The sequence below is a fragment of the Occallatibacter sp. genome (assembly GCF_049582745.1).
Lineage (GTDB): Bacteria > Acidobacteriota > Terriglobia > Terriglobales > Acidobacteriaceae > Telmatobacter.
In genome coordinates this window covers 173,014-230,132 of sequence record NZ_JBAUUO010000074.1, presented here as the reverse complement: position 1 = coordinate 230,132, position 57,119 = coordinate 173,014, and the positions used below count along the sequence as shown (strand labels likewise).

The 57,119-nt window shown below is 58.5% G+C and carries 53 protein-coding genes (2 of these 53 only partly in view); 35 read left to right on the top strand and 18 right to left on the bottom strand.

The window, feature by feature from the left end:
• On the bottom strand, positions 1-603 hold the beginning of the coding sequence (gene glgX, locus WCA10_RS12830) for a glycogen debranching protein GlgX (RefSeq protein ID WP_472822912.1). 1,539 nt of this gene lie to the left of the window's left edge; only the first 603 of its 2,142 coding nucleotides appear in the window; it begins with the start codon at positions 601-603; its stop codon lies off the left edge, out of view.
• A gap of 68 nt (positions 604-671) precedes the next feature.
• Positions 672-2,768, bottom strand: coding sequence for a PP2C family protein-serine/threonine phosphatase (locus WCA10_RS12825; RefSeq protein WP_472822911.1), 2,097 nt, complete (start codon positions 2,766-2,768; stop codon positions 672-674).
• A gap of 301 nt (positions 2,769-3,069) precedes the next feature.
• Between WCA10_RS12825 and WCA10_RS12820 the strand changes: the two genes are divergently transcribed.
• The 6 genes from WCA10_RS12820 to accC all read left to right on the top strand — a co-directional run bounded on the left by WCA10_RS12820 (position 3,070) and on the right by accC (position 9,584).
• The gene (locus WCA10_RS12820; protein WP_472822910.1) at positions 3,070-4,476 is read left to right on the top strand and encodes a M48 family metallopeptidase; all 1,407 of its coding nucleotides are present in this window, start codon (positions 3,070-3,072) and stop codon (positions 4,474-4,476) included.
• A 217-nt stretch (positions 4,477-4,693) separates the two neighbouring features.
• A complete protein-coding gene (locus WCA10_RS12815; protein WP_472822909.1) occupies positions 4,694-5,728 on the top strand; it encodes a tetratricopeptide repeat protein in 1,035 nt (344 codons plus the stop codon).
• A 258-nt stretch (positions 5,729-5,986) separates the two neighbouring features.
• Complete coding sequence (locus WCA10_RS12810) at positions 5,987-6,250, top strand: helix-turn-helix domain-containing protein (protein WP_472822908.1); 264 nt, start codon at positions 5,987-5,989, stop codon at positions 6,248-6,250.
• Positions 6,251-6,493: 243 nt separating this feature from the next.
• Positions 6,494-7,561, top strand: a complete 1,068-nt coding sequence (locus WCA10_RS12805; RefSeq protein WP_472822907.1) for a M24 family metallopeptidase — start codon at positions 6,494-6,496, stop codon at positions 7,559-7,561.
• A gap of 38 nt (positions 7,562-7,599) precedes the next feature.
• A complete protein-coding gene (gene accB / locus WCA10_RS12800; protein ID WP_472822906.1) occupies positions 7,600-8,094 on the top strand; it encodes an acetyl-CoA carboxylase biotin carboxyl carrier protein in 495 nt (164 codons plus the stop codon).
• Between the two features lie 137 nt (positions 8,095-8,231).
• Complete coding sequence (accC, locus tag WCA10_RS12795) at positions 8,232-9,584, top strand: acetyl-CoA carboxylase biotin carboxylase subunit (protein ID WP_472822905.1); 1,353 nt, start codon at positions 8,232-8,234, stop codon at positions 9,582-9,584.
• A gap of 107 nt (positions 9,585-9,691) precedes the next feature.
• Here the strand turns inward: accC and WCA10_RS12790 are convergent, their stop codons facing one another.
• Positions 9,692-11,128, bottom strand: coding sequence for a hypothetical protein (locus tag WCA10_RS12790; RefSeq protein ID WP_472822904.1), 1,437 nt, complete (start codon positions 11,126-11,128; stop codon positions 9,692-9,694).
• Positions 11,129-11,574: 446 nt separating this feature from the next.
• On the opposite strand from WCA10_RS12790, the gene WCA10_RS12785 reads away from it, so the two are divergent.
• The 8 genes from WCA10_RS12785 to WCA10_RS12750 all read left to right on the top strand — a co-directional run bounded on the left by WCA10_RS12785 (position 11,575) and on the right by WCA10_RS12750 (position 20,901).
• A complete protein-coding gene (locus tag WCA10_RS12785) occupies positions 11,575-13,995 on the top strand; it encodes a c-type cytochrome (RefSeq protein WP_472822903.1) in 2,421 nt (806 codons plus the stop codon).
• A gap of 49 nt (positions 13,996-14,044) precedes the next feature.
• Positions 14,045-15,457 (top strand): MBL fold metallo-hydrolase, encoded by a 1,413-nt coding sequence (locus WCA10_RS12780; RefSeq protein WP_472822902.1) that lies wholly within the window; start codon positions 14,045-14,047, stop codon positions 15,455-15,457.
• A 107-nt stretch (positions 15,458-15,564) separates the two neighbouring features.
• Positions 15,565-16,062: a DinB family protein gene (locus tag WCA10_RS12775; protein ID WP_472822901.1), complete on the top strand. Its 498-nt coding sequence runs from the start codon at positions 15,565-15,567 to the stop codon at positions 16,060-16,062.
• Between the two features lie 162 nt (positions 16,063-16,224).
• A complete protein-coding gene (locus tag WCA10_RS12770) occupies positions 16,225-16,866 on the top strand; it encodes a thiamine phosphate synthase (RefSeq protein WP_472822900.1) in 642 nt (213 codons plus the stop codon).
• Positions 16,867-17,007: 141 nt separating this feature from the next.
• Positions 17,008-18,516, top strand: coding sequence for an APC family permease (locus tag WCA10_RS12765; RefSeq protein WP_472822951.1), 1,509 nt, complete (start codon positions 17,008-17,010; stop codon positions 18,514-18,516).
• A 117-nt stretch (positions 18,517-18,633) separates the two neighbouring features.
• Positions 18,634-20,124: an amino acid permease gene (locus WCA10_RS12760; protein ID WP_472822899.1), complete on the top strand. Its 1,491-nt coding sequence runs from the start codon at positions 18,634-18,636 to the stop codon at positions 20,122-20,124.
• A gap of 148 nt (positions 20,125-20,272) precedes the next feature.
• Positions 20,273-20,518, top strand: coding sequence for a type II toxin-antitoxin system Phd/YefM family antitoxin (locus WCA10_RS12755; protein WP_472822898.1), 246 nt, complete (start codon positions 20,273-20,275; stop codon positions 20,516-20,518).
• Positions 20,515-20,901, top strand: a complete 387-nt coding sequence (locus WCA10_RS12750; protein WP_472822897.1) for a type II toxin-antitoxin system VapC family toxin — start codon at positions 20,515-20,517, stop codon at positions 20,899-20,901. The genes WCA10_RS12755 and WCA10_RS12750 overlap by 4 nt, the downstream gene beginning before the upstream one ends.
• Positions 20,902-20,908: 7 nt before the next feature.
• Here the strand turns inward: WCA10_RS12750 and WCA10_RS12745 are convergent, their stop codons facing one another.
• Positions 20,909-21,337, bottom strand: coding sequence for a BrxA/BrxB family bacilliredoxin (locus WCA10_RS12745; protein ID WP_472822896.1), 429 nt, complete (start codon positions 21,335-21,337; stop codon positions 20,909-20,911).
• A 108-nt stretch (positions 21,338-21,445) separates the two neighbouring features.
• On the opposite strand from WCA10_RS12745, the gene WCA10_RS12740 reads away from it, so the two are divergent.
• The 4 genes from WCA10_RS12740 to trxA all read left to right on the top strand — a co-directional run bounded on the left by WCA10_RS12740 (position 21,446) and on the right by trxA (position 25,622).
• Positions 21,446-22,507, top strand: coding sequence for a UDP-N-acetylmuramate dehydrogenase (locus WCA10_RS12740; protein WP_472822895.1), 1,062 nt, complete (start codon positions 21,446-21,448; stop codon positions 22,505-22,507).
• 95 nt (positions 22,508-22,602) lie between these two features.
• The gene (gene thrC, locus WCA10_RS12735; RefSeq protein ID WP_472822894.1) at positions 22,603-23,958 is read left to right on the top strand and encodes a threonine synthase; all 1,356 of its coding nucleotides are present in this window, start codon (positions 22,603-22,605) and stop codon (positions 23,956-23,958) included.
• Positions 23,955-24,881, top strand: coding sequence for a homoserine kinase (gene thrB / locus WCA10_RS12730; RefSeq protein WP_472822893.1), 927 nt, complete (start codon positions 23,955-23,957; stop codon positions 24,879-24,881). The genes thrC and thrB overlap by 4 nt, the downstream gene beginning before the upstream one ends.
• Positions 24,882-25,289: 408 nt before the next feature.
• Positions 25,290-25,622, top strand: coding sequence for a thioredoxin (gene trxA / locus WCA10_RS12725; protein ID WP_472822892.1), 333 nt, complete (start codon positions 25,290-25,292; stop codon positions 25,620-25,622).
• 66 nt (positions 25,623-25,688) lie between these two features.
• Here trxA and lexA read toward each other — a convergent pair whose 3' ends face one another.
• A complete protein-coding gene (gene lexA / locus WCA10_RS12720; protein WP_472822891.1) occupies positions 25,689-26,294 on the bottom strand; it encodes a transcriptional repressor LexA in 606 nt (201 codons plus the stop codon).
• Between the two features lie 531 nt (positions 26,295-26,825).
• Between lexA and WCA10_RS12715 the strand changes: the two genes are divergently transcribed.
• The gene (locus tag WCA10_RS12715) at positions 26,826-27,566 is read left to right on the top strand and encodes a response regulator transcription factor (protein ID WP_472822890.1); all 741 of its coding nucleotides are present in this window, start codon (positions 26,826-26,828) and stop codon (positions 27,564-27,566) included.
• Positions 27,567-27,754: 188 nt separating this feature from the next.
• On the top strand, positions 27,755-28,384 hold the full coding sequence (locus WCA10_RS12710; protein ID WP_472822950.1) for a sigma 54-interacting transcriptional regulator: 630 nt from the start codon (positions 27,755-27,757) through the stop codon (positions 28,382-28,384).
• A 38-nt stretch (positions 28,385-28,422) separates the two neighbouring features.
• On the opposite strand, the gene WCA10_RS12705 is transcribed toward WCA10_RS12710, so the two are convergent.
• Positions 28,423-28,869: a PaaI family thioesterase gene (locus tag WCA10_RS12705; protein WP_472822889.1), complete on the bottom strand. Its 447-nt coding sequence runs from the start codon at positions 28,867-28,869 to the stop codon at positions 28,423-28,425.
• On the bottom strand, positions 28,866-29,840 hold the full coding sequence (locus WCA10_RS12700) for a threonine dehydratase (protein ID WP_472822888.1): 975 nt from the start codon (positions 29,838-29,840) through the stop codon (positions 28,866-28,868). The genes WCA10_RS12705 and WCA10_RS12700 overlap by 4 nt, the downstream gene beginning before the upstream one ends.
• 41 nt (positions 29,841-29,881) lie before the next feature.
• On the opposite strand from WCA10_RS12700, the gene WCA10_RS12695 reads away from it, so the two are divergent.
• The gene (locus WCA10_RS12695; RefSeq protein WP_472822887.1) at positions 29,882-30,235 is read left to right on the top strand and encodes a c-type cytochrome; all 354 of its coding nucleotides are present in this window, start codon (positions 29,882-29,884) and stop codon (positions 30,233-30,235) included.
• Positions 30,236-30,266: 31 nt separating this feature from the next.
• On the opposite strand, the gene WCA10_RS12690 is transcribed toward WCA10_RS12695, so the two are convergent.
• Both WCA10_RS12690 and WCA10_RS12685 read right to left on the bottom strand, forming a co-directional pair.
• Entirely contained in the window at positions 30,267-32,705 is a 2,439-nt protein-coding gene (locus WCA10_RS12690; RefSeq protein ID WP_472822886.1) for an ABC transporter permease, read from the bottom strand.
• Between the two features lie 24 nt (positions 32,706-32,729).
• Positions 32,730-33,140: a VOC family protein gene (locus WCA10_RS12685; RefSeq protein ID WP_472822885.1), complete on the bottom strand. Its 411-nt coding sequence runs from the start codon at positions 33,138-33,140 to the stop codon at positions 32,730-32,732.
• Between the two features lie 256 nt (positions 33,141-33,396).
• Here WCA10_RS12685 and miaB point away from each other — a divergent pair, with 256 nt between their 5' ends.
• Positions 33,397-34,716 carry a tRNA (N6-isopentenyl adenosine(37)-C2)-methylthiotransferase MiaB gene (gene miaB / locus WCA10_RS12680; protein ID WP_472822884.1) on the top strand — a complete coding sequence of 440 codons (1,320 nt, stop codon included), beginning with the start codon at positions 33,397-33,399 and terminating at the stop codon, positions 34,714-34,716.
• Between the two features lie 22 nt (positions 34,717-34,738).
• On the top strand, positions 34,739-35,227 hold the full coding sequence (locus tag WCA10_RS12675) for a bifunctional nuclease family protein (RefSeq protein ID WP_472822883.1): 489 nt from the start codon (positions 34,739-34,741) through the stop codon (positions 35,225-35,227).
• A 701-nt stretch (positions 35,228-35,928) separates the two neighbouring features.
• Here the strand turns inward: WCA10_RS12675 and WCA10_RS12670 are convergent.
• On the bottom strand, positions 35,929-36,960 hold the full coding sequence (locus WCA10_RS12670) for a hypothetical protein (protein WP_472822882.1): 1,032 nt from the start codon (positions 36,958-36,960) through the stop codon (positions 35,929-35,931).
• Between the two features lie 572 nt (positions 36,961-37,532).
• Here WCA10_RS12670 and WCA10_RS12665 point away from each other — a divergent pair.
• Positions 37,533-38,243, top strand: coding sequence for a hypothetical protein (locus tag WCA10_RS12665; RefSeq protein ID WP_472822881.1), 711 nt, complete (start codon positions 37,533-37,535; stop codon positions 38,241-38,243).
• Positions 38,244-38,426: 183 nt separating this feature from the next.
• Here WCA10_RS12665 and WCA10_RS12660 read toward each other — a convergent pair whose 3' ends face one another.
• From WCA10_RS12660 to WCA10_RS12635, 6 genes are all read right to left on the bottom strand, one after another.
• Positions 38,427-39,482 (bottom strand): dihydrodipicolinate synthase family protein, encoded by a 1,056-nt coding sequence (locus tag WCA10_RS12660; protein WP_472822880.1) that lies wholly within the window; start codon positions 39,480-39,482, stop codon positions 38,427-38,429.
• A gap of 53 nt (positions 39,483-39,535) precedes the next feature.
• Complete coding sequence (gene carB, locus WCA10_RS12655; protein ID WP_472822879.1) at positions 39,536-42,823, bottom strand: carbamoyl-phosphate synthase large subunit; 3,288 nt, start codon at positions 42,821-42,823, stop codon at positions 39,536-39,538.
• Positions 42,824-42,844: 21 nt separating this feature from the next.
• On the bottom strand, positions 42,845-43,339 hold the full coding sequence (locus WCA10_RS12650) for a carboxypeptidase-like regulatory domain-containing protein (RefSeq protein WP_472822878.1): 495 nt from the start codon (positions 43,337-43,339) through the stop codon (positions 42,845-42,847).
• Positions 43,336-44,469: a glutamine-hydrolyzing carbamoyl-phosphate synthase small subunit gene (gene carA / locus WCA10_RS12645; RefSeq protein ID WP_472822877.1), complete on the bottom strand. Its 1,134-nt coding sequence runs from the start codon at positions 44,467-44,469 to the stop codon at positions 43,336-43,338. Before carA ends, WCA10_RS12650 begins: the two co-directional genes overlap by 4 nt.
• Positions 44,470-44,543: 74 nt before the next feature.
• Positions 44,544-45,152 (bottom strand): signal peptidase I, encoded by a 609-nt coding sequence (gene lepB / locus WCA10_RS12640; RefSeq protein WP_472822876.1) that lies wholly within the window; start codon positions 45,150-45,152, stop codon positions 44,544-44,546.
• A 38-nt stretch (positions 45,153-45,190) separates the two neighbouring features.
• The gene (locus WCA10_RS12635) at positions 45,191-46,090 is read right to left on the bottom strand and encodes a TraB/TrbI/VirB10 family type IV secretion system protein (RefSeq protein WP_472822875.1); all 900 of its coding nucleotides are present in this window, start codon (positions 46,088-46,090) and stop codon (positions 45,191-45,193) included.
• Between the two features lie 117 nt (positions 46,091-46,207).
• Between WCA10_RS12635 and WCA10_RS12630 the strand changes: the two genes are divergently transcribed.
• The 5 genes from WCA10_RS12630 to WCA10_RS12610 all read left to right on the top strand — a co-directional run bounded on the left by WCA10_RS12630 (position 46,208) and on the right by WCA10_RS12610 (position 49,922).
• Positions 46,208-47,374: a serine hydrolase domain-containing protein gene (locus WCA10_RS12630; RefSeq protein ID WP_472822874.1), complete on the top strand. Its 1,167-nt coding sequence runs from the start codon at positions 46,208-46,210 to the stop codon at positions 47,372-47,374.
• 100 nt (positions 47,375-47,474) lie between these two features.
• Positions 47,475-48,455 (top strand): N-acetylmuramic acid 6-phosphate etherase, encoded by a 981-nt coding sequence (murQ, locus tag WCA10_RS12625; RefSeq protein ID WP_472822873.1) that lies wholly within the window; start codon positions 47,475-47,477, stop codon positions 48,453-48,455.
• A 274-nt stretch (positions 48,456-48,729) separates the two neighbouring features.
• Complete coding sequence (locus WCA10_RS12620; protein WP_472822872.1) at positions 48,730-49,137, top strand: hypothetical protein; 408 nt, start codon at positions 48,730-48,732, stop codon at positions 49,135-49,137.
• Between the two features lie 72 nt (positions 49,138-49,209).
• Positions 49,210-49,335, top strand: a complete 126-nt coding sequence (locus WCA10_RS12615) for a hypothetical protein (protein ID WP_472822871.1) — start codon at positions 49,210-49,212, stop codon at positions 49,333-49,335.
• Between the two features lie 254 nt (positions 49,336-49,589).
• On the top strand, positions 49,590-49,922 hold the full coding sequence (locus WCA10_RS12610) for a hypothetical protein (RefSeq protein ID WP_472822870.1): 333 nt from the start codon (positions 49,590-49,592) through the stop codon (positions 49,920-49,922).
• A gap of 158 nt (positions 49,923-50,080) precedes the next feature.
• Here the strand turns inward: WCA10_RS12610 and WCA10_RS12605 are convergent, their stop codons facing one another.
• Positions 50,081-51,313 (bottom strand): dipeptidase, encoded by a 1,233-nt coding sequence (locus tag WCA10_RS12605; RefSeq protein ID WP_472822869.1) that lies wholly within the window; start codon positions 51,311-51,313, stop codon positions 50,081-50,083.
• A gap of 355 nt (positions 51,314-51,668) precedes the next feature.
• Between WCA10_RS12605 and WCA10_RS12600 the strand changes: the two genes are divergently transcribed.
• A complete protein-coding gene (locus WCA10_RS12600; protein ID WP_472822868.1) occupies positions 51,669-52,160 on the top strand; it encodes a hypothetical protein in 492 nt (163 codons plus the stop codon).
• Positions 52,161-52,287: 127 nt separating this feature from the next.
• Here WCA10_RS12600 and WCA10_RS12595 read toward each other — a convergent pair whose 3' ends face one another.
• A complete protein-coding gene (locus WCA10_RS12595) occupies positions 52,288-53,796 on the bottom strand; it encodes a sialate O-acetylesterase (RefSeq protein ID WP_472822867.1) in 1,509 nt (502 codons plus the stop codon).
• Between the two features lie 315 nt (positions 53,797-54,111).
• Here WCA10_RS12595 and WCA10_RS12590 point away from each other — a divergent pair, with 315 nt between their 5' ends.
• The 5 genes from WCA10_RS12590 to WCA10_RS12570 form a co-directional block, all read left to right on the top strand.
• Positions 54,112-55,194 (top strand): hypothetical protein, encoded by a 1,083-nt coding sequence (locus WCA10_RS12590; protein WP_472822866.1) that lies wholly within the window; start codon positions 54,112-54,114, stop codon positions 55,192-55,194.
• Positions 55,187-55,618: a DUF6526 family protein gene (locus WCA10_RS12585; protein WP_472822865.1), complete on the top strand. Its 432-nt coding sequence runs from the start codon at positions 55,187-55,189 to the stop codon at positions 55,616-55,618. Before WCA10_RS12590 ends, WCA10_RS12585 begins: the two co-directional genes overlap by 8 nt.
• An 83-nt stretch (positions 55,619-55,701) precedes the next feature.
• Entirely contained in the window at positions 55,702-56,541 is an 840-nt protein-coding gene (locus WCA10_RS12580) for a hypothetical protein (protein ID WP_472822864.1), read from the top strand.
• Positions 56,542-56,832: 291 nt separating this feature from the next.
• Positions 56,833-56,973: a hypothetical protein gene (locus WCA10_RS12575; protein WP_472822863.1), complete on the top strand. Its 141-nt coding sequence runs from the start codon at positions 56,833-56,835 to the stop codon at positions 56,971-56,973.
• Positions 56,974-57,009: 36 nt separating this feature from the next.
• A protein-coding gene (locus WCA10_RS12570) for a hypothetical protein (RefSeq protein ID WP_472822862.1) crosses the window boundary here: on the top strand, positions 57,010-57,119 show its 5' end (the start). 754 nt of this gene lie beyond the right edge of the window; the window shows 110 of its 864 coding nt (coding positions 1-110); the start codon lies at positions 57,010-57,012; its stop codon lies beyond the right edge, outside the window.

Genomic DNA, 57,119 nt, shown 5'->3' with positions numbered 1-57,119 from the left:
GATTCCAAGATTCTTGAGATACGCAATGCTGGCAGGGTGCGCAAGCCCCGCGTAAGTCCCGCGAAGATTCTCGGGAATCTCGGGATTCCGGAAGCTGAAACCCTTGACGTGCAATTCGTAAATCACCGAGTCAGGCAGCGGAGTCTCGGGCCTGACGTCATCTGACCAATCGAATGGATCGTGAATCACGACCGACTTCGGCACTCCGCGCGCGCTGTCCTGCTCGTTGATTTTGAGAGGGTCGCCCGATGCGACATCGTAGGGAAAAACTGGTGCCGTTCGGTCGATTTGTCCCGCCAGCGCCTTGGCATAGGGATCGACCAGCGATTTCGCGGGGTTGAAGCGCATCCCGTGCTCGGGGTCCCACGGCCCGTGCACGCGGTAGTTATAAAGCTGCCCCGGTTTGATGCCGCTGACGAATCCGTGCCACACAAATGCGGTTCGCTCCAACAGCGTGACGCAGTCTGTCTCATTGCTGTCGGCGTCGTAGAAACACACATCCACGCGTTCGGCGCCTTCCGAGAAGAGGGCAAAGTTTGTGCCTTTTTTCAGTGCGGTTGAACCTAGGGGATAGGGCTTACCGGGCAGCAACGTTCGGCTCATTACGCTCTTCGATGCACGCGGCTTAGGAGCCGTTGTTTGTCGCGGTTTTCAAAGCGGGGAACGGGTCGCTACGCCGCCATTGCCTTTGTCAGCCGCCGAATGGTGAGGACCGTAATATCGTCTTCCTGTCCGAATGCTTTCGCCGCATCGGCAATATAGAACGCCGACTGGTTGCTGAGATTGTGGACGCGATCGAATCCAAACAATTCGCCCGACCCATGCCGCGCCTCTACCACGCCGTCCGACATCATCAGCAGCCTGTCGCCCGGATGCAGGTAGAGCCGCACCTCGTCGTAGGTCACATCGCCCAGCACACCCAGCGGCAATCCACCCGGCAGGCGAACCTCCTGCGTGTTCAGGTAGGGCGGCAGATGCCCGGCATTTGCGACGATGACTTCGCCGTCCGGGCCGAACCACGCAACCTGGCAGGTCGTAAAGCTGTCGCTTCCGATCAGAACGCGATTGAGCGACTCGAGAATCCGCGCCGGACGTTTTTCCTCAGAGCGGCGCAGCGCGCCCATCAGCATGGAAACATTCATTGCCGCCTGCAGGCCGTGGCCGGCCACATCGCCCAGGATCACCAGCAACCCGCCATCCGATGTGGGCTCCACATGGAAGAAGTCGCCGCCCACTTCGTTCGCCGGGTTGTACACCGAGTCCACCTCGTACCCCGGTGTCTCGACCTTCTCGCGCGGAATCATCAGCTCCTGCACGCTGCGTGCCGCGGCCAGTTCGCCGCTGGCTCGTTCCTGCTCGTGGTGAATGCGCAGGAAGCGCACGAAGATAATGACGATAATCGCCAGCAGACCAGTAAAGTCTGCGATCGCGGCGAAGTGAATGGGGATGGGCCCCGCCTGGATCGTCAGCGGCGACTTGTAGCTGCCGCCGCCAAACTCGCCCCAGCCGCCGGTCAGGATAGGCTCCGCAATTCCCACCATTGTCAGCACCAGGGGAATAAGCAGCAGACCCGCCTCAAAGTTGCGTTTGATGGTCGCAACAATCAGGGTGAGAAACACAAAGATGGCCCAGCCAATCATCCAGAGAATCGCGCAGACAAAAACGATAAAGAGTGCAACCGCGATGATCTTGTTATGACCGACCAGCAGAACCGTCGGAGCGATAAAAGCCAGAATAGGCGATGAGTAGCGCAGCAGCTTGATATACCAGCGCCGTTTCAGCGCCAGAAACGCCACCAGAAACTCGAAATAGAGGTAGGCGGAAATGAAAAGCAGTTGAAGATACAGCGCGCCGTACCAGATATAGTCGAGACGCGCCGAGCTTCCGGCCTGGTCAATAATGCCGATCGGCACCTGCACCAGTTCGTGCAGCGCCAGCCAGAGATACTCAGGATGGCCCCTCTGCGTAAAGTAGAGCGTGACCAGGAAGACCGACAAGAACAGAAGCAGAATTGCGATTACCAGGCGCGGCAGCCGTTCGAACAGCGTTCGCACCGACCACAGCTCGAGGGTTTGGTCGAGGTCGTCGGGATTGCCGAGGCGAAAGGTCCGGTTATAGAAGAAGTTGGTGTAGCCGGACAGGCCAAACGGGATATACAGCGTGCGAACCGCAAGCGTGAGCGAGGTTTCTGACGCCGGAATGTTCAGGTTGTAGAGCCGTGAGATCTGCTGATAATTGAAGCTGTCACTCGGATGCGGACCCTCGGGCAGGATTAACTTGCCGTTCGCAAACACGTCGGCGCCCGGCCCCGTGTTGGTAAGGTTCGGGGCGGTGCTCTGCGTTACGGGCAGCTCGATCAGCAGCGCAATGGGGCCATGGTTCGGGGCAAGCTTCACGTGCAGGCGGAACCATGCGTACTTGTCTTCGCGGTCTGGATGGTCAGAGTGGTCCGGTTCGTCCGTCGGCTCGGTCACGTCCGCAATGGTGCCTTTTCCGTCGCGGATCGCCCAGCCGGAGTCGTCAAATGCGGAATTTGCTGCCGCTGGATCGGAGGTAATTCCGACCCGCCAGCCCTTGTCCAGAACGATTGGCGATCCCAGGCTCGAGGCGTCGATTACCGAGGATTCCGGGGCAGCTTTGGGCGGAGCCTCGGCCTTGCGTGGGTGCCCGAATCCCGGAAAACGCGCACGCGGATGCGTCTGCAGCGCAATGCTTTGCACCGCGGCGAGTGTGAACACGGCAATGGCCCAGAACGATACCCGGCGCACAACTCCTCCAGAAATTCTTCGTGCTCTTCAATTTAATGCAGCCGGCTTCGCTGGCCCAAACAATGTGGATTTTGGGACCAATTTAGCCCCATGTCACCTCTCGAAATGGGCCAGCGCCACGGTGGCAGAGAATTGCGGTCGTATTTACCCTACGAAAATCTTGTAAACCCGGCTGCCAACTCAGCGCATACTAACGTCTAATGACTAGAGCGAAGCGGCAGAAGTGCGGGCAGTTGCATCGCAGAAAACAGAGCAGGCAGGCGGGTCAACAAGTCAGTAAGTCAGGTCCAGAGGTGAGGTCATGACGGCAGTATTTAGCAGTTTCAGGTCGGGCATTCTTGCAGCATTGGCGTTGGCTGTGGCCACCGCGGTCAGTGCGCAATCCGCACCTCAGTCAACACCGGCGAGCGACCCGACGGCAGCCCCGCCGGCCCAGACCACCCCGCAAGCGAATCCCCCGGCAACCACAACGCCGCCTTCAACCGAACCGTCCGCTAAGCCCTCTCCTGGCACGACCCCGGTAGCCGGCGACACGTCCGCACAGCCCGACGCCCAAACCAAGAGCAAAGACAGTGCGTCGAAAGACAGCGCGGATGCACCGGACTGCGTCCCCTCCGAAACAAGCGACAAGAAGGACAAGCACACCAAGAAGAAGGATAAAGACAAGGACAATCCCTGCCCCGCTGGCACGGAACCTGTCAAGGGCGATGTCGCCGCCACCAATGTCGATCTGGAAAAAGTCGTCGATGTGGGCAGCGATCCTGTCAAGGTCAAGCCGGGAAGCATCGACGACGTCGGCGCCGTGGGCAATCGTGACATTGGCGGGCGCGGTTTCGGCAACTGGTATTCCACTGACTCCGAGATCAAGATGGGCAAGATGTACGCCACCGAAATCGAGAAGAGCACCCGTTTCATCACCGATCCCGTCGTAACCGAATATGTGAACCGCGTCGGCCAGAACATCGTCAAGAACTCCGATTGCAAGGTGCCCTTCACCATCAAGGTCATCGATTCAGACGAAATCAACGCGATGGCGCTTCCCGGCGGATTCTTCTATGTGAATTCAGGTCTGATCCTGAATGCCGACGAGGAAGCCGAAATCGCAGGCGTCATGGCCCACGAGATTGCCCATGTCTGCGCTCACCACGCTGTCCGTGAGCAGACGCGCATGAACTACGCCCAGCTTGGCACCATCCCGCTGATCATGATGACCGGCTACAGCTGGACCGGCTATGGCATCTACGAAGCAACCCAATTCGCGATACCGCTCACCTTCCTCAAGTTTTCGCGCGACTTCGAGGCCCAGGCTGACTTCCTCGGCATCCAGTACATGTATCGTGCCGGCTACGATCCACAGGCCTTCATCACCTTCTTTGAGAAGGTGCAGGCGCTCGAAAAACGCAAGCCAGGCCTGGTGGCCAAGGCCTTCTCCGATCATCCCCAGACTCCTGATCGCATCCTGCACTCCCAGGAAGAGATTGCGAGAATTCTGCCTGCGCGCGATGAGTACACCGTCACGACGTCGGAGTTCGACGACGTAAAGGCCCGGCTGGCGCGCATCGAAAACAAGCGGCGCCTTCTCGACACCAAGGACAAGAACAAGCCCTCCCTCCGCCGCGCCAGCACCTCCGGCGATAAGAATGGTCAGGCCGGCGATGACAGCGGCGACGACAGGCCGACTCTCCACCGCCGCGACGATCAGAATTAACCTGAGCAGCACTTTTTCCTGGGCAGAAACGCCGCCGATTCTTTGGCGGCGTTGCTGTTTTCCACTGATTTGCTGAAGAATTGCCCCGTTCCGGCAAGAATTCAATTGCATCAAGTCGAATTTTCGGGGTACAGTTTCCCCGAATCTTTTCTGTTCCAAGCCCGCAACCTCGCTTCTGCTGCGCGGGCGAAACGCCTGAAGTGGCGGAGGTCGGTCGATGTGCACCCCAGCACAAGCTTCAGTGTCGGCGGCATCCCTGGTCGTCACAGTTTTTCTGTCCTCGCTGGTGACTCTGCCGTGCGCCTGCGCCCAGAATACAGATGCGACCCTGGCGCCTGCGGCCAGTACCGCGTCCGTGCAACCGGCCCTCAGGGTGGAGGGCAGCCCGGCAGGTTTTGAGGCCGATCCCAAAGAGGCAATCGCCGTAAACGATCTGCGCGCTCAGGCTCTCGTCCTCGACCGCATTGGCGCACTCTATTTCGCGCATGGCAGCCCGGCGGAGGCGCTGAAGGACTTTCAGCAGGTGCTTTCAATCGTGCGCAAGCTTGACGAGCACACCGCCGAGGCCACAGCGTTGTCCGATATCGGCGCCGCCAGCTTCGCCCTGGGACATAACGATGAGGCGCTCGATGCCTTCAAACAAGCGCTCCCCATCTGGCACAGATTAGGGAATGCGAATCGCGAAGCCGCAATTCTCGGCGATATTGGCGAAGTCTTTCGTGCGCTCAACGATCAGGACGAAGCATTGCACTTCGACCAGAAGGCTCTGCCGTTGTACGAAATGGCCGGCAACCGCAACGGCCAAGCCACGCTGCTCAACAACATGGGCCTTGTTTACTATGCCTCGAAGGACAAGAAGAAAGCGCTCGATGCTTTTCAAAAAGCACGCGAGATTTATCACAGCGGCATGAATCTCTCCGGTGAAGCCAATGCGCTGAATAATATTGGGGGGACCTACAATGCATTCGGCGAGACCCAAAAGGCGCTTGATCCGTTTCAACAGGCCCTTGCGATCCAGCGTCAGTTGGGCGACAGAAAAGCCGAGGCGACCACCCTGAACAATATGGGCACTGCCTACTCACACCTGGGTGACGCACGGCATGCCCTTGAGCTTTACAGGCAGGCGGAACCCGCTTTCCGGGCCGCGGGCGACGTGGCGGGAGCGGAAACCGTGGCCAGGAACATCGAGCAGATGTACGCCGACGGCCGGTATCGCTCTTCTCTGGGAGAAAAGCCAAAAGAGCACGAGTAAGCCGCCGGGGGACGAGGAGAAGCTCCTTCCAATTGGCACCATCCGGTTCAACGGTCCAACCCTTAGCGGACGGCCCGCCAATCAAATACCATAGGTTGCGGTTTCAGGGGGTAACAAGCACTCCGTGAAGCGGTTAGCACCCATCGGTACCCGGCAATACGCGGAGAATTCCGGAAAAACCCTTGAACTATCAGGCAAAACCGCGATATAAACAGGGTCACCGGCTCTCCTGCCGGAATCCCGCCTGGGGTGCCAGTCATGCGAAACTCCGCCGCCCGAACCAACCTGCTTGTCCCTGAAATCCGCGAAGTGATGGATATACGCCAGGCGTCGGATTACCTCGGCATCTCACCCGACACCCTTTATAAGTACGCCTCCGAGGGCTTCGTCCCAGCGTTCAAGCTGGGGAACCGCTGGCGCTTCAAGCGCTCGCGCCTCGACGAGTGGATGGATCGCCAGTCAGAAATCCAGGCCGCCGAGTTCAACCCGGAGATGAAGAAGCCCGTCAAGCCGGCGATGTGAAAGAGTAGCGACAAAGGGACAGAGGGAGAACTGTCGCAACGACTTCATTAGGCTACCAACCAACCGGCTCGCGTCAGGACAGAGACTTTCAAAGTTCAGTCGACCCGCCCCGCTTCCCTCTGTCCACTTTGCCCCCTTTGTCCCTACGTCCCTCTGTCCCCTCGTTCTCGTCTTTCAGTCCCTTCGTCCCAGCGTCCCTTGCGTGATATACCTTTCCGGATGGACCACGCACGCAGAATCGGGATGTTGCGTCGCCGCATAACGAAGGCTGGTCTTTCCAGCCTCCTTGTCACCCATCTTTCCGATGTTCGTTATCTTTCGGGATTCACCGGCTCCAGCGCGGCCCTCGCCGTCACGCGCCGCAGCGCACGCCTGTTCACTGACGGCCGTTACAAAACGCAGGCTGCCGCACAGGTGATTGGCGCACAAGTTGAGATCGTCACAGGGCCGCCCGCGATCGCCGCCGTGCAATGGCTGGCCGCACAACCCGGCGCCGAGTTCGCCGGATTCGATCCCGCTCACACGACCGTCGCCGAGCTCGCGCGCTTCCGCGCCGAACTTCCGTCAAAGCTGCGCCGAACCTTTCTTACTGCGCTCACCGCTCCACTCGTAGAACCGCTGCGCCTCGTCAAGGACGAAGACGAACTGAAGCTCGTGTCGCGGGCAGCGCTGATCGGCTGCGAACTCTTCGAGCATATTCTCACCATGATCCGGCCCGGTATTCGCGAGGTTGAACTTGCCGCGGAACTCGAACACGAGGCACGCGTTCACGGTGCAGAGGGCATGAGTTTCGAAACGATCGTCGCCTCAGGAGAGCGCTCCGCAATGCCGCACGGAAAGGCCTCGACCGCGCAGGTGCCGCGCAGGGGGTTGGTAACCCTCGACTTCGGTATAATCCGGGAGGGCTACTGCTCCGACATGACCCGTACTGTTTGCCTCGGCAAGCCAAAGGCAGAAGAGCGAACAGCGTACGAAGCAGTGTTGGAAGCGCAGGAAGCTGCTGTCGCAGCCGTTGCCGCAGGTGTCAGTTGCGGAGAAGTAGACGAAGCGGCGCGCAGCATCCTCCGCAGGGCGGGAATGGCCGACGCATTCTCGCATTCGACCGGCCACGGAGTTGGATTGGAGATTCACGAGTCGCCGCGAGTCGGTGCGGGACAGAAGACAAGGTTGCAGACGGGCATGGTTGTTACCATTGAACCCGGAGTGTATTGGCCGGGCAAGTTCGGCATTCGTATTGAAGACATGGTGGCCGTGACGCAATCCGGTGGCCAGGTGCTTACGCCGGCGCCCAAGGCTCTGATCGAACTTTGACTCGCTGACGCGCAGTTGTGCGCAGGCAAAAGGAACGAATGAAACCACAGGACATCAAGGATCTTCGAGAACTGATTGAGTTCCTCAAGCAGTACCAGGTTGCCGAATTTGACCTCGACCGCGGCGATATCAAGATCCGGCTGAAATTCGCGCAGGCTGCGGCGCCCGGCGCAAGCGTAGCCGACTTGGCCCGGCTTGCGGCCGCGGCCACGGTGGCTGCTCCGGTTGCAGCCTCTCCAGCGGCGCAGGCCACCGCGGTTCCGCCCGCACCCGCCGTCGATCCAGATGCCGGCTTGCACATCGTCAAATCGCCCATCGTCGGAACTTACTACGGCTCGCCATCGCCTGGAGCTCCTCCATTTGTCTCGCCCGGCGATCGGGTTGAAAAGGGCCAGGTGATCTGCATCGTTGAAGCCATGAAGCTGATGAACGAGATCGAAGCCGATGCTTCGGGTGAAGTGGTGAAATGCTTCATCAGCAACGGCCAGCCCATCGAGTTTGGCCAGCCCTTGTTTTCTATCCGCGAAAGTTAAAACGAAAATGGAGCGAGCACCGCTGGCGGAGTTCGCGGTGTTATCGCGCTTAACCATCTCAAAGCAATAATGCTCTTTGACTGAATCGGCTGTTCCTGACTCCGCTAGCCCCGCTAGCTTGCTTATTAAGGTTCTCAATGTTTCGTAAGGTCTTGGTTGCCAATCGCGGTGAAATCGCTTTGCGCGTGCTGAATGCGTGCCGCGAACTCGGAATTCGTACCGTCGCCGTCTATAGTGAGGCCGATCGCAATTCGCTCCACGTACGCTTTGCCGACGAAGCGATTTGCATCGGTCCACCGCGCCCCGCCGATAGCTATCTCAACGTGCCAGCCGTCATCTCCGCCGCGGAAATCGCGAATGTCGACGCGATTCACCCCGGCTATGGCCTGCTCAGCGAAAACGCGAACTTCGCAGAAGTCTGCCGCGCCTCCAACATCAAGTTCATCGGACCGCCGCCTGAAGTTACACGCCTGATGGGCGAAAAGGAAAAGGCCCGCCAGGCTATGAAGGAAGCCAAAGTCCCTATCCTTCCCGGCTCCGATGGCGTACTTTCCACTTCCGAAGAGGCCCAGGACGTCGCCCAGCATATCGGCTACCCCGTCATCCTCAAAGCCAAGGCCGGCGGCGGTGGGCGCGGCATGCGCATCGTGCGCACCGACGAAGAACTGCCCAACTTATTCCATGCCGCATCCTCTGAGGCCGCCAATGCTTTCGGCAACGGCGAGCTGTACATGGAGAAGTTCATCGAGCAGCCGCGCCACATCGAATTCCAGATTCTCGCCGACGAACACGGACACGTCACCACGCTCTTCGAGCGCGAGTGCTCCATCCAGCGCCGCCATCAGAAACTGATCGAAGAAGCGCCCTCGCTGCAGGTCACACCCAAAATGCGCGACGAGATCTGCAAGACGCTGCGCCATTGCCTCACGGAAATCGGCTACCAGAACGCCGGCACTGTCGAATTCCTGATGGACGAGGACGGCAAACTCTACTTCATCGAGATGAACACGCGCATCCAGGTCGAGCACCCGGTCACCGAGTTCATCACCGGCATCGACCTCGTGAAGGCGCAGCTACGCATTGCAGCGGGCGAGCGCCTCAGCGCTATTCTGCCGCAGAAGATTGAGATCAAGGGCCACTCCATCGAGTGCCGCATCAACGCCGAACACCCCGTCAAGTTCACCCCGTCTGCCGGAAAGATTACGGCATTCAACGTTCCCGGCGGCAATGGCATCCGCGTGGATACAGCGCAATATGCCGAAGGCGTGGTGCCGCCTTACTACGATTCGCTGATCGCCAAGCTGATTGTGCATGGTGTCGATCGCGCCGAAGCTATTGCCAAGATGGAGCGCGCACTCAAGCAGTTCGTGGTGCAGGGAATTGACACGTCAATTCCCCTGCACCAGGAGATATTCGCGGACGAAGACTTCCGCGCCGGCAAATTCGACACCAAGTTCATGGAGCGATTCCTGGCTCGGCGGCAGGCTTGAGGCTCTCTCGTTCTGCGAGACGGTGGGGCACGCCGGAGCGGCTTCCCATTCTACGTGGACGAAGACAAAGTAGCTGGTTTCTCAGTGCAATTAGAGGTGGGGACTACTCAAAGCGTTCTTAGAAATGCGATCAACGCTTTTCGATCCTCTTCCGACAACTCCAGTCCAAAGGGATGCCCTTTCACTGCATACGTCTTTGTGCCGTAGGGCTTAAAACCGGTGGGAACGTAATCATCGTGTGCTCGGCGGGGGTCGAACCAGTCTTCGAGTGTCGCACACCAGCCGCTATGCCCGAACATGCTCCGGTACCACACGCCCTTGAGTGATGGCACCTTGTAGTAGCCGGTTCCACGGCGGGTGTTGAGCGCAAGGCCGGGGTCTGTGTGGACTGAAGTCAGTGAGACGTTGTATAGGATCGCAGCGATAGGTGATGGCGTAAAGCCGTCGACGGGCGTGAGAAAGTTATTGGTGTAGAGTGGCGGCGTATGACAGCGGCCACAGCGTTCGCGCTCGAAAACCTCCTTTCCCTCGGCGGCCAACGCGTCGTATTTGTTTGGATTGGGTGGCGGCTTGAGTGAGTAAATGTAAAGCGCCAGAGCGTACAGTTGCGGGTCGCTGTAGCGTTCATTCACCTGATCCGGAGGCGGCAGTTTCTTGAATTGTGGAAAGTCCGCTGGAATAAATCCGTCGTAGCTGGCGAGGTCGTCTCCCCCCTGATTGAGTGCGGCATATCGCATGATGTCCTCGATCGAGCGATTCTGCTGCAATCCAGTGCGATCAAGGTAGAGACGGTCCTTGACGCCGATCAGATCCGGCACCTGCACCGGGTAAAGCGGCCCGGTTCGGTGGCGCGCGAGGACGCCGGGAGGGATCGGGTCATGCCTCGACGCGATGTCCTCGATCGACATCTCTTCGAGGCCCGCCTGCGGGTCTGGACGAACCCAGGGAGCCGCATAGAGAAGGCGTTCGAGTGTGCGGGCAACATCGGGGTAATCGCCGCCCTTGCGGTAGTTGTAGGCGAAAGCACGATCAAACGGAAAATTCCCTTGTGCGCCTTTCAGAGTCGATCCGTCCGGCATGACACGGGTGTGACACATTGCGCAGCCGAGGATGCCGATCTCCACCTTTCCCTTTTCGAAGACGAGGTACCGGTAGAACGGCACGGTACCGTCGGCGGCGACCGGGGTGCCTGTTTTGCGATAGAACTCCGGGTCTCGGACGTAAAGGCCTTCCGGCAAGCGTCCGCCGATCTGTCCTGTGGTCACCGGGGCGTCGAATACCATCTCTCCGGCCTTGGTCCAATCCGCGTCAGTCTTGAGAGGCGGTGCATGACGTTTATCGTCCCAAAGGACCACGGGCTCCTGCTGTTTGAGCCAGTCAATGTAGCCGGGTGGCTCGTGGCCAGGAGCGTATACCGGATAGCTCTTAAAAATTGGCCGCACAGGAATCTTGTAGTAGTAGGTGCTGGGAACCTGCTTGGGCGACCCTATTGGATTGGCCAGTGGCACCTCAAGTTTCGCAATTGTGGCGTCATCCCAAATCATCGGAATGATGCGCTCAGCGGGCGGTTCTTGTTGGTTTGAACTGACGCAGAATGCAGCGAGGGCACACGAAAGCGCCACAGTTGCGCAGAGAGAGTGTTTTGTCCTGACTCGCATCTTGGATTCCCCGAGGTCTGACTGAGCCCAAGCGCCCAGTTCCGCGGCGCACGGATGCCGTTCTTGTAGGAGAGCAGTAATTCTAACCCGAAGTTTTGAAGCAGTTCAATCAGGTTTCAACGTCATACCTTCCACGCCCTTTGCTGCGCCACGGGTGACTCGCCAGCCAGTTCATCGCATCAAGTGCTCCCGAAGTTGCTGAAATTGGCAAATATACGCACAGAGATGGCGGGTAGCCCACGCGAAGACGAAATACTGCGCCGAGCCTGCGCGCCCATCTCGCAGCGCCAGCCGTGTATTCTTGACCAGCCAAGCTGTTGGGCACTCTCTCGATGCTTTCCACTTCATTCCTGCGCTACGCAATTTATCCACTTCTCGTTGCGATCCTCACGCTGCCAAGCGGTCTCGGCCAAGCCCAGGCCCACAAGCAGACCGATTGGCCCGCTTACAACGGCGGCCTCGACGGCGACCACTACTCCGGGCTCACGCAGATCAATCGCGATAACGTCCACCTGCTGCGGCAAGCCTGGACCTACGACACCGGTGAGCAGGGAAGTATCCAGACCAACCCGCTCATCGTCGGTCGCACGCTTTATGCCTACTCGCCGAAGACTGAGGTCATTGCGCTCGACGCCGCTACCGGCAAACTGAAATGGAAATTTGATTCCGGCATCGTTGCAGGTCAGCCTGCGCGCGGGGTGACCTACTGGAATGACGGCGCACACGGCCGCATCTACGCTGCGGTCATGAACTTCCTTTTCTGCCTCGACGCCGAAACCGGAAAGCTGATCCCACGCTTTGGCGAAAGTGGTCGAATCGATCTGCGTAAAGGCCTCGGCATAGACGGTGTAAAGACCGACTTCAGCGCTCTCTCCATCGCGCTCACCACACCGGGCGTGATCTACAAAGACATGATCATTGTCGGCGGCCGCGAGCCGGAAGCACATCCCGCTCCGCCCGGATATATCCAGGCCTTCGATTTGCGCACAGGTGCGCTCCGCTGGGTCTTTCACACGATCCCGCTGCCCGGTGAGCCCGGTTATGAAACATGGCCGAAGGACGCATACAAAAATGCGGGCGCGGCCAATAACTGGACAGGCATGGCGCTCGACGCCGAACACGGCATCCTTTATGCGCCCACAGGCTCCGCGGTTATGGATTTTTACGGCGGCGATCGTATCGGCAACGATCTTTACGCCGACTCGCTTCTCGCCCTCGACGCCAACACCGGCAAACGCCTCTGGCACTTCCAGGGCGTGCACCACGACATCTGGGACCGTGACTTTCCTTCGCCGCCGGCGCTTTTCAGCATCGTGAGAAACGGCAGGCGCATCGACGCCATCGCGCAGACCACCAAGCAGGGTTATCTCTACCTCTTCAACCGCATCACCGGCGAGCCGCTTTTTCCAATCCACGAGCTCAAGTATTCGGCGAGCACTGTTCCCGGTGAAGTGGCCTCACTCACGCAGCCCAAGCCAGATGCACCCGAACCCTACGCGCGCCAGCAGCTAACAGAAGACATGCTCACCACGCGCACACCCGAAGCGCATGACTTGGCCGTCAAAACATTTCGCACCTTCCGCAATGGAGGACAGTTCTATCCCATGTCCGTAGGCCAGCAGACGGTTGTCTTTCCCGGCTTCGACGGTGGCGCCGAATGGGGAGGCCCGGCAATCGATCCCGTCCATGCCGTCATCTACATCAACGCAACTGAGATGGCCTGGACCGGCGGACTTGTTCCCAGCACAGCAGGCAGTCCCGGCGAAGCCGTATATCAGAGCCAGTGCGCCATGTGCCACGGCGTAGATCGCGCCGGCTCGCCGCCGACCTTCCCATCGCTGGTCGACATCGAAAAGCGCATGCCTGCCGACAAGGTAATCGACAAGATTCACCAGGGCGTTGGGCGCATGCCGTCTTTTCCCAATATCGAAGGCGAACGCCTCAACTCGCTTGTCTCTTACCTTCGGAGTGCAGGCGCTGCTGCACCGCCGAAAGAATTGCAGGCGGCACCGGCGCCAGCGGCGGCTTCAAAACCTGGGGCAGATCCCGCGGGAGAGAAGGTTTACAGCGAGCAATGTGCCGCTTGCCACGGCGATCACATGGAGGGCATCGCGCCTTCGCCGCAACTGGTCGGGCTGGGTGCACGCATGAACGCGGCGCAAACCACCGACATCGTTCAGAAAGGCAAAGGCCAGATGCCCGCGATGGATGTGAAAGGCCCTGAACTCGAAGCTTTGCTCCGTTTCCTGCAAGTCGCTCCGGCCGTGAAGTCGCAGGATTCGAACCCCGAAGAGTGGTCGAACAAGTACACCTTCACCGGCTATCGCAAGTTCCTGGACCCCGACGGTTACCCCGCCATCGCGCCGCCATGGGGAACACTGAATGCCATCGACCTGAAGACCAGCAAATATCTCTGGAAGGTTCCGCTCGGCAATTACCCTGCGCTCGCGGAGAACGGAATGACGAACACCGGCACGGAGAACTATGGTGGTCCTGTTGTCACTGCGAGTGGAGTCCTCTTTATCGGCGCTACCGTTTACGACCACAAGCTGCGAGCCTTCGACACCGCGACCGGCAAGCTGCTGTGGGAGACCGACCTGCCCTTCGCCGGCGTTGCCACACCCTCGACATACATGATCGATGGCCGCCAGTACGTCGTGATCGCCGCCAGCAATGCGCGTACTCCCAACGCTCCGCAGGGAGGAGCGTACGTGGCTTTCGCGCTGCCAGAAACGACCTCGAAACAGCATTGAGATTCATGCTGACCGTTGCGAAAAGCGGGTGCTAGACTCGCAGGAGCCTATGATCCTGAAACAGTATTATCTTGGCTGCCTGGCGCACGCTTCATACCTGCTCGGCGACGAGCAGAGCGGCATTGCGGTAGTGGTCGACCCGCAGCGCGACATCCAACAGTATGTGGCTGACGCCGAGAAATTCGGGCTCCAGATCCGCCATGTCTTTCTCTCTCACTTTCACGCGGACTTCGTGGCCGGCCACCTCGAGCTACGCGACGCGTGCGGAGCTACGATTCACCTTGGTTCGCGGGCGCAGGCGGAATACGCCTTCGTTCCGATGAACGACGGCGACACCCTTGAATTTTCCGGCATGCGTTTGCAGGTTCTGCACACACCCGGCCATACCATCGAGTCCATCTCGATCCTGGTCTTCGATCTCGCCAAAGACAAATCGAAGCCCTTCGCGGTGCTCACCGGCGACACGCTTTTCATCGGCGACGTAGGACGGCCCGACTTGCGTGCCTCCCTCGGTTGGACGGCGAACGAACTGGGCGGCCATCTCTACGACTCATTGCACACCAAGCTGCTCCCACTGCCCGACGAAGTTCTGGTCTGCCCCGCCCACGGAGCAGGTTCTCTCTGCGGCAAAAAGCTTTCGTCTGACACCGTGTCGACGCTCGGCGATCAGCGCCGCTTCAACTACGCGCTCAAGCCGATGAGCAAAGACGAATTCGTGCGCCTCGTGACCGCGGATCAGCCGGACGCGCCGCCCTACTTTACGTATGACGCGATTCTGAACACACGCGAACGCGCCACACTCGATAAGAATCTCGAAGAAGTTCTGAAGCCCGTCGAACTCGACGAGGTTCTTCAACTCGGCGACAAAGGTGCGCAGATTCTAGACGTGCGCGATCCTGCCGAATATGCCAAGGGCCATCTTGCGGGCAGCATCAACATCGGTCTCGGCGGGCAATACGCCACGTGGGCAGGTACGGTCCTCGATCGCGCCAAGCCGATCCTGATCGTTGCGGAGCCAGGCCACGAACAGGAAGCCGCCGTGCGCCTCGGCCGCATCGGCTTCGATCACATCATGGGCTACCTGCGTGGCGGCATGGCCGCGCTAGCCGACCGGCCCGATCTCGTTTGGCCAACGGAGAGGACCGGTGTTTTGATCGCTGCTGAAGAGTTGGAAACGAGTAGCCCACCTTTTCTGCTTGACGTCCGAGGACCGGGAGAGTGGGGAATGAAACACATCAAGGGCAGCATCAATGTGCCGCTCAATCACCTCCAGGAGCGCATCGATGAGGTGCCACGCGACCGCCGCATCGCGGTGCACTGTGCGGGTGGCTACCGATCGTCTATCGCGGTGAGCATCCTGCATCAGCACGGCATCACCAATCTCATCGAGATCGCTGGCGGTCTGGCGGCATGGGACGCGGCTGGATTGCCAGTTGTGTCGGAAGGAGTGCAACCGCTCTAGAAACCGGTTCCTTGTGGCAGCGAACCAGTTGAAACAATTATCGCTTTTTCTTCGCCCTTTCACAGGAATTCGTTGTATGCTGGCCTTCGCAACGTGGAGGTTGCATCATGGACTTTCAAAAGGAACTTATTGCTGAATACGACCGCGAGACTGACCGCACGCGGAAGACCCTCGAAGCTATCCCAGAGGACGCCGACTTCGCCTGGAAGCCCCATGCCAAGTCGATGGCCCTCGGACGCCTTGCGTCCCACGTGAGCGATACCAATGGCGACTGGGCCATTCACACCATCGCCCATGATCGGCTGGAATGGACTCCGGAGATGAACCCGAAAGATCCAACCAACAAGAAGGATTTGCTGGCGCGCTTTGACAAGCAAGTAGCTGAGGCCAAGTCCGCCCTGGCCGCGATGACCCCAGCCAAGTGGGATTCAAACTGGAAGTTTGTTGCCGGCGATCAAACCTGGATTGACGACACCAAGTACAACGTCTGGCGCACGTGGGTGCTGAATCACCTCGTGCACCATCGCGCGCAACTCGGCGTGTACCTGCGCTTGCTGGATAAGAAGGTTCCCGGGATGTACGGCCCGTCGGCTGATGAAATGTGAGAAGAGCAGGGAAAAAGGGACCGAGAGAACAGGAATACAAGGGAGCGGGGAACAGGGAGAAACGGGCCGGGATTCGACTTCTCGCGCAGCGAGGATTTTGATGAATCGCCGGCCATTTCATCACTTCCTGGGTATTTGGCTACGCCGCTTTATGCTTGACGCATGAAGTTTGTCTTTCCGAAGGTCTATCCCATTCTTGATTCCTCGATCATTCCGTCCGCGCGCCGAGCCGAGTTCCTGAACGAACTTGGGTCTTCTCTGGCCCTTGCCGGCGTGACCCTGCTCGAATACCGCAATAAGAACGGCACAGACGACGAGATCGTTGCCGACGCACGGATTTTGCGCACGGTGCTGCCGCCCGAGAAAGTAAAGCTGATTCTCGATGACAGGGTTGATTTGGTTGATGCAGTTGAATTTGATGGCGTACATGTCGATGCAGGTGATATGGCACCCGTCGCGACCCGCCGATTGCTCGGGCCAGACAGAATTGTCGGCGTCTTCGGCGGAAGCGATGGGCTGCTGCCTGGAATCCTGAAAGAACCGGCGGACTATTTTGCGATCGGTCCGGTCTTTCCCACGCGGACCAAGCATACAGAGAAGCCGCCCATCGGCATCGAGGGCGTTCGTCGACTCCGCGAACAAGCCGGACCCAATGCCGTTCTAAGTGCTGCTGCCGGAATCACTCTCGAGACAGCAAAAGCTGTGCTCAGCGCGGGCGCAAGCATGGTCGCCGTATCGGAAGCAATCTTTCGTGCGCAGACACCGGCCGCCGAGTTCCAGCGTTGGATTGATCTGCTTGGGTGAGCCCTGATGCCTGAGCGCCCGCTATTTGGTCAAAAATTACGCAAGACAATTCTTTTAAATTCAGATAAAACAAGCCAAGTGGCAACTCCCAAACTCACCTCAACTGAAGACTCCGCCGCGGCGACCCACGTAGCGCCCAAGATGGTGCAGACGCTGGGGCTTTTCAGCTCCACCGCGCTCGTTGCCGGCTCGATGATCGGCTCCGGCATCTTTCTGGTTGACGCGGACATTGCCCGCACCGCCAACTCGCCCGCGCTCGTCCTCGGGGCCTGGGTCGTTACCGGCATCCTGACGATGATCGGCGCTCTGAGTTACGGCGAACTTGCCGCGATGATGCCCAAGGCCGGTGGACAGTACGTCTACTTGCGCGAATCGCTGGGGCCGCTTTGGGGATTTCTCTACGGCTGGACGCTTTTTCTGGTGATTCAAACAGGAACGATTGCCGCCGTCTGCGTTGCGTTCGGCAAATTCCTTGGCGTCTTCTTCCCGACCATATCAACCATGCACTGGCTATGGCATATTGCACATGTTCCGCCCATCAAGATCGGTCCCATGGTTCTGGGCAACATGGACATCGGTGTTAACACCGCGAATCTCACTGGCATTGTGATCGTGTTCTTCCTGGCCTTCGTGAATATGTTTGGCCTGAGGCTCGGCGCGATGATCCAGAACGTGTTCACCTCTGCTAAAGCTTTGTCGCTCGCAGCTCTGGCGCTGCTGACGCTTACCATCGGGCGCAACGCGACAGCAATGGCCGCCAACTTCGGCCAGGGATGGAGCGAATTCTGGAAGAACGCCGGATGGAGCGACATGCATCCCGTGCAGGTCGGAATTGGCGGACCCACCGTGTTCGTAAATCTGCTCGTGATTCTCGCGGTGGTGCAGGTTGGCTCGCTTTTTTCCGCAGACGCGTGGAACAACATCACCTTCACCGCAGGGGAAGTGAAGAATCCGCGTCGCAACATTCCGCTCTCGCTCATCATGGGCACAGGATTCGTGGTGACGGTGTACTTTCTTGCCACACTCGGATACCTGATGGTACTGCCGATGCATGGCGACCCGCATGGTGCGACTGCAATGGCGCGTGGCCTGCAATATGCCGCGGAAGATCGCGTGGGAACGGCAGCGCTCGCGGTGGTCTTTCATTCCGCCGGAGCTTACCTGATGGCGGCAGCCATCCTCATCTCAACCTTCGGATGCGCCAACGGTCTATCGCTGGCTGGCGCGCGTGTCTACTACGCCATGAGCCAGGACGGCCTCTTCTTCAAGTCCGTCGGCAAGTTGAGCGAGAAATACAAGACGCCGTCGGTGGGGCTTTTTGTGCAGGCGTGCTGGACAGCGCTGTTGTGCTTGTCGGGCTCCTACAGCCAGTTGCTCGACTACATCATCTTTGCCGTGCTGGTGTTCTATATCCTTACGATTCTCGGGCTGTTTGTTCTACGTGTGAAGCAGCCGAATGCCAGTCGGCCGTACAAGGCGCTCGGATACCCCGTGCTGCCCGCGCTCTATATCGTCATGGCTTCGTGGATATGTATCGTATTATTGCGGTACAAGCCCCAATACACATGGCCGGGCCTTGTTCTCGTTTTGCTAGGGATCCCGGTGTATCTCTTCTGGTCGCGGCGTTCTCAACCCCGAACGCAGGAATAACAAACCGTACCTAAAGTCGTCCCGGAGGATTTCTCTCACTCATGTTCATTCTTTGTTGCAATCACAGGAACTCGGCGCTTCGCTCTGAAGAGCGCCATTGCGTTGCGGAGGAGATGCATGGCTAACCGGTTATTCGCCACTAAGCCCATCAATCAAATCATGGCGGAAGCAGCCGGAGGCGGCGAACACGGCCAGTCTCTGAAACGGGCGCTCGGGCCCATCAATCTCATCACCCTCGGAATCGGCGCGATTATCGGTGCGGGGATCTTCGTTCTGACCGGCACCGCCGCAGCGCAGTTCGCCGGCCCCGCCATCGTGATCTCCTACATCATTGCGGGCATCGGGTGCGTCTTCGCCGGCCTCTGCTACGCCGAGTTCGCTTCAATGCTTCCCATCGCCGGCAGTGCGTACACCTACGGATACGCCACCATGGGCGAACTTGTGGCCTGGATCATCGGCTGGGCCCTGGTGCTGGAATACGCCTTCGGCGCGGCGACCGTAGCCGTTGGCTGGAGCGGATTCGTCAGCAACCTGGTGAGTTTTTTCGGTGTAGCCTTGCCGTTTAACCCCAACCCCAAGTTCGCTGTTTCGCTCTTTGGTCATGCGCTCGCTGGGCAGGTGGACATCTTCGCGTTGTCAGCGCTCGTGATCATCACCATCATTCTTGTCGTCGGCGTCAAGGAGTCGGCCAACTTCAACAGCGCGGCGGTCATGATCAAAGTCTCTGTCGTGCTGATCTTCATCGGCCTGGCGTGCATGTTTGCCTTCGGACACTGGCCGCATATGAAGGCCAACTGGCATCCGTTCATCCCCCCGAACTTAGGACACTTCGGCCAATTTGGATGGTCGGGCATCATGCGCGGCGCGGGGGTAGTGTTCTTTGCCTATATCGGGTTCGACGCGGTATCAACCGCCGCGCAGGAAGCCCGCAATCCGCAAAAAGACATGCCCTTCGGTATTCTCGGATCGCTCGTGATCTGCACAGGGTTGTACATACTGGTGGCCGGGCTGCTGACTGGGTTAATCAACTTCAAGGACCTCAATGTTGCGGCGCCGGTAGCCGATGCTGCCCATGTCATCGGCGTGGGCTGGGCGGTAGTTCTTATCGACCTCGGCGCAATTGCCGGCCTCGCGTCGGTCATGATGGTCATGATGCTCGGCCAATCGCGCGTGCTTTACACCATGTCCCGCGACGGCCTGCTGCCGAAGTGGGTGGGGCAGTTGCATCCGAAGTTTTGCACGCCGTATAAGACCTCCATCATTGTGGGCATCTTTGCCGCAACTCTCGCTGCATTCTTCCCCATCACGCTTCTCGGGGAACTGGTGAGCCTCGGCACTCTGCTTGCATTCAGCATCGTCAGCATCGGAATCCTGGTGATGCGCGCAAAACATCCAGAGATGCCGCGGCCGTTTCGTACCCCGCTGGTGCCCTTGGTGCCGATCCTCGGAGTCGTTGTCTCCTTGTCGCTGATGTTGTCGCTCGATGCGCCGGCATGGATCGGCTTCGGAAGCTGGCTTGTCTTCGGCCTGTTCATCTACTTCGGCTACAGTCGCCACCACAGCAAGGTGCAGCAGTCGCTGCCCGAGAAGGCAATCGCAGGAGATTGATCCAGAGACGGTCAGCGATAGGAAAGGGAAATACGAACGGCCTCCTTTACGGGAGGCCGTTCTGCTTTGAGCTGAAACTGGGATTTCAACTTGCATAGCGGCTGCCTATTGAACTAAACTAAGTGGACTTAGTTTACCTGGAGCGCCCATGCGGACCTTCAATATTCACGAAGCAAAGACGCATCTCTCCCGCCTCGTCGATGAAGCGGAAAAGGGGGAGCCCTTCATTATTGCCAAGGCGGGAAAGCCAAAGGTGAAGGTAGTGCGGATCGATGCAGCGAAAACCAGGCCGAAGAAGCGAATAGGATTCTTGAAGGGAAAGATTAAGGTTCCGGACGATATCAAGACGCCGTTTGCCGATGAGATCGAGAAGATGTTCTACGGTGAAGAGTGAAACTCCTTCTTGACACCCACCTTCTGCTCTGGGCGAGCGAAGGGCCTTCTCATCTGTCGGCGACCGCCAGAAAACTGATTGCCGATTCCGCGAATGAATTAATCTTCAGTGTCGCAAGCATCTGGGAGATCGCGATCAAGCATGCGAAAGGCTTCCCCAGCTTTCAAGCTAACCCTGGGCTCATTCGTGATTCGGCTCTTCAGAACGGATATACAGAGCTGGACGTCACCGGGCGGCATGTCTTGGCGATCCAAAATCTTCCGCCCCTACACAAAGATCCATTCGACCGCATTCTGATTGCGCAGGTGATGGTCGAAGGGATCACTCTGTTGACGGCTGACCAAACGATCGCTCGCTACCCCGGTCCGATTCGCAAAGTGTGACGATCGATCACGCCGAAGTTTTGGCACAGAACTCGTCGAATGCGCGGACCAGTTCGCCGGCAATCTGCTGCGCTGTGGCCTGCTCGATAACAAAGCGCTGCATCAGGTAAACCAGCTTGCCGTCGCGCAGAATGGCGATAGCCGGTGAGGTCGGCGGATGGCCTTCAAAATAACTGCGCGCCTTTTCTGTGGCTTCGCGGTCCTGGCCGGCAAAGACGGTGATTTTGTGGTCGGGCCCATTCTGCGTGTTGGAGAGCGCGAGCCGCACGCCGGGACGCATCTTGCCTGCGGCGCATCCGCAGATCGAATTGACGACCAGCAGAGTTGTTCCGGGCTGCGCGAGAGCTGCGTCCACGTCTTCAGCGGCGCGGGCTTCGTTGATTCCAGCGCGGGTAAGCTCTTCGCGCATCGGGATGACCATGATTTCTGGGTACATGTAACCTCCGGCAAGGGGTCTTGGGGCTTGTAGCCGATTGCCTGTCTCTATTCTACAGAAGACCGTACTTGAACCCGGCGATATGCGCACTGGTGTAGCCTTGCATCGATGCGCATTGAAGAGAACAAGCAACTTGCGCCGCTCACGACGCTGGGCATTGGCGGCTCGGCGCGGTGGTTTGTCTCGGCCGAGTCCGAGGCTGATATCCCGGAAGCAGCCGCATGGGCGCGCGATGCAGGTGTACCTCTTTTCGTGCTCGGCGGCGGAAGCAATCTCCTTGTTGCGGATGCGGGATTCCACGGCCTGGTGCTGCACATGGCGCTCAAGGGAATTCGCATTCAGGAGGGGGTCGCTAGTTCTAATGAGCGTGTCTACCAGGTGGCAGCCGGTGAAGAGTGGGATCATTTTGTACAGCGAACCGTGGATGATGATTGCGCGGGGCTTGAGTGCCTGGCCGGCATCCCCGGCACCGTCGGTGGAACGCCGGTGCAGAACGTCGGCGCCTACGGCCAGGAAGTTTCCAGTGTGATTGATCGCGTGCGCGCCTTCGATCTGCACGAGCATATCTTTGAGGAGTTCAGCGCCACCGACTGCGCCTTCGCATATCGGCACAGCCGGTTCAATACCACGGAGCGCGGACGGTATGCGGTGACAAGCGTCCAATATTGCCTCAAAGAGCATGGCCACGCCACCCTGAAATACATAGACTTGCAGAGAGCTTTTGCGACCAACTCCATGCCCACCCTGCGCGAGGTCGCCGAGGCGGTTCGTGGCATCCGCAGGTCAAAAGGCATGCTGATCGACGATGGCGATTCGGACTGCCACAGCGCCGGCAGCTTTTTCAAGAATCCGATCGTGAGTGCTGAGCGGGTCGGTGAGGTGACGTCGGCGGCCGGTGTTGAACCACCGCATTTTCCCGCCGGTCCTGGCAACGATGGCTGCGTGAAGTTACCTGCAGCCTGGCTGATCGAAAACGCCGGATTTACAAAGGGCTATGCGCTCGGTTCCGCGGGAATCTCAAGCAAACACACGCTCGCGCTGGTGAATCGCGGCGGCGCAACGGCGGCGGAAATGTTGCTACTTGCCGACAAGATCCGAGATGCCGTTGAGGGTAAATTTGGAATTCAACTCCAGATGGAACCCGTGATGCTGGGCTTTGATAAGTCCTGATTTTTCGAATCTCTCCAGCTTTGCAGGATGCTGCAATGAGCCGTGGGGCATGTCCGCTAGTGTCAGCCGACGCTCTGTTACGCTAACACCAAGGCATGAACGACAATCTGCACACTTTACGTTGTTTCGGATGCAGTGCGCGCATCGCCGGTCCGGACGCTCGACCCGACTTCCGGTGCGCGGAGTGCGGCGATCTGTTTGAAGTGGAGTATGCGGGCTGGGGTCATCGGCAAGGGCACGACCGGCCCAATCCCGGAGCGTTGAAGTGGCTTTGGCGCGAACGGCGCTGCTCCAGCGAAACGCTGGACCAGAGTGGCGTCTGGCGGTTTCGCGAGTTGCTGCCGATCCTCGACAACTTCGGCAACGCAGTCAGCCTGCACGAAGGCAACACCCCGCTCTACAAGTTGAAACGCGCAGCCAGTGCTCTGGGGATCGACCAACTGTTTGCCAAGCATCAGGGCATGAACCCAACCGGATCGTTCAAAGATACGGGCATGACTGCGGCGCTGAGCGTTGCCCGTGAGCGCGGGTTCACGTGGGTGGCGTGCGCATCGACGGGAAATACTTCTGCGGCTATGGCAGCCTATGCGGCGCGCGCTGGGCTGCGCAGCCTGGTGTTGATTCCCGAGGGCAAGATTGCCTGGGGCAAGCTTTCGCAGGCCATGGATTATGGGGCAATCACCTGCCAGCTCAAGTCGGACTTCGATGGCTGTGTGCGGGTCCTCACGCAGATCGTGAAGGAAGCGCCGATCTACCTGCTGAATTCCGTAAACCCATATCGGCTCGAGGGACAGAAGACGCCTGCATTCGAAATTGCCGAAGCCTTCGACTGGGCTGTGCCTGATCACCTCATCGTGCCCGGCGGAAATCTTGCCAACAGTTCGGCTCTCGGAAAAGGGTTCAGGGAGATGCGTGAACTTGGCCTGGTTGCGCGCGTACCGCGGATTTCGGTCATTCAGGCTGACGGTGCAAATCCGCTGGTCCGAAGCTTCGCCCAAAACGACGGCGAGCGCATGGATCCGGTGGAAGCACATACGCGCGCGACGGCCATTCGCATCGGGAATCCGGCATCGTGGCGCAAGGCTGCCCGCGTCATCAAGGAGACGGGGGGCTGGTGCCTGGATGTGAGCGAGGTAGAGATCGCTATTGCCAAAGCTGAACTTGGAGCGGAGGGCCTGGGCTGTGAACCGGCCTCCGCTGTAACACTGGCCGGACTAAAGAAGCTTCGCGCCGAGAGTAAGGTGGCTGCCAGCGACACGGTGGTGCTGCTGCTTACGGGGCACACGTTGAAAGACGCGGATTACACCATCAACTTCCATCGCGGAACATTGCTCAATGACGAGGAGACCTCGGGTCTCCAGCCGGAGATTGCGGCATTACAGCGCAACGCGGTGGTTGTCGATGCCACACCCTCCGCAGTGCTCGCAACGCTGAAGGGGATGGCTGGATGAGCGGCATTGCTAGGACCTTCAGAATGCGGTTGCCGGCAACCTCGGCTAATCTCGGTTCGGGATTCGATGCCGCTGCGATTGCACTGAGTTTTTCCCTTCAAGTTGAAGCAGAGGCGGCGAAGGAATTCTCCATTGAAGCGACCGGGCAGGATAGCGATCAATGTTCGCGGATCGAGAACAATCTCATCCTTGGAATCTACAGGCGCATTCTTGTAGCAAACGCAAAGCCGGTACCGCCGCTCGCGATCCGAATGCACAATGAGATCCCGCTGGGAATGGGATGCGGGTCCTCGGCTGCCGGAAGGCTTGCCGCAGTCGCTCTTGCCGTCCACTTCGGCGAGCTTGGCTGGTGCCACGAACAGATCCTGGAAGAAGCATGCGAGTTGGAAGGGCATCCGGATAACGCCGCTGCCTGCTGGCTTGGCGGATTTGTCGCGGCTGCAAATGTTGGCAGAAGGGTTCTTGTCGCTCGCGTTGAACCGCCCGCAGCGTGGCGCGCCATTGTCGTGCTTCCGCCGGACTCGCTTGCAACCAGCAAAGCCAGAGCGGTACTTCCAGCGAGTTACGCGAGCGCGGATGTCGTGGCCAACATTCAGGCCGTTTCGATGCTGGGACTGGCATTCGCGCAGGAACGCGGAGACCTGCTCAAGGTGGCAATGCAGGATCGGATTCACCAGCCATATCGCGCAGAAATGTGTCCGATGCTGCCAAGACTGCTCCCGCTCGCCGGAAACAGCGGAGTTCTCGGGGTCGGCCTGAGCGGCGCGGGCCCGTCGGTTCTGGTTATCGTCGAGTGTGAGGCAATGTTCTCTCGAGCGTCGGAAGCGATCCTTCGCGCGATGGGGGGCCTTCCCGAGCCGAGGTTGCAACCCTGCTGTTTTGACGCGTCGGGCGCCAGGCACTCGCTGAATCTTGAAGGTTGATTTCCGCGTAACCTTGAAGCTAAAGCTTGTTCACTGAGGAGTTACTGTCGCAGTTTGGAGATTACTGTGAGGTAAATCACCTATTAAAGATTACCGAGCCGATTACCTAAGTTTCCTTGATATTGAACTCCAGACCACCTAAATTCGCACCGTGGGCAGTTCTGGGGGAGGGCTGCTCTAGCGCCCGTGATCCGATAGCGGATCCGGGCGCTTCTATTTTGATTTGAGATAAAACGATTGGCCTCGTCAGCCGAATGACGGACATGTCTGCGGGGGCCAGCAGTTTCATGCTCCGTTCGTCCGGTTGGCCGCCCTGGGTCGGATTGCGACTTTATATCCCACTGGAGCATCCTATTAGGGCAGAGTTTCCGTTAATCTAGAGGGATAGCGGGCACAACAAGGAGAACCATGGCAGGTGTGGGTGTATTGGAAGTAAGTGATGCGACATTTGAGCAGGAAGTGCTCCAGAGCGAGCAACCCGTTCTAGTAGATTTCTGGGCGGTATGGTGCGGTCCATGCCGGGCGATCGCGCCTATCGTGGATGGCGTTGCGCAGGCATATGCCGGCAAGCTTAAGGTGGCAAAAGTGGACGTGGATCGCAATGCAGCCACGCCGTCGCGCTATGGAATCAGGGGAATTCCGGCGCTCTTGTTTTTCAAAGGCGGGAAAGTGGCTGACCAGGTTGTGGGATACGCTCCGCAAAATGTAATTGAAGAAAAAGTACAACGTCTTTTGGCATAGTTGGCCCCTGATTTCAGAGAAAAGTCCGGCAATTTGCCGGACTTTTCTCTTTGGATCGCCCGCTTTTTATCGGTATTTGCGCAGAACCCCGAGTACCCGGCCCTGGATGGCCACATGCGCGGCGGGAACATAAATCGGATCCATGTCGACATTTGCGGGCTGCAGCCGAATCATCTGACCTTCGGCGTAGAAGCGCTTGAGCGTTGTTTCTGAGCCATGGACCAGCGCAACCACAATCTCCCCTTGCCGCGCCGTGCGAGTCCGCTCCACGAGGACATAGTCGCCATTGATGATGTGCTCATCGCGCATCGAATCCCCGCGGACTTCGAGTGCGAAAACATCTCGATTGCCGACGACGTCGTGAAGCGAGATGGTCTCGGGATTCTCCGACGTCTCCACCGGCAGCCCGGCGGCAATGCGGCCGGCGAGTGGAAGGCGATCGCTCGTCCGATTGCGCGCCCCGGGCGGCAGCAGATCGATGGAGCGGCTGCGATTGTGGACGCGGTCGAGCAGTCCCTTCTTTTCGAGATTCGTCACGTGCTTATGCACCGTGGCCAGGCTCTTCAGGTTCATTCCCCGTGCAATTTCCTCAAAAGAAGGGGAATAGCCATTGCGGGACACGAACGATTCCAGGAAATCGATGATCTCTTTTTGCCTTCGAGTGACAGCCATGGGCGGATTATAGCGAACAAAAAGCGAATTGCAACGAAAGTTTTTGTCCTTTGTTCTCCATGGAGCCTCTTGTGGCACGAAAAGCCAGAATTTGGCTTCCTGTGGCATAGGGTGATTTGAGCCTTTCTTCTTCGAATCTCAAGAATTTCCTCTCCTCGGCCGATGATGGACCGTAACGGATTCTCTCTGAATCTCTCGCAGATTTGCCCACCAAAGGACGCGCACGGGGCGGGCTCGGATGTGCCGAAGTTCGCAGAGGCGACACTGTGCAGAGAGTTCTGGAGCGCGCAGATGCCGCGCTGTGTGCCGTGTAGACGTCTCTGTATCCGCCATCACTAGTCAACGTTCATAATCCTCTCTCGGGAATCTCATGGCCTCCCACTCCGTTCTGAACCCCCTCACGACACTCACCTCATCCGAATCTTGAGTTCTCTCTCACTTCGCGCGAACGTAGAGATTTTCCGCGGATTAGCGCCTTCTAAGTCAGTCGGCGCGGCGAATGTAGAGAGCAAAAGGCCGGGAGAAGCGAAGATGAGGCTTTTGATCGCCGAGGATGATACGGCGTTGAGTCTGTTTCTGAGAAGAGGACTCGAGAGCGAAGGCTATCGAGTGCACACGGTTCACGATGGCGCCAGGGCTGTTGCATTCTTCCGCGACGAATTGCCCGATCTGACGATTCTCGACCTGAATTTGCCCGTCAAGGATGGGGAAACCGCGCTCGTTGAGATGCGCCAACTGAATGCGGACTTGCCCGTGCTGGTGCTTACCGGGCGGCTGGAAGTGGATACGCGCGTCCGCTGTCTCGACAGCGGAGCCAATGACTTGATGACGAAACCGTTCAGCCTTTCCGAATTACGAGCGCGCTGCCGGGCGTTGCTGCGCCGCAAGCGGGAAGGGAAGTCTGTATTGCGCGCGGGCGATGTGGAGATCAGCCGCCTGGATCACACCGTGCGGCGAGCCGGGAGGGTTTTAAACCTCACGAATAAGGAGTTCGCGCTTCTCGAGCATCTCATGCTCAATCGCGGCCGCTGCGCATCGCGCGAGGAACTGCTTGAAGGCGTCTGGAAGATGGAGCCCGTGCAAACGACCAACATCGTCGATGTCTACGTGAACTATCTGCGCAGAAAGCTGGACGACGTGCCGCCGGGGCTCCTGATCCGAACGGTTCGAGGCCAGGGATACATGATTTCTTTTGAGGCAGAGATCGCCGCAGGCGGCGCGGCATTCTTGAGCGCAGCGGATGTGCCCCGATTGGCAGCCGCGCAAGCATGAGCAATGGATTGAAATTCTCTATCCAGGGGGATTGGAAATGGCATCAACAGCGGCATTTATATCACCGGCACGTTCACGCATGCGCGCCCGCACCGCATTGGTGGCGAGTGCCGACGGCAGTTTTCGGCAGCGGCTCAGCGAGGTACTGACAGGATTGCGATGGCAAGTGCGCGAGGCAAAGGGCGGCGCTGAGGCCTGGGGAGAGGCAATCGACGCACTTCCCGAGGCGATCATCGTGGACTCATGGCTGCCCGATCGAAGCCGAACTCTTCGGCCACACGCGGGGCGCATTCACAGGCGCGGTGCACGGGCGCATCGGACGCATCGAAGCCGCCGACGGAGGAACCCTGTTTCTTGACGAGATCGGAGAAATACCTCTGAGCCTGCAGTCCAAGCTGCTGCGTTTCGTTGAGTGTGGGGAGTTGCAACGCGTCGGAGATAACGACACCGCGAAGGTCGACGTGCGGATTATTGCCGCCACGCACCAGCCGCTTGCTCAGCACACCCAGGCGGGAAGTTTCCGCGCCGACCTGTACTACAGGTTGGCAGTCTTCCTCATCCACACGCCCGCTCTTGCGGATCATATTGAGGACCTGCCCCTCCTGGTGGATCACTTCCTGGAGCGGATGGGCCGCGACCGGCCGGTCAAGAGCATAGACGGGTCGGCAATGGCCAAGCTGAAGGCGCATTCGTGGCCTGGAAATGTGCGCGAAGTGGAGCACGTTCTCGAACGCGCAACCATTCTTGCGGACGAGGAGCCGGTACTGACCGCGGACGACATTGACTTTGGGCTACCGACGATTCACGGCGCCGAATAACAACATGGCGGTAGCTGATCGCATCGGAGGGGAATTGCCTATGCAGATCGAGACACGCTGGGTCGCACTTCAATAAACAATCCTTTGCCCTGTGCAAGAGCATGACCGTCGCTGCCGAAGATTGTCGCTTCAGCCCAATGCTTGCGCCCTTCATCTTTAACAACGCGTCCCTCCATGCGAATCTTCGCGCATGATGGAACAGGCCGTTTGTAATCGACTTCGAGATGGCGTGTCATGGCCGTGAGCCCGCGAGCGCGAACCGCCTTGCTCATCGTCTCATCGAGCAACGTGGCGATGATCCCGCCATGAAGGAATCCTGGATGCCCTTCGAATCCTTCCGGAATGACGGCCGGGCAGACCACGGTCCCGTCCTCCGCCAGGAGAAATTCCAGTTGAAGACCGTGCGGATTGGCTTCGCCGCAGCCAAAGCAGCGATTTTGCGCGGCATGCGCGAGAGGCGTGAGGTTGTCGAAATGCGGTTTCATCGTTTCGCCGTTTCTTCCGCAAGCACGCGCGCGAAAACGCCGGCATCCACATTGCCCCCGGTCAGCACGATGCCGATGCGCTTACCGCGATTCACACCCTGTTCCTTCAGCGCTCCAGCCAGCGCCGCGGCAGCTGCGCCTTCCGCCACGTTGTGCGTGTCCTGATAAAGAGCTCGCATCGCCTCTTCAATGTCTGCATCGGAAACCTCGATGATGCGCGCCACGTTCTGCCAAATAACTTCCATGGCGGATGGATTCGGCGTGCGGCATGCCAGGCCGTCCGCTATCACCGTTCGCGAAGGAGACTCAACGACCTTCCGCTGGAAAAAGCTGAGCGCGTAGGAGGGAGATTCCGAAGCTACTACTCCAACGATCTCTGTTGCCAATCCCAGCGCGTTGCGCGCAGCCGATACGCCGCAAATGGACGATCCGAGCCCAATCGGCACATACACCCGGGCCAGCTCCGGAGCCGATTGCAGGAACTCAAGCGCATACGTCGCCGTCCCCATCACCAGGCGTTCGTGGAAGGAGTCGACCATGACGAATCCGCGATCGGCTGCGAGCACGCGCGCATATTCGAGCGACTCCTGAAAATCCTGACCGTGCTCTACCAGTTCCGCGCCCTGTGCGACCATGGCACGATTCTTCTCGACGCTGTTGCCATGCGGAACAACGATGATGCATTTCACTCCATGCAGCCGGGCCGCCATGGCAACGCCCTGTCCGTGATTGCCACGCGTGGCTGCAATCACTCCCTGCAGTTGCGGCTGCGTCCGCGTGAGCCATTCCATGTACAGCAAGGCGCCGCGAATTTTGAATGCGCCGACCGGGGTATGATTCTCGTGCTTCACCCACACCTCCGCGCCCAGCCGGCGATTGATCAGCGGCCAACTGTACTGCGGAGTGGGCGGCATGTAACGGTAGAGGACATCCTGAGCCTCACGAATCTGCTCCAAAGAGGGTAGCGTCATGGCTCAAGCATATCGAACGTCGCGCCTTAAAATGGGATGGGATGATTCGTCAGAGCTTTCTTCCAATTCTCTCTTTATCCGCCGGCATCGCAGTCACATTCACGGCATGTCACAGTTCTCAGCCGCTGACACCACAGCAGGCGGAAGGGAAGCATCTCTACGAGGTGCGCTGTGCGCATTGTCATCGGGACAACGATCTGGCTCTCAAGAAAGTTCCGCCCGATCTGCATGGCGTATTCAAAGGCGCCACACTCCCAAGCGGCTCTCCGGCAACCGACGCCGAGGTGCGGCATGTGGTTCTTGCGGGCAAGGGCATGATGCCATCGTTCAACGGCCGGTTCAACGAGGAGCAGATGTCAGCGCTGCTCGCGTACCTGCACACCGGCCTACGTTGAGCGTATGGATTCAGCCTGCGCTTGCCCCGCCTCACTCGTAGCGAATCGCTTTCATCGGATTGACGCCTGCCGCACGCCATGCCGGGATCAAGCATGCGATCGTGGCCACAAGCGAAAGTACGCACGTCGCCCCGAGCAGCAGAAGGGGATCGCGTGAGCTCTCCGCTGCCCAGGCGGCCATGACTCGATTAAGTGCCAGCGTAAGCGCTACCCCTGACAATATTCCTGCGCCAACGCTGACCACCGTCGATCGAAACACAATTCCGAGGACATGCCCGCGGTTTGCGCCCAACGCGATCCGGATGCCGAATTCGTTGGTGCGCTGGACGGCCGTGTAGGCTACGACGCTGTACAGTCCCACCGAAGCCAGGGCCAGCGCCAGGGCCGCAAATGCGCCGAAGAGCCACGCCACAAGCTGACCGCGCGCCCATTCCGGCTCACGTGTTATCCAATGCTCAAGATCGCGCACGTCGTTGTTTGTCTGCTGGTCAGGGTCGATGGAATTTACCGCAATTCGGACGGAATGGAGAAGGCTGAGGGGCGGCACATCCGATCGGACGAGAACCTGCGTGTACATCCCCATGGCCAGTGTGTAGGGCAAAAACATCTCGGGCAAAATCGGCTTGGAAAGGCCATCGTCCAGTTTGTTTGCCACTACACCGACAATGAGCAGGCCGTTTTCGGCTCCGGGAGCGATCAGAAGATAGGGCGGCTGCGGCTTCATCTCAGTAACCTTGATGGTGTGCCCGATGGCGTCGCCGGCAGGGAAGTATCTCGTGGCGAAAACCTGATTCACAACGACGACCGCCGCGCCGCGCTGCGTCTCCGCTTCATCCCAGATTCTTCCTTGCACCAGCGGGATGCGAAGCACCGAAAAATATTCCTTGCTGACCATGTTTACGCGAAAGGTCTGTTCAGCATTGGCAGGCTTGCCGACAATCTCAAGGTGGGCGTTGAAGCCGTTTGACGGAGGCGTGGCGTTGCTTGAAACGGCAGCCAGCTTCACGCCTGGGACTTCGGCCACCTTTTGGAACAGCCGTTCAAAATATGCGGAGCGCTCCGGCCAGGTTTTGTAGGTTCCGTCGTGGATAGGAATGCCGACCGACATGACGTTATGGGGATCGTATCCGAGGGGCGTTCGTGCGACTTTCAGAAAGCCTTCGATAGCCGCTCCCGCGCCGGCCATCATCAGAAGCGTGAGCGCGATTTGGCCGCCGATGAGCACAGCATGGGTTCTGCGGCCCTTCACATCTCCTGTCGTTTTTCGAGTATTGGCCTGCATGACCTGACTGACTTCAGGACGCGAAAGCTGCCATGCCGGCCACAACCCGAACAGGATGCCGGTGGAGACCGCCACGACCACGCAGAAAATGAGTACTGGCAGATTCATCTGGATGGCTGCTTCGTGCGGGAAGGAGTATTCGGGCAGGTTGGCAACAATCACTGCGATTGTCTTGTAGGCCAGCAGCAGTCCAAGTCCGGCGCCCGTCAAGCTGAGCATCACCGACTCGGTGAGAAGCTGGCGGACAATCCGCGACTGGCTCGCGCCAATCGCCGACCGAACTGCAAACTCATGTTGCCGCGCCGTGGCGCGCGCCAGCAACAGAATGGAAACATTGCCGCAACCGATTAACAGCAGCAGCGCAACAGATCCGAAGAGAAGATAGAGCGTGCCGCCAAGCTGCTTGATGAAATCTTCGTTGAGCCCCACCACGTGCAGATTCCGAAAGTTGGGAGGGAAGTGCTTCGGCGACTCCTTTGCGAATTGTCGAATCAGCGGCTCAAGGGCTGCATTTGCCTGTGCGTGCGTAACACCCGGCTTGAGGCGAACGCCGGCATAGAAGCCCTTGATTTGGTCGCCGGTAATTTTCAGGGGAAGATATACATCCCCGTCGCCCCATGTAAACCGCGATCCCGCAACGCCGACAATCGTGTAGTTCTTGCGCATCAGCTGGATCGTCTTGCCGATCACAGATGAATCAGCGTTGTAGTGCCGCTGCCAGAACTTGTATCCGAGCACGACAACCGGTTGAGGATCCTGACCGTCGGTCGCATCGGAAGGTTGAAGGCCGCGGCCAAGCGCAGTCGGCACGCCAAGGAAGTTGAATCCATTGGAGCTCAGATAAACGCCTTGAACGTCCTCCGGAAGATCGCCGCCGGTGATGGAGGGATTCCAGTCATCTTCGAGAAATGTATCTTCCACAACCGGCGATTTGCGCAGCTCCTGCCATTGCGTTCCGGTCACGCCAAAGCCATTCAGATCGCCCGACGGCATGGTGAGCCGCATGTGGATCATCCGATCTGGCGCCTTGTACGGATAGGGATCCATCAGGATGGCGTAAACCACGCTAAAGACCGCCGTGGTGGCCCCGATGCCCAGCGCCAACGAGATCATCGCCGTCAGCGTGAATCCGGGTATCTTGATCAGCTGCCGAAATCCGAAACGAATATCCTGGTACACCGTCTTCATGCGAACTCCTTCAATGCAATACCGTCAGGCGGACCACTGAAAGCAAATACCAAAACCGTCTGGATCTTTGAGATACAACTGTTTCATTCCGTACCAGGCCACCTTGGGAGGGTCGATCGCGAGACCCAGCGAAACAAGATGGCGATAGGCTGCGTCCACGTCAGGGCAGCCGAAGTAAAGGCAGGTGTCCTGGTGACCCGACCAGCGACCAAGCTCAGGGGTTTCGGGGACATCGTCAGGGTCGTATGCGGTGTTCAGCATGATCTCCGCATTGGAAAGCTGCAGGAGCACCCAGTTCACGTCATCGGGATCGGCTGACATTGCCTTCGAACTGGACATGACCTTGAATCCAAGCACATCGCGATAAAACCGGATCGATCGGGGCATGTTGAACACCTGCACCATCGGAGTGACACCCTTGACTTCTATCGCCATGGCAAACAACCTCCGGGAACACTGCGCGGTCGCGCAGACTGGGGCTTCGCCTGCAGGAATGCACGCGCGAGTCCACTTGTGAGCTTACGCAAGTCGTTGATTCAATGTTCCGAAGGATGAGTAGCCGTCGGAATCATCGTGCGTTTCTACCGCACGGTGTTCAGAATTGGACGGTCTGCCAGCGGCGGGGCAGGCTCGCTACTCACAGACGGCTGCCAGATTCGCGACTTGGAAATGCCTTATACTCAGACTTGCCATGGCTTCCGAAAAGACCTTCTACCTCGAGACTTTCGGGTGCCAGATGAATGCCCATGACTCCGAGAAGGTCATCGGCACATTGCTTCATGAGGGCTACAGCCAGGTCGAAACCGAAGAGGAAGCCGGCCTGATCCTCTACAACACCTGCTCCATCCGCGACAAAGCCGAACAAAAAGTCTTCAACCGCCTTAACGACTACAAGAAGCTGCACAAAGCCGGAAAGCGCTTCGGCGTGCTCGGTTGCGTGGCACAGCAGGAAGGCGAGAAGATCTTCGAGCGCGCGCCGTACGTCTCGCTCGTCTCCGGCTCTGCCTCCTATCGAAAGCTGCCGGAGATGCTCAGCCGTCTCGAAGCCGGCGAGAATCGCATTACGGGCCTCGACGACCGGCAGACTGACGAGACCTTCGAGACGGAATTCACTTCGCGCCAGAATCCCTACCGCAGTTACATCACCATCATCGAAGGCTGCGACAAGTTCTGTGCCTACTGTGTTGTTCCATACACGCGCGGCAAAGAGCGCAGCCGTGGATCGGCCTCCGTGCTCGCGGAGGCGCGCCGCATCGTCGACCAGGGATACTCCGAGATCCAACTCCTCGGCCAGAACGTCAATAGCTACCGCGATCCGGAAGGGAAGTTGAGCTTCGCCGAATTGCTCGCTGCTGTTGGCCAGGTGTCCGGCATCCGCCGCGTTCGCTTCACCACCAGCCATCCTCGCGATTTCACCCGCGACATTGTTGAGGCTATCGACGCGTACCCGACGCTCTGCGATCACGTGCATCTGCCTGTTCAGTCCGGCTCCTCGCGCGTGCTCAAAATGATGGCCCGCGAATACACGGCCGACTGGTACCTCGAGCGCATCAGTTGGATCAAGGCGGCGAAGCGGAACATCTCGATTTCTACCGACATCATCGTCGGCTTTCCAGGAGAGACAGCCGACGATTTCATTGAGACAATGGACTTGCTCCAAAAGGTCCAGTACGATTGCGTCTTCGGTTTCAAGTACTCCGGGAGGCCGAACACGCCGGCGCTGACCATGATCGATTCGATCCCTGATATCGAAAAGGCAAAGCGGCTTCAGCACGCGCTCGATCGCCAGCGCGAGATTCAAAGAATTAATTATGCCAGGCATGTAGGTGAAGAGATGGAAGTAATGGTTGAGGGGAGCCATCCCGCGCGCGGCCAGATTGCAGGCCGAAGCACGCAGAACAAGCCGGTCAACTTCACTACGTCCGTTCCAATTTCCCCCGCTCCCGGTTCGTATGTGAAGGTGATAATCACAAATACTTTTCCGAACAGCCTGGTCGGTGAAGCCGTCTAAGCATCCAGCGAAGGGGGAAGTCATGGACATCGAAGTTCGAATCCGCGGTTTGATGATGGACCCATCCACGAATATGCCGATCGTCGTACTGAAGGATGTCGGCTCCGATACCGTCATGCCCATCTGGGTTGGCATCTTCGAGGCCAACGCCATCGCCATCGAGATCGAGAAAGTGTCTGCAGCTCGGCCCATGACGCACGATCTCGCCAGGAATCTCATGCGTCACATGAACGGACAGCTGGATAAGATTGTAATTACAGAACTTAGAGACGATACATTCTTCGCGGTCCTGTGGATTCGGCAGGGAAACGACCTGATAACGATCGACGCCCGCCCCTCCGATGCGATTGCGTTAGCGCTGCGCTCCGACTGTCCGATTTTCGTTTCGGAGCAGGTGATGCTGTCGGCCAAGCTGAACATGGCAGGCCCGCCCGAAGGGCCGACGGCGGAAGAACTGCGAGGCTGGCTTGAAGGCTTGAACGACGAGGACCTCGGCCGCTACAAGATGTAGGGCAGAACTCTATTTGCAGATTGGCGTTCGGGACCGGCGGCCTGGATTGCAAGAAAAATGTCGTTTTCAGTCAAAGTCCTGATTTCAGGCGAGTTAGCCTTCTTTGGGGGTCTCGTATCCGCTTAAAAACAAACGAGTTAAGACGTAAAGTATTCATGAATAATAACTTACTGCGCGGTTCCGCCCGTTTGCATCGTTTTTGGGGCAGCATGTCCCACAATGTGGCGCACAATCGCCAAGATCGACGGTCCGACAGAATTGGCCGGACCCGGCGTGACGTTGTCCGGGTGCTGAACTTTGTCGCTTTTTCGCCACTAAGACGAGTATAGGAAGTGCGGAGAATTAACCTGCAAAATTCCAGAAGATTTCTTCGCAATGGAATCAGGGAGATGGGGCAATTTTCCAGGTCCGGATATTGACATCTCTCCCGAAGCGCTCAGCTCGTCGCGCAGACTCGATCAGGGTTTTCGACACATGGGGCGCAGGGAAGCGATTCATGCGGAGACGATAACATGACTATTTTCAGGAGGAGTTAGCTGGACTCCCCATGCGAAAGTTGCAGTATACAGAATATCTGTTATCGGACATTGCTGATCTCTTGAATTCACTGGTCCTGCCAACCCCTGAGGATGGAAACCGACCCTTGCCGGTTAGATTCTGTGCCAGTGCGAGAAGGTTCTCAGAAGGTTGGCAGCCCGTCATCACCTGGCACCCACAAACGCTGCCATGTTCTTGTGAATCTTCACTACGATTCCCGTGTCGCACTTGAACGGTGCGTGGTTGTACAGAATTTCAGCATCCTTCTTGCCATCGTCGGTATCTTCCAGTGTCTGTTGAATCTGTCTCCGCAAATCCAATGGGTTCCCTGACGGCCTCTGTCCCAGAGGATTGCCCGCCGGCATATCCGTCGGCAAATGCAACTGGTATCGGAGGCCATTCTCGACATTGGCCTGCTCGCTGATGCGCTGGTCAAATTTGTTGGGACAGCGGGACGCAAGATAGTCATTCATCGCCCCTATATACGTCAAAACCTGGGCTCGGTAGTGCTGCACAAAGACAAAATCCCCGGTATACAGCGCCCGCATAATGCGCGGTTCTTCAAAGTCCAGACGATCCGTCCACGTGGCATCGGGAGGATTCTCCAGTTCCGCGTCGGTCGGTGTTCCGGTATTCCTGCGAACGTATGCGCGAACATCCTCCAGCTCCTTTTGAGCGCCGGCCATGGTCAAGGGATCCCGCAGGTTTGCAAATCTGCGTTGGAAGTTCCGGACTATCGGCTTGGGTGTGAGGGTAAAGCCATTCTGTTCCAGGACCGCATCCATCACGTCGTCCACGCGGGCTCTCGGCGCTTTCGGATTCTTTGCAACAAGCTCCATATCCTTGACGCGTGCTTGCGCTATTTTCAGTTCAAACTGGCCCAGGCCTGAAATGGTTTCGCCTGGCTGCTTATCTTTGAAGAACCGTTGCACGCGCGCCACCTGATCACCTTTCGCGGCAGCGTCAACTGCCTGCATGAGCTCGTTCACATAGGCAATCTCATCGTCCCCCTGCATCCTGTCGAAAAACCATATCTCCATCGGCGCTTGGCCAGTGCTCGGTTCCACGGATAGCGCGGGAGCGGGAGGCTGGCGTCGGTTCTTGGAAGGGGCAGATTGCGTGGTCGCAGCCGGGGCGAAAAGCGAAATTTGCAGAACGGCGCTGAAGATCAGTGCAGTCGCACCTGCGGGTTTCATGAAGCCTCCATTGGCGCATGTCCAAATCGTCGCTGGAAATGTGGGGGATTCTAGGTGATCTACTTGTACGCAGAAACCCGCCCTTGCGCAATAGGCTTTAACGTCGAGGGTGCCCCCGGTCCCTCGCATTTGGGGACCGGGGATATCGATACAATCCTCCGTGCGACTTCCCTGCCGCCGTGCCTGTCAACCCCGGTTACTTCCCATCCCCACCCAAACCCAACAATAGTCCTGTTACTTGCCAGCAGGTTTCGCCTTCGGCGGTTTCGCGGGAGCCACAGATTTCTTTGGCTTTTGAAGGACCGCCGTTGCTAGTTTCGTAAATCTCTCGCCCGCCTTGGGGCTTCGTGATATTCGTGTTTCATCTTTCTTTAGTATCCCTCCTAAACAATGGATTCCGGCATGTATTGGTTTCAACGTTGGTTCGAGAAGATTACCGATGCTGTCCGCTCCGAGTCGAGCGAGATTAAAAATGCCCTTCAAGATAACAAAAGCGCCATAGACGCCGCCAAGATAGAACAGCAGAGCGCATGGTCCAGCAATAGGGCGGCAAATCACCGAAATGCGCTCGGATGATGAGTACAAAGGGGGTGCTAATACCTATAAGCACAATAGCTGTTTCTGCAATTCAACAAGTCGCTGCACAAATCGAGGCCGAGAGAGCGCGATTGTGGTTCGATGCGCGACCTCCAGAGCAAGGGAAGTTCTTGGTAAAGGACCCTAATGATCCGGTGTCCATTGCTCGCTTTGGTGTGCCTTATGTCGTTAAAAACATCGGAAAAACTACGGCGGTCAAATATGACGTCCACTTTGCGGCAATCCTTTTGCAGCATAGAAGCACCGACAAATTTGTAATTAGATATAGTCCAGAGCAGCGCATTAAACAAAGGATGTATGGTTCTATCGCTGCCGGGGAACAGTTTCCTCAGAAAGAAGAGGGCGGACTTCGTCCTCTTACCTACTTCATCCCGGTACAAGATATCAACGGAAACCCCATTCCATACCCATCCGAAGCGGCGCAAAGCTATTACGACACCCAGTCGGAAATCATGGTTTTCGGGGAGATGACCTACAGAGACTATTGGGGTCGATACAAGCTTTCGTTCTGCGCCCCGTTCCTTTTGGTTAATGTCGGCAGCACAACAGGAAAGACCACTCAACAAGAGATAACTTGTGCCAAATATAACCAAGCAGAGAGCGAATATCTTAATCGCCCAGAGATAAAACCTCTTCCGAAACCGCCAACTGTTAGCCCCATTGAGTGCCCGGTCCCACCCGAATAAACATGTGCGTCTACCGTCTTGTTGCCTCGCTAAAGCACTGAAAACAACAATTTCCCTAAAGAGACGGGATAAATACCCCCCCCGCTGCTGGGGCTGAGATCGCATCAACCAGAGGGTGGGTGTGCGGGTGTCCGGAACGCAGTTGCCGCCTGAACAACGTAATCGAAGCCGAGGGGTGCGGGCTTAGTTCCGGATCTCCGCCAGCATCTGCTCGACTTCAGCCTTCTGTTCCACAGTGAGCGGCAGCAGAGGCTGGCGCGGATATCCGCCATAGTATCCGTTGAAGTCGCAGGCATACTTGACGCCGGCGATTCCGAACTCTGCAACGATGCGCTGGTTGGGCATGGCGATACTTGCCTGCTTGTCAGCGGCAAGTTTTGCATCGCGATCCTTCCAGGCGAAGTAGACCTCGTAGCACGCCTCGGGTGCGCAGGCTGCGAATCCGAGAATGGCTCCGGAGGCGCCTGCCTCGAGCGACGGCAGGATGTTTGCGGCTGAGCCGGTGAGGACTTGAAAGCCAACTTCCCTGGTCCGCGTTTTTATCGGCGCCGCAGGAGGAGCCACGGCAAGTGCGGGGCCGCCGGCAAGGTCGCTCGCCTGCACGAACGTGGCCGACAGCGTCGAAACCGCATTCTGCATACGGGAGGTTACAGCCTCGAAGACCGGGGTGACTGTGACGGTGCGCTTGGCCATTCCGCGGGTGGATTCAACGATTCCCTTGATGCGGTCGAGGCTTCCGCTCGAGTCCTTGATGGCGATGATGTTGGGGTGGTGCGCGAGCTCGGCCACCATCTCGACCGGGATCTGGTACGGCACGCAGCGCGGAATGTTGTAGAGCACGACCGGCAGCGGCGAGCGGTCCGCAACTGCCCGGAAATAATTGGCAACCACGGACGGCGTCATCTGCGTGGAGTAATACGTTGGCGTCCGCACCAGCACGGCGTCGTAGTGAAACTGGGCAGCCGTGTGCGCCAGTTCGAGCACCGCGTGCAGGCTTTCGCGATTCACGCCGGCAATCAGCACCTTCTCCGGTGCAGCTGCCTCCGCTGCGGTGCGCAGGACGTCGCGGGTCTCGACGTCATCAAGCGCAGGCGCCTCGCCCGTGGATCCAAGGACCACCATCCCCGCAAGCTGGCTCCGCGAATAGCGGGCGACATTGGCCTCAAGCTTGCGGTAGTAGACCCGCTCGTCGGGATAAAACGGCGTGGTTACGGCGGCAAAAACACCTTCGATCAGCATGTCTCTATTTTAGGGGAGGCGAGTCAATTCCCTTCTTGCTTCCCTCTCCAGATTCAGTCGACCTTCATGGCGTGCAGGGTTTGCAGCGCATAGACGGTGATATTGCGCTGCTGCATCGCAGCGATGCCTTCCACCGCGGCCTGCGCTGCGGCGATGGTTGTAATGGTCGGCACGCGCGCCAGCACCGCGGCGCGGCGGATGGCCTTCTCGTCGAAGAAGGTGTCCTGCCCTCGCGGCGTATTGATAATCAGCTGGATGCGATCGCCTTTGATGAGGTCGACGACATTGGGCCGTCCCTCTTTCACCTTGAAGACGCGTTCAACGCTCAGTCCGGCGCGCTCAAGCACGTTGGCCGTGCCCTCGGTGGCAACCATGTGAAAGCCGAGATGGGCAAATCGGCGGGCAAGATCGATTGCCGCAGGTTTGTCGTGATCGTTGACGGTGAAGAAGACAGTGCCGTGAGCCGGAAGAAGCTGCCCGGCGGAAAGCTGCGCCTTGGCAAAGGCTTCACCGAAGGTCGCGGCCACGCCCATTACTTCGCCGGTCGACTTCATCTCCGGCCCTAAGACGGTGTCAACGCCGGCGAACTTTGACCACGGGAACACAGGCGACTTCACATAATAGTGCGTTCCGGTTTCCAAATCCTTTTTTGAAGCCAGTTGTTCCGGCAGCAACTCGCGCAGTTTGCGCCCAGTCATGAGACGCGCGCCGATCTTGGCAAGGGGAATCCCGGTCGCCTTAGAAACGTACGGCACCGTGCGCGAAGCCCGCGGATTTACCTCAATCACGTAGACATGGTCATTCCCGTCGGCGTCGCGCTGAATGGCGAACTGCAGATTCACCAGCCCCACCACTTTGAGCGCGAGAGCAAGCTTGCGCGTGTATTGGCGAATCGTCTCCAGCGTCTCCTCGCGAATGCTCACCGAGGGAAGCACACACGACGAGTCGCCGGAGTGAATGCCTGCCTCTTCGATATGCTGCATGATGCCCGCAATGATCACATCTTCAGAGTCGCAGAGTGCATCGACATCCACCTCAACAGCATTCTCCAGAAAGTGATCCACAAGGACGGGCCGGTCCTGCGAGTACTCCACCGCCTGCTTCATGTATTCGGCCACAGCCTGTGCGTCGTAGGCAATCACCATCGCGCGCCCGCCAAGCACGTAGCTCGGACGCACGAGCACGGGGTAGCCGATGCGTTCGGCGACGACAAGCGCCTGATCGACACTGGTAGCGGTGCCGCCGGCGGGTTGCGGAATATCGAGGTCTTCGAGCAGCTTTCCGAATTGCTTTCGGTCTTCAGCCAGATCGATGGACGCGGGCGACGTGCCAATAATTGGGACGCCAGCGGCAAGGAGGCGTTGCGCGAGATTGAGTGGAGTCTGGCCGCCAAACTGCACGATCATTCCGATCTTCGCGCCCGACTGTGCCTCGTGGTTGTAGACGGCGAGGACATCCTCCAGCACCAGGGGTTCGAAGTAGAGCCGGTCGCTGGTGTCGTAGTCTGTCGAGACAGTCTCGGGATTGCAATTCACCATGATGGTTTCGTAGCCATTGTCCCTCAATGCAAACGCCGCATGGCAGCAACAGTAGTCGAACTCGATGCCCTGCCCGATGCGATTCGGTCCCGAGCCAAGGATGATGATCTTCGGCTTGTCGGTCGGCGGCGCTTCGTCTTCTTCATCGTAGGTCGAGTAGAGATAGGGCGTCATCGATTCGAATTCGGCGGCGCAGGTGTCTACCAGCTTGAAAACGGGACGAATGCCCCTGCCTTCGCGCAGTTCCCTTACCTGCTTGATGCCGTCGTGACCTTCGAGTTTCCACTCCGTAGCGATGCGCTCGTCGCTCAGCCCGAAGCGCTTCAACTTCAGAAGCTGTTCGGCGCTGATTTTCTCAGGCGTGATTTCCTTGAGCGAACCCTGGGCCAGCGTTATTTCCCGAATCTGATGCAGGAACCACGGGTCCATTCCGGTAAACCGTGCAACCTCGCGCACGCTCATGCCGCGTTCAAAGGCGAAGCGGATATAGCCAAGCCGTTCCGGCCGAGGCGTCACCAGCATCTGCGTCAGGCGCCGAGGCTCGAGCACTTCGGTGCCGGTCTTCTTGCCGGTCTCAAGTGCTCGCCAGGCCTTCATCAGCGCTTCCTTGAAGGTGCGGCCCATCGCCATCACTTCGCCGACGGACTTCATCTGCGGCCCCAGGGTGTCGTCGGCGCCGGGAAACTTCTCGAACTGCCACTTCGGGATTTTGACGACAACATAATCGATGGTCGGCTCGAAACAGGCAGGCGTCTTGCGTGTGATGTCGTTGGGAATCTCATCCAGCGTATAACCAACGGCAAGCTTCGCCGCGATCTTCGCAATTGGAAAGCCCGTAGCTTTCGACGCCAGCGCGGAAGAACGCGAGACGCGGGGATTCATTTCGATGACGGTCATGCGCCCGTTGGCCGGATTGACGGCGAACTGGACGTTGGAGCCGCCGGTCTCGACGCCGATTTCGCGCATGACGGCGATGGCCGCATCGCGCATCTTCTGATACTCGCGATCGGTGAGTGTCTGCGCGGGCGCCACGGTGATGGAGTCGCCCGTGTGCACGCCCATCGGATCGAAGTTTTCAATGGAACAGATGATGATGACGTTGTCGGCGAGGTCGCGCATTACTTCAAGCTCGTATTCCTTCCAGCCAAGAACGCTTTCCTCGATGAGGCACTCGTGCACGGGAGAGAGATCGAGACCGCGGGCAAGAATCTCCATCAGCTCTTCGCGGTTGTAGGCAATGCCGCCGCCTGAGCCGCCCAGCGTAAAGCTTGGCCGGATAAGAACCGGAAAGCCGATCTTGCTTGCGAAGTCGAGCCCGTCGCGAAGATTGTTGACCAGCGCGGACTTTGAAACGTCGAGCCCGATGCGCAACATGGCGTCTTTAAAGAGCAGCCGGTCTTCGGCTTTCTTGATAGCCTCAAGCTTGGCGCCGATCAGCTCCACGTTGTAGCGATCGAGAATGCCAGCGTCGGCCAGATCGACGGCGAGGTTCAGCGCCGTCTGTCCGCCCACGGTGGGAAGCAGCGCGAACGTGCCGGAGCCTTCGCCGAGCATTGCCGCCTCAATGCGGATAATCTCTTCGACATACTCGCGTGTCAGCGGCTCGATGTACGTGCGATCGGCCAATTCGGGATCGGTCATGATGGTGGCCGGGTTCGAATTGACGAGCACCACCTCGTAGCCCTCCTGCTTGAGGGCCTTGCAAGCCTGCGTGCCGGAGTAATCGAACTCGGCGGACTGGCCGATCACGATCGGGCCCGAGCCGATTACGAGAATCTTCTGAATGTCATTTCTGCGTGGCATTCTTTTCTTCGCTTCCCTGACCTAATGTTTGTTTCGTTGACGAATCTCCCGATCAAAATCGCGCTTGCTTGTTAACACCGACGAGCAGGCATCCTGACAGGCGCCGGGGCCCAGAATTATGTAAAGTTTCTTTCGCTCAAGGGCTGTTACGACTTCATCGGTGACAATAATGTCGCGTGCTGCGGGCGCATACTCAGTGCGCGCCACTTGAAGTGTGAACGGCCCCTTCACGTGGTCGAAGCGGAACCATCCGTCCTTATTGGTTCTTATTTGAAATGCGACTTTCCCATCGCGCGACAGCGTGACCCCTACATCTGCTGCCGGATGGCCTACTGGATTTACGACGTATCCTTCGACGTGACTCAGCCGCTCCGGTCCGGGAATATCGACCTGCGCAAAAGATGTTCGGGCAACGGCCACACACACAAGCATCCAGAATGCCGCGCTCAAAAAACAGCGGAGCCACGGCCCCGCTGGTCTTGCCGAAATCTCCGATGAAATCGCCCTTCGCTTCATCCCTTCCACTCCTCCATCATGATGCGGAAGTCGCGGAACAGGTAATGCGAGTCGTGCGGTCCCGGCGCGGCCTCAGGGTGATATTGCACGCTGAAGAGCGGCAGCGTCTTGTGCCGCAGTCCTTCGAGGGTGTTGTCGTTCAAATCAACGTGGGTCAATTCGACATCGTTGGCGTTGATTGAGTCGGGATCGACGGCGAAGTTGTGATTGTGCGCCGTAATCTCGACTTTTCCTGTCGCGTTGTTGCGCACTGGGTGATTCCCGCCATGATGTCCGAACTTCAGCTTGTAGGTTTTGCCGCCGAGCGCCAGTCCGCAGAGCTGATGCCCAAGGCAGATGCCGAACACAGGCACGCGTCCCATCATGTCGCGGATGGCCTGCACGGCGTAATCGACCGGCTCCGGGTCGCCCGGTCCGTTCGAGAGAAACACTCCGTCCGGCTTCAGCGACCTCACTTCGGCCGCCGTCGTCTGCGCCGGGACCACCGTAACGCGGCAACCTTCGCGCGCGAGCATGCGCAGAATATTCTGCTTGATGCCGAAGTCGTACGCAACGACGTGGAGCGTGGGCTTGTCTACCGCGGACGGCAACAGCGGATCATCACCCTGATAACGCGGGTCAGTTGCGTCGAAGGTGTAAGAAGCCTTTGTCGAAACCATTTTCGCGAGGTCAGTCCCATCCATCTTGCGAATTTTTCTGGTCCTTTGGACGAGAACATCGGCATCCGAGACTTCCGTCGACATCACTCCGCGCATCACGCCATGTGTGCGGAGATGCCGCACCAGCGCGCGCGTATCGATCTCTGCCAGCACCGGCACGGAATAGCGCTCCATATACTCGTCGGTCACCTGCTCGGAGCGCCAGTTGGAGCCGATCGCGGAGAATTCGCGCACAATCAGTCCCTCGATGTAGGGTCTGGCCGACTCGTTGTCTGCCTGGTTTGTACCGTAGTTGCCGATCTGGGGATTGGTAAGAACGACGATTTGACCGGCATAGGAGGGATCGGTAGCGATTTCCTGATAGCCGGTTAGGGAAGTGTTGAAGACCACTTCGCCCTGGCATTCGCCCGGGTGTCCGTAGCCCTCGCCGCGGAAGATGCGCCCGTCTTCGAGCGCAAGGATCGCCTGCATCGCCTCTCCGAGGAGTGGATTCAATCGATTTTAGCAGGTTTCGCCGTGCGGCGCCGGGGGTGGAAAACGCGACGCTATTTCACTTCGCCGACATCGCGCGCAGGCCAATAGACAAACACGGCTTTCCCGTAAATCAGGTCGCGCTCCACCACGCCGAATTCCCTGCTGTCCGATGAAATTGAGCGGTGGTCGCCCATCACGAAATAGCAATCGTCGGGAATCACCGTCGCCATATACGAGCGCGTATCGCGGTACCTCGGGGGAACGTACTTTTCGGCGAGCGCCTTGCCATTCACCCATACCTGTCCGTGATCGATGCGGAGGCTGTCGCCGGGCAGCGCAATGACTCGCTTGATGTAGCTTTTTTCCGGATCGCGCGGATAATGAAACACCACCACATCGCCGCGTTCGATGGACGAGATGTGGTAGACAAACTTGTTGATGAAGAGCCGGTCGTGATCCTCGAGCCGCGGAAGCATGCTGGTGCCTTCGACGCGCACGGGCTGATAGAGAAAGAGGATGATGAGAACCGAAACGCCGGCGGAGATCAGCAGATCGCGAAGCCACAGGCCGAGGCCCAGGCCGGCGCTCTGCGGTACGGCAACCGGTTGCGCTGGCGCTCCAGGCGTTGCAGTTGGGGAAGAAAGCTCGGTTACAGTGGGTCCTTGAATGTTTGTCGACATTTCTATTCTCTATCTCGAATTATTAAATCCTATGGAGTCTAACTGCAACCCAGGCCTCCGGGCGGGCATATCAGTTGCGGATGCCCTGGCTTCTGCATCGGCTTTGGCTGTCCCGGAGAAGGAACCATCGACGGCGCCGCCCCCGGCGTGGTTCCTTCGGCAAGATTCTCATCTTCCAGGATCAGCGGTCTCTGCAACACCATTTCGACTTGCGTGCCAGCCTCGATATTGACGTCGGCTCCCCGCGTGAAGAGCGAAACCAGGCCGACGGCTGCAAGTCCCGCGCCTAGACCCCCAAAGCTGCCGGCAAGGGGGTGCCCACCGCCGAGACCGGCAATCGAGCCGACGGTGGCGCCTGTGGGCAGAGCAATCTCCGCGGTTTTGCCGGCGTTGCGGGTCTTGTCCGTGTCCTGTTCGATCGTGCCTTCGCCGTCTTTCACTTGTTGCTTGCTGGCACCGGGCAGGCCACTGACGACTCCGGGAATCTCAACCACCGAGCCGTTGGGAAAGATGATGGAGGTGAAGTGCATGTCGAGCTGCGACCGTCCCTTCACACGGCCTGCGCGTGTCACGCGGTCGACGACGCCCTGCACAAAGACGCCGGCTGGAATCATCACCCGGTTTCCCACAACGACGGGAAACGCAGACGCCAGGTAAACACCATCGCCGGGCCTGGCGCTTTTAGAATTCAACGAACTGCGGAGCTGCAGCAGGACCTTGGTTCCGGCCGGAACCATGTACGTCTTCTTTGGTGCAGTTGTGAGATTTGCGTTGGAAGGCGCCGCGGGGGCAGCATCGGCTGCCGCGGGTTGTGAAGCGGCGGCCTGCACACTGTCGGCGGGCGCGGACGTTTGAGCCAGCGACGTTCCCACGACGCCGAATTGGATGGCCGCGGCCGATAAAAGCGTCGCTGTCAATCTCTTGCTTCCGAGACGCATTTATTCCTCCCGAGTGCTCTTATAGAGATAGACGGACCATTTCGCCGCAAAGATAGCTGACCAAACTTTTTTCCATGAGCCCTAATTCAGAGTACGCTAAATTCGTGAGCATTGGAGATGAGAACCATGGATGCCGAGAGCGCACATTCTCATTCGAGCGTCGCCGATATGCCTGAGCAATCTGAGCGTTTTGCAGGCGTTTACACGGTACTCCAGGATGCCATCGCGGGGCATGCTTTTCCGGGCTGCGCATTCGGGGTGTTTGCCGCCGGTGAACCCGTTCTTGTAGACGCTCTGGGCCGGTTCACCTACGATTCCGACGCCTCATCGGTCGAACCGCATACCGTGTTTGACGTGGCCAGCATTACGAAGGTGGTTTCGACGACGGCGACTGCCATGCTGCTCTCCCAGCGCGGGCTGCTCGACCTGGAAACGCCCCTGGGAGAACTGCTGCCCGGTTTCGTTGTTGGCCGCGAGAGCGCAAAGCTCGCACGCCGCGTCACGCTTCGTCATCTGCTGGCGCATAACTCCGGCCTGCCGGGCTACGTCGAGTTCTTCCGCGCGGCCGCCACTCCCGCGGAGCTGTATCGAGCATGCCTGGAACTCCCGGTTGAAGCGGCGCCCGGTGAGCGCAGCGAGTACTCCGATCCGGGATTCATCCTGCTGGGCAAGGCTCTGGAGGTATTGACGGGGGAGAATCTCGCGGTCTGGGCACAGAAGGAAGTATTCGATCCGCTGGGCCTCACCGCGACGCGCTTCACTCCTCCCGTTGAGCAAAGAGCGTTGATCCCGCCAACCGAAATCGACAGTATCTTCCGGCACCGGATCATCCAGGGCGAAGTGCAGGACGAGAATGCGTGGATTCTGAATGGCGCTGCCGGCCACGCAGGCCTCTTCTCCAACGTAGGTGATCTTCTTCGGTTCGCAGGTGAGATTCTGTCGGCATTCGGCTCCAGCGATCGGCGGGACCATGCACCACTGTTCGATCGCGGAACCATCGAGTGCTTCGCCGCGCGGCAAGGGCCCGAAGGCAGTTCCAGGGCTCTTGGTTGGGACACACCTTCGCAGGAGTCCTCTGCCGGGCCTTACTTTTCCCGCCATTCCATCGGCCATCTTGGATTCAGCGGCTGTTCGCTCTGGATTGACCTCGATGCCGCGGTGGCGGCAGTGCTTCTGACCAACCGCACGTGGCCCGACCGTCAGTGTCAGTTCATCAAGGAAGTTCGTCCTTCATTTCACGATGCTGTCCGATTGGGGTTGTCTGGTGTGGGGCAAGCCCTCTGATTTGTGCGATTCAATGACATTCAAGTGACATCGATCTCTCCAGAATTCTGGGTGGACTTGCCCGAATTGCAGATACAATAGATTCTGGGGACAGACTTTGATGTTAACCAGTACGACGACGCATGAAGGCGCCGGCGCTCACGGGAAAGAGGAAACCAAGGCAGACCCGGCTTCCCTCCTCCAGTACCTGACTACAGAAAGCCAAAATGAAGCATCGCAAGGCTTTGACACCAAGTCGGCGCTGGAGATAGCCCGCATCATCAACCACGAAGACGCCAAGATCGCCGCGGCCGTCAAGAAGGCTATCCCTGAAATCGCAGAGGTTATCGACCACGTTGCGCGCAGCCTGCGCGATGGTGGCCGCCTGATCTATATCGGCGCCGGGTCCAGCGGCCGCATTGCCGCTCTCGATGCCTCTGAATGTCCCCCCACCTACTCCACGGCTCCCGGACAAGTTCAATACATCATGGCCGGCGGCCCCAAGGCCCTGGCTTCCGCCGTTGAAGTGAACGAAGACTCCGAGGAACTCGGCCAGCGCGACATTGCCCGTCGGCGCCCCACCCGCAAGGACGTTGTGATCGGTGTCTCCGCATCGGGCCGCACACCATATGTAGTTGCCGCCACGGCATATGCCCGTGCGCGCGGCGCATACACGGCTGCGGTGACCTGCAACCAGGGCACGCCGGTGGCAGAAGCCGCCGATATCGCCATCGTTGCGGAGGTGGGTGCCGAAGTGATCTCCGGCTCAACCCGCATGAAGGCTGCCAGCTCGCAAAAGATGATCCTGAATATGATCACCACCGGCGCAATGACGCGGCTTGGCTACGTGTACGAGAACCTGATGGTCAACGTGCACATGCAGAACTCGAAATTGGTGGAGCGTGGCATACGCATCCTGATGAGCGCCTGCACAATCGATCGCGAAACTGCCGTGCAGACCATCAAGAGCGCCGGCCGCAGCGTTCCGGTCGCCCTGGTGATGCTGAAAGCCAAAGTCGACAAGCCTGAAGCTGTTCGCCGCCTTGCCAAATCCGACGGAAATGTGCGCCTGGCTATCGAAGACAACGTTCTGGAACTCTAATCCTCGGGCAAGCAAAAGCCCCATACACCTCGCGACCGCACACCCGCCTGAAGTAATCCCGTGGGAGTCTGCTTCCCTTGCCCGTGATGCGTGGCATCTGGATTTCGGGTACCTAGGTTGTATGCGGAGGTCGCGAAGTTGTATTTACGGTGAATGTCGAAAAGCGTGTACTGATGCGGTCAGCCAGAGGTTCTGTGGCTCGGTGTTTTTAGATCCGGATGGATTCCCCTTCTGCCACGGCCTCGAACGAATTGAACGTGAAGAGAGGTCCTGGATGAAGGCACGCATTATTTTCCACGGGATTGCGATTCTGGTTCTTCTGGCCACAGTTGCCGCGGCACAAACGTCGAGGAAACCTGCCAAACCGGCGGCCGCAGGACAATCGGCCGATCGCGAATCGAGTTCGCCGTCGGTATCAGAATTTACGCTGGGTGACAGGCAAACCACCAACCGCAAATTGGGCAGCGTGATTGTGCTTGATCGTGAAGCCGCCAGCGGTCATGCCAGGGTCCGGGAAGCCTCCAGCGGCATGGCAAGCGGACGTCGCCAGTACGAACAGGTGGTGATGGCCACCAACAAATCGCTGGGTTCCGCGCACGCCCTAGAGCCGCTTGCCGCTCCCACGCAAGCAGACAAAGCCAAGGGCGGCCAGATGCAAAACGCATCGACGAATCCGATGTAGAAAGACAACCAAAACGCGGACGACAATCCGTTCTATGAATCGAAGGACAGGCAGGCAGCCTCCAGTCCTGGCGTGGACCATGAGGTTGTCGAGTACAAGGATCCCGAAGATATGACCACCCGCTACCGTCCAGGCAACAACAAGACATCGAAGCTGAAGCCATCCGTGGGCTCCGCCACCACCCCAGCCGGCAAATAGGATCGTCGAGCCCGACCTAAATAATATGCGCCGGACCGGAAAACAACCTGGTCCGGCGTTCGGCTTTCCTGCACCCAATAAGTTCTAACCAAAGCGTTTATGCACCCTTGCACCTTCGTGGGAGACAGAGCGGCACAGGTTGTATTTACGGTGGCCTGTGCGTGCGGTGTACTAACACCAAATAGCAGGGGCGGCACGCATGGTCAGCCTCTCGTCACCGCTCGTAGTGCACAGGTCGTTCCGGGGAGAAGTTCATGAAATCACGGATTTGCTTTTATCTTGCCGCAGCAGTTGCCTTGGTTCTCTTCGTTGCCTCCCTATCCTCACACGCCACGGAGCGGCGCGATCCGCTGATCGTGCCGGAAGCGCAACAGACGCAGAGTGCCAAGACAACGCACTCCAGTCACGCGAAGCGCTCGCGAAAGAAGCCTGCGGCCCGGCACACCCAAAAGCCGAATGCATCGAGCGCGTCCGCCGACAAGAGCAGCTATCAAGGGATGACTCACTCGTTTGAGGCGAAAGACCAATCTGTCTCGGAGAGTTCATCTGGCTCTGGCAAGAGCGCGCGCACAAGCGCCGGTAAGTAGCTCTTCGGCAAAAGCAAAAAACATATCCTACATCGAGTGCGCCCGCGACTAGCGAAGTCCTGGAACGCTCCGGACGTGCGCTTTAAGGTGCTCTCGGAAAAGTAGCCCGTCGATTCGGTCGATCAGTGGCAGTCGTCGCAAAGAGCCATTGCGCGTTCCTACTTTTGCGGCTTGTCGAATGGCTGCTTGTCGGTGATGCGCGGACGATTTTCCGCCTGCAGTTGTTTGCTCACCTGCTCAACTTCGTGGAAGACGCGGAGGAGATTACCGCCCAGGATCTTGCGGCAGTCTTCTGGCGAGTAGCCTCGCTCGATCAGCGCCGCGGTGATTTTGGGAATGTCGGCGGGCGAGTCGATGCCTTCGGGGAGCTGGCCGTCGACGCCGTCGAAATCCGAGCCTAATCCCACGTGATCGACGCCGGCAACTTTGGCGATGTGGTCGATGTGGTCGATGAGATCGGAAAGCGGTGGGCGCGGAATGCGATCGGCAAACTGGCGCTGCAGCTTCTCAATCTCGTCCGATGGCGCTTCCTTCCCTTCCGCTTTGTATTTATCCTTGAGCGCCTGCACGGCTTTGTCGACTTCGGGCTGCTGGGCTTTTTGCGCGTCGCGATATTTCTGCGAGATGAAGGCAGAATAAAAGTTGACCTGCACCACGCCGCCCTTGGAACCGGGGCCGCCGGAGTTGGCGACAGCGCGGAGCATGTCGTCGGTCATATTCCGCGGTGCGTCACAGAGAGCACGAGCGGCCGAGTGCGAAGCAATGACCGGGGCGCGCGTGATGATGAGTGTGCGATAGAAAGTGTGATCGGAGACGTGGGAGATGTCGACGATCATGCCGAGTCGGTTCATCTCGTAAACGACGTCTTTGCCGAATTCGCTGAGGCCCTCTTTCGTATGAGGGACCGAAGTGTCGTTGATGTCGCCCGAGGAGTCGGCCCAGCCATTGGAGTTGGACCAGGTGAGCGTCATGTAGCGCACGCCGAGCGCGTAATACTGGCGCAGCAGCGCGAGCGAGTCTTCGATGGAGTGGCCGCCTTCAATGCCCATGAGCGCAGCGATTTTATGCTCGCGGTGCGCGAGTTCGATCCCCTCCGGTGACGTCACGAACATCATCTTGTCCTGGTGCTTCGCGACCTGCTGCTTGACGGCGTCAATCAGGATGAGCGTACGGCGCGCGAAGTGGCCCTGGTTCGGCACAGGATCTACCCAGATGGAGAAAAACTCGGCGCCGAGGTTTCCCTTCCTGGCGGATTCCAGATTCCAGTTGCCGCCGTTGAGAGGATCTGCGAGGTCGTAGTTCTCATCGACAAAACGCTGCGGCGTGTCAGCATGGGTGTCGATGACGATGGCGGAGCGTTCGACTTGTTCGGGAGAAAGTTTTGTTGTCATTTTCGAGGAAGTCTTGGGCGCGGTTTGAGCGCACAACATGGCCGGAAGTGCGACCACCAGGGAGGCAAGCAAAGCACGAGTCCGCATAGGCTTGGGTTGAGTGTACTAAGGAACGGGGATCGGGGAAAAGGGATTAGGGAACAGGGATCAGGGATTAGGGAACAGGGATTGGGGAACAGGGATGAGAGCCGGGGTTCAATACATTCAACTGTAGATTTGGCGCACTTTGGAGCCTTTATGCAACCACTTGGTAACGTGTGCGGCCTTCCGAAACGGCGGAATTCTGTTTTTCCTGAAGAGGGAGGGTGCTAGAATTCACCGCAAATCGTTATTGCACCGAAAGGGGTTAACGGAGATGCGCTCTCTTCGCCACCTGTCTGTATTGATTGCAGTTGCCGCAGTTGTGTTCGGTTCCTCGCTGCGTTTGGGAGGCCAGAGCGCGGACTTGCCGGATAGCGCTCCGATTGCCACCATTGGGGCGGGATCGACCGTTGCGGTGAATTCCGAGGTGATACTGCCTGCAAACCAGGGAACGATCTACTTCCAGAACGGCGCGATTACGACATGGGAGCAACTCGACAAGAAGGCGCCGAGCTGCCGGCTTTCGACCGTTGAGAGCCCCGTGGTACGGCGCCTGGTGCCGGGCCGGAAGATCGTCATTACGGGGACTCGGCAGAACAACGCGAGCGTCAACTTTTATGGCGACGTCCTCGAGTTTGAGGAGGACGCCACGGTAGGCGAACTGCAATGCGCGCCGGGGCACAAAGGGCCGATGTCGATCGGTGAACTGAAACAGGTATTCGGAGGGATCTTCTCGCTCATCCAGGCGCCGCCGATTGTGGGTTAAATGGCAGTTCTTAGTTCAGTTCTTAGTTCTTAGTTCAGAGTTCATTTGATGCGCAGGAGGGCCCGGCTTTGAGCCGGGTCTTCCTGCGTTTGGTCGGCTGTATTTTCGATCGTCAGAGCCGATCTCGCTACCGTTCCGAGGTGAAGGGCGAGGCGGGCAGACCTTCGCTGTTGAAGAGATTGCACTCCGGGCTGTTGGCCCACCCATAGCGGACCCGTACTGGAACGGGCACGTCGGGACTGGAGGCTACAACCGTCCCCCCATCGATCGTTGCGGTGGCGGGAGCGTAGTGGCCGTCTCTGCCGGCGACCTCAAAACCGGTGATCGCGCCACCTTTTGCCGTGAGGCCTTGAGCGTGATCGAAGTATGCGCGAATCGATCCGCCTTCGGGGGTCGCCTCGCGAAACATTGGTCCGGAATACTCGACTGCCTCGCCGTAGCTTAAGGCGCGAGCCGCTCGCGCCAGGCGCAAACCGACGTCGAGCTTGTCAGTGGGATGGACGTCGGTGGGGTTGCCGATGTCGATGGTGACGGCCATCGCGGTATTGCGCATGGCGAGTGTGCGCACCTGCTGCTCGCGCAGTTCCGCCCAGTCTTCGAGCGGCGTTGAGGTGAAGTTGGAGATCTGCACGTAGAGAAACGGAAAGTCGCCCACATCCCATTGCCGACGCCAGTCTTCAATCAGCGTGCGCATGATGCGGTCGTACGAGTGGACGCGCGCAAGGGCGCTGTTGCTCTCGCCCTGGTACCAGATGACTCCGCGAATCGGAAGCGGCGTGAGCGGCGCGATCATGCCGTTCCACAGCAGACCCGGCCCCCAACTGTTGAGCGGCGGATGCCATGGGAACTGCGGAACGGGCTTGCCCGCGGCCTTGGCTTCGGCAATCTGGCGCTGCTCGTCCTTTTCATCGGCGACAGTATCGGCTGCGGTATCGGTCATTTTGCCACGCGCGACGAAGATGGGCGCAAGCGAAGCATCTTCGCCGAGTGCTGTGAGGCGCACCCAGGATTCACCAACCGTGCCGCCCCACGTTGCATCGATGATGCCGACGCTGACATGCTCACGAGCGGCGATGTCGCGGGCAAAGTACCAGGCAACGGCGGAGAAGTCTTTCGCGGTCTCGGGAGTGGAGATGGTCCAGCCGTCGGTATCGGCGTCGGGCATAGCGTAGTCGGAGCTGCGTTTGCGGATCATCAGCAGGCGGATCTGCGGATTTGCCGCTTTGGGTAAATCCTGCGCGGCAGTGGCGGCGCGACTCAGGGGAAACTCCATATTGGACTGGCCGGATGCGACCCAGACATCGCCGACCATGATGTCGTCGAGGGTGATGGGCTGCTCAGGAGCGGCACTGGCTTCGGCGCCGGGAATTCCCTTGAAGGTGAGTTGAAACGGTCCGCCGGCGGGGCCGGGCTTGAGGTAGATGCTCCAGTGGCCGAGCGGATCTGTCTCGGTTCCGCGCGCCTCGCCGCGGAAGGAAACGGTGACAGGCTCTCCCGGGGCCGCGTTGCCCCATACATGCACGGGAAGATCACGCTGGATGACCATATGACTGGAGAGAACGCGGGGCAAAGTCACTTGTGCCGGTACAGCTACGGACGATAGCAAAAGAAACACAGGAATGACCGAAATGCTCACAGAAGCCTCACACCGTGCAGATTGACCGAAGTTCGGAGCATACCGATGCTCACTTTTTTCGGAAAGAGAACGTTAACAGAGCCAGCCGGTGTTCGCTAAAAGGCAATGCTCTGCGCGACATTCCAGCACAACCGGTGTCTAAGTAATCGGCCTGATTGGTGCGTCTGTTTGTTGCTGAGTTGGAGTTGGCGTTAATACACACGAAACAAGTCGGTTACCGACGATTGGGACAGAATCACAATCTGACACAAGCGGCTTCATTTTTCTCCGGATTGAGACATACTTGAAAGGAAGACAACCCGACCAGGAGTCAAAATGCCCTCGATGCGCGCTTCACGCACATTTGCATTTATTCTCGTGGCGCTTTCATTCCAGTTATCACTGCCGGCTCGCTCTACCGCACAGGCTGCGTTGTTAATGGAGGAGCCGTATGGCTTCTTCGGGACTGTCAACCCAACTGGACATACCGCGGTTTATTTTGCGCATATCTGCGCCGAGACACCAACGAAACTGCGCCGATGCCAACCGGGTGAGATGGGCGCAGTAATCTCCCGCTACAGCAACGTAAACGATTATGACTGGGTGGCGATTCCGCTGATCCCCTACCTGTACTCGGTGGAAGACATTTTCCAGGTACCTGAGCAGGTGGATCGCGCCATGGTGAATCGGCTACGCGATGAGTATCACGAGGCGCATCTGCTCGGCCTGGGCGAGAAAGTGCCGAAGGGTAGCTTCTGGCACGGAGGCTGGACGGAACTGGTTGGCGTGTCGTACGAAAGGCGCATGTATGCCTTCCGCTTCGATACGACCGAAGCGCAGGACGATGCATTCATTGCGCGCATGAACAGCAGGAAGAACGAGTCTAATTTTCAGTTGCTGTTTAACAACTGCTCCGGCTTTTCGCGCGGAGTGCTGAACCAGTATTTTCCGCGGAAGTTCAGGCGCAACATCTTTCCGGACGCGGGGATGACCACGCCGAAACAGATCGCCTACAAGCTGGAGCGTTACGCGCGCAAGCATCCTGAGATTCACCTGGGAATCTTTGAAATCCCGCAGATTCCTGGGTATCGCCGGATGAGCCGGTCGAACAAGAGCATTTCAGAGTCGCTGATTACGACCGCGTATGCGGTGCCGATTGCGATTGTGAATCCTTACCTCGCCGGCGGCCTGTTCGTGGATTATGTCGTGCGCGGACGTTATCACCTTATTCCGAATGACCTGGCAAAGCTGGGGCCCGACGATCTTGAAGCGTTGACATCATCCGGTACATCCACTGAGAATCGCCTGAGCGCCAGTGCCCAGGTCCACAGCGCTGCTGCTGCCGGCGACAGGGCGGAGATACCTTCCGCAGCGACAGCCAACTCCGGCCTGAAAGAAATTGTGGCCACGCATGAGTAAGACCCAGAGCCTGAAGAATCACGCTCGCCTTGACCCTTTATTTCACATATTCATTTTCGCGCTGTACCTCCTGAACCTGGTGTATGCGGGTTTCCACCTCCACCGGCAGCCGAGTCTCTCCTCGGGCTGGTACCTTGTGCTGTCACTGGCTGCAATCGTGCCGATTGTAAAGCTGCGTGCTTATCCGCTGAAGGTGCAGGACCGCGTGATACGGCTGGAGGAGCGGCTGCGGCTGCAGGCGCTGGCTCCGCCGCAATGGCACGCCCAGATTTACAAGCTCAACGAAGGCCAGTTGATTGCGCTGCGCTTTGCCTGCGACGATGAAGTGGTGGAGCTTGCCAAGCAAGCGCTTGAACACAACCTAAATCGCAAGCAGATCAAGGAGCGGATCAAGAACTGGCGAGCGGACGAGTGGCGGGTATGAAGTCGCAAACGCCGGCAAGCGTCGATCCCCAGCGTGACATCGCACCCCGAGCGGGCAAAGCGATTCGGCGTAAAATACAGTTCATGAGGTTGAGGAACGCAGCCGCCGTGATGGCCCTTGCGCTGGCGTTGCCAGTGTATGCGCAGCATGGCGCAGCGCGTGGCGGATTCTCGGGGCACGGAGGATTCGCCGGTCACGCAGGCTTTGCCGGGCACTCCGGTTTCACGGGTGCTCGCGGAATTTCGCGGTCTGCGCCTTTCTCTGGACAACGCGGTTTTGCTAGACCAGCCTTTGGGCGATTGGGCGCGCCAGCGTTTGCGGGAACGCGAGTTCCCTATCGCGGACCGGGATTCGCAGCGCGTCGACCTCTGTATCGCCCCGCCTATGGAGATCGCTCACGACGTTGGAATCCGCATCGGGACCACGATCGCAGACGCGGCTCATGGATCGCCGGTTCGTATGGCTATGGTTATCCGGGATTCGTTGGGTACCCGTACCCTTATGTGATCGATCCGGGTTTTTACAACTGGGGCGATTCCAGCGATTCAGGATATGGATCTGACAGCGCAGCAGCAGGCTACGCGGACGCAACTCCGAATGGCGGCTATGAGGCTGGGCCTGAGCCGATACAGGAGCCGAGTTATGCTCAACCACCGGTCGCAGACGCCGGGATGCCGCGGCCCGCGTATGTCGGGATGTCGACCGCTGCTCCGGAGCCGGTGCAGGCGATCGCAGTAATCTTCAAAAACGGTCGCGCTCCGGAGACAATCCAGAACTACCTGATGAACAGCAGGACGCTGACCGATCTGGACCAGCAGCATTACGAGCAGATTCCGCTGGATCAGATCGACATCGAGGGAACCGAGCAGACTAACCGCGCACGCGGACTGGCGTTCCAGGTTCCCACGGCATCGCGCGAGTGATCTGGGGTTTAGCCGCCTCAATTCGGCCGCAGAGAGACGAAAATTCAAAAAAACTCAGAGATTAAAGAGCGCGAAGGGATGCTCTTCTCCACGCCGACGCACGATGGGCAGCGCAACATTGCAGACGCGGATTCCTGATTTGGTTTCGGCGGAGAAGGTGCCTTTGTGCGCGTGTCCGTGAAGAGCCAGCACAGGCCTGTGTGCCTCAAGTACGCGCGCGAGGAGCGAACTCCCTAGAAACGCGAAGATGGGTTCGGGCTCACCGGCAATGGTTTCCTTGATGGGCGCGTAGTGAGTGATGGCAACTTTCTTTTGTGCCTGTATCTGCGCGAAACCGTAGTCAAGCTTGATGGCCTCACGCTCTGCGATCTCGACGAAGGTCTTGATTCCCTGCTACGTCTCACTGAAAGCCGCGAATCGCGGGCGCTATGATTTGCTCATGACGGACGGTGCTTCGGAGGCAACTGGGTGAAGGCGTTCAAGATAATCGCGGCTCTCTTGTTGGCATGGCCGGCGACCGGATTACCTGCCGAAAATCCCGGGTTAACCGCCGACCAGGTTCGCGTGCTTGAGAGCGT

What these genes read in the sequence shown, in the direction of transcription:
- WCA10_RS12760 (WP_472822899.1), top strand. Translation starts at nt 18,634, where the DNA reads ATGGCTAACCGGTTATTCGCCACTAAGCCCATCAATCAAATCATGGCG.
- accC (WP_472822905.1), top strand. Translation starts at nt 8,232, where the DNA reads ATGTTTCGTAAGGTCTTGGTTGCCAATCGCGGTGAAATCGCTTTGCGC.
- carB (WP_472822879.1), bottom strand. Translation starts at nt 42,823, where the DNA reads ATGCCACGCAGAAATGACATTCAGAAGATTCTCGTAATCGGCTCGGGC.
- lepB (WP_472822876.1), bottom strand. Translation starts at nt 45,152, where the DNA reads ATGTCGACAAACATTCAAGGACCCACTGTAACCGAGCTTTCTTCCCCA.
- WCA10_RS12775 (WP_472822901.1), top strand. Translation starts at nt 15,565, where the DNA reads ATGGACTTTCAAAAGGAACTTATTGCTGAATACGACCGCGAGACTGAC.
- WCA10_RS12700 (WP_472822888.1), bottom strand. Translation starts at nt 29,840, where the DNA reads ATGACGCTACCCTCTTTGGAGCAGATTCGTGAGGCTCAGGATGTCCTC.
- thrB (WP_472822893.1), top strand. Translation starts at nt 23,955, where the DNA reads ATGAGCGGCATTGCTAGGACCTTCAGAATGCGGTTGCCGGCAACCTCG.
- WCA10_RS12685 (WP_472822885.1), bottom strand. Translation starts at nt 33,140, where the DNA reads ATGGCGATAGAAGTCAAGGGTGTCACTCCGATGGTGCAGGTGTTCAAC.
- WCA10_RS12780 (WP_472822902.1), top strand. Translation starts at nt 14,045, where the DNA reads ATGATCCTGAAACAGTATTATCTTGGCTGCCTGGCGCACGCTTCATAC.
- WCA10_RS12635 (WP_472822875.1), bottom strand. Translation starts at nt 46,090, where the DNA reads ATGCGTCTCGGAAGCAAGAGATTGACAGCGACGCTTTTATCGGCCGCG.
- lexA (WP_472822891.1), bottom strand. Translation starts at nt 26,294, where the DNA reads ATGGCTGTCACTCGAAGGCAAAAAGAGATCATCGATTTCCTGGAATCG.
- WCA10_RS12705 (WP_472822889.1), bottom strand. Translation starts at nt 28,869, where the DNA reads ATGAAACCGCATTTCGACAACCTCACGCCTCTCGCGCATGCCGCGCAA.
- carA (WP_472822877.1), bottom strand. Translation starts at nt 44,469, where the DNA reads ATGCAGGCGATCCTTGCGCTCGAAGACGGGCGCATCTTCCGCGGCGAG.
- thrC (WP_472822894.1), top strand. Translation starts at nt 22,603, where the DNA reads ATGAACGACAATCTGCACACTTTACGTTGTTTCGGATGCAGTGCGCGC.
- WCA10_RS12585 (WP_472822865.1), top strand. Translation starts at nt 55,187, where the DNA reads ATGAGTAAGACCCAGAGCCTGAAGAATCACGCTCGCCTTGACCCTTTA.
- WCA10_RS12745 (WP_472822896.1), bottom strand. Translation starts at nt 21,337, where the DNA reads ATGTACCCAGAAATCATGGTCATCCCGATGCGCGAAGAGCTTACCCGC.
- WCA10_RS12580 (WP_472822864.1), top strand. Translation starts at nt 55,702, where the DNA reads ATGAGGTTGAGGAACGCAGCCGCCGTGATGGCCCTTGCGCTGGCGTTG.
- WCA10_RS12630 (WP_472822874.1), top strand. Translation starts at nt 46,208, where the DNA reads ATGAGAACCATGGATGCCGAGAGCGCACATTCTCATTCGAGCGTCGCC.
- WCA10_RS12790 (WP_472822904.1), bottom strand. Translation starts at nt 11,128, where the DNA reads ATGATTTGGGATGACGCCACAATTGCGAAACTTGAGGTGCCACTGGCC.
- WCA10_RS12765 (WP_472822951.1), top strand. Translation starts at nt 17,008, where the DNA reads ATGGTGCAGACGCTGGGGCTTTTCAGCTCCACCGCGCTCGTTGCCGGC.
- WCA10_RS12670 (WP_472822882.1), bottom strand. Translation starts at nt 36,960, where the DNA reads ATGAAACCCGCAGGTGCGACTGCACTGATCTTCAGCGCCGTTCTGCAA.
- WCA10_RS12610 (WP_472822870.1), top strand. Translation starts at nt 49,590, where the DNA reads ATGAAATCACGGATTTGCTTTTATCTTGCCGCAGCAGTTGCCTTGGTT.
- trxA (WP_472822892.1), top strand. Translation starts at nt 25,290, where the DNA reads ATGGCAGGTGTGGGTGTATTGGAAGTAAGTGATGCGACATTTGAGCAG.
- WCA10_RS12740 (WP_472822895.1), top strand. Translation starts at nt 21,446, where the DNA reads ATGCGCATTGAAGAGAACAAGCAACTTGCGCCGCTCACGACGCTGGGC.
- WCA10_RS12770 (WP_472822900.1), top strand. Translation starts at nt 16,225, where the DNA reads ATGAAGTTTGTCTTTCCGAAGGTCTATCCCATTCTTGATTCCTCGATC.
- WCA10_RS12820 (WP_472822910.1), top strand. Translation starts at nt 3,070, where the DNA reads ATGACGGCAGTATTTAGCAGTTTCAGGTCGGGCATTCTTGCAGCATTG.
- WCA10_RS12605 (WP_472822869.1), bottom strand. Translation starts at nt 51,313, where the DNA reads ATGACAACAAAACTTTCTCCCGAACAAGTCGAACGCTCCGCCATCGTC.
- WCA10_RS12660 (WP_472822880.1), bottom strand. Translation starts at nt 39,482, where the DNA reads ATGCTGATCGAAGGTGTTTTTGCCGCCGTAACCACGCCGTTTTATCCC.
- WCA10_RS12805 (WP_472822907.1), top strand. Translation starts at nt 6,494, where the DNA reads ATGTTGCGTCGCCGCATAACGAAGGCTGGTCTTTCCAGCCTCCTTGTC.
- WCA10_RS12590 (WP_472822866.1), top strand. Translation starts at nt 54,112, where the DNA reads ATGCCCTCGATGCGCGCTTCACGCACATTTGCATTTATTCTCGTGGCG.
- accB (WP_472822906.1), top strand. Translation starts at nt 7,600, where the DNA reads ATGAAACCACAGGACATCAAGGATCTTCGAGAACTGATTGAGTTCCTC.
- murQ (WP_472822873.1), top strand. Translation starts at nt 47,475, where the DNA reads ATGTTAACCAGTACGACGACGCATGAAGGCGCCGGCGCTCACGGGAAA.
- WCA10_RS12600 (WP_472822868.1), top strand. Translation starts at nt 51,669, where the DNA reads ATGCGCTCTCTTCGCCACCTGTCTGTATTGATTGCAGTTGCCGCAGTT.
- WCA10_RS12785 (WP_472822903.1), top strand. Translation starts at nt 11,575, where the DNA reads ATGCTTTCCACTTCATTCCTGCGCTACGCAATTTATCCACTTCTCGTT.
- WCA10_RS12665 (WP_472822881.1), top strand. Translation starts at nt 37,533, where the DNA reads ATGATGAGTACAAAGGGGGTGCTAATACCTATAAGCACAATAGCTGTT.
- WCA10_RS12620 (WP_472822872.1), top strand. Translation starts at nt 48,730, where the DNA reads ATGAAGGCACGCATTATTTTCCACGGGATTGCGATTCTGGTTCTTCTG.
- WCA10_RS12690 (WP_472822886.1), bottom strand. Translation starts at nt 32,705, where the DNA reads ATGAAGACGGTGTACCAGGATATTCGTTTCGGATTTCGGCAGCTGATC.
- WCA10_RS12715 (WP_472822890.1), top strand. Translation starts at nt 26,826, where the DNA reads ATGAGGCTTTTGATCGCCGAGGATGATACGGCGTTGAGTCTGTTTCTG.
- WCA10_RS12755 (WP_472822898.1), top strand. Translation starts at nt 20,273, where the DNA reads ATGCGGACCTTCAATATTCACGAAGCAAAGACGCATCTCTCCCGCCTC.
- WCA10_RS12815 (WP_472822909.1), top strand. Translation starts at nt 4,694, where the DNA reads ATGTGCACCCCAGCACAAGCTTCAGTGTCGGCGGCATCCCTGGTCGTC.
- WCA10_RS12695 (WP_472822887.1), top strand. Translation starts at nt 29,882, where the DNA reads ATGATTCGTCAGAGCTTTCTTCCAATTCTCTCTTTATCCGCCGGCATC.
- miaB (WP_472822884.1), top strand. Translation starts at nt 33,397, where the DNA reads ATGGCTTCCGAAAAGACCTTCTACCTCGAGACTTTCGGGTGCCAGATG.
- WCA10_RS12810 (WP_472822908.1), top strand. Translation starts at nt 5,987, where the DNA reads ATGCGAAACTCCGCCGCCCGAACCAACCTGCTTGTCCCTGAAATCCGC.
- WCA10_RS12650 (WP_472822878.1), bottom strand. Translation starts at nt 43,339, where the DNA reads ATGAAGCGAAGGGCGATTTCATCGGAGATTTCGGCAAGACCAGCGGGG.
- WCA10_RS12675 (WP_472822883.1), top strand. Translation starts at nt 34,739, where the DNA reads ATGGACATCGAAGTTCGAATCCGCGGTTTGATGATGGACCCATCCACG.